Genomic DNA, 57,671 nt, shown 5'->3' with positions numbered 1-57,671 from the left:
TGGTCAACTCGCGGAAGAGGGGCAAAAGCGAAGTGGAAAGCAGAAGATCTTGAATATATAAAAGCTTGTTTAGATAAAGGAGAACGAACCTACAACAGCATTCAGTTAGCACGACTTCTAAAAGAGGAAAGAGGCGTAAATCTAAGTAGCGATCGCGTGCGAAAAATTCTCAAAAAAAAGATATCGTTGGAAAAGAACCAGACAAAGTAATCGCAAAAAGCAAAACCAACAACTAAGACAAAGAAAGAAAGCCGACTTAGCTATGCTAAAAACAGCAGCACTTGAAGGAGATATAGACCTAAAATATCTGGATGAAGCAGGTTTCTGTCTGTGGAGTCCTGTAAGTTATACATACAGTTTGGTTGGCAAACAGAAATGTCTCGAACAAAGTCGAAAAAGATACGGTTCAAGAATTAGCATTTTGGGTTTGTGGCAAGTAGAAGAGAGTTTTGAATATGGTCTTGCTCAAGGTGGTTTTAAAGGTAAAAGCTATCTTAAGCTCATGAATTGGATTGCCGAAAAAGCAGATTCTAAACTGCAAAAGACGGGAAAGCTCACTGTTGTAGTTCAAGATAATAGTCCGATACATAGAAGTCAAGAAGTTCGTGACTCTTGGAAGCGTTGGTCAGAACAAGGGTTACTATTATTTTTCTTACCTCCCTATTGTCCTGAACTCAACGAAGTTGAAACACAATGGCGCAGCGCATTCGCGCAGATCGTCGTCTTCAATGCGCGGTTCTCCGAACCGCGCATTGAAGACTCACGAAATTGCAGGACAAATATTCGACAACGAATACGACCTAGCTATGACTGTTATACAGGGTATGGAAAAGCGCAGCGAAAATGGTAACTATCTCTTAGAACGTTTTATATTTAATTCTGCCTAGCTACTTACACGAATTATTCAGTTGTCATGGTTCTGATTTGTACTCATCACCTGATGAGTTTTTCGTGAACCAGGCTAGTACCATCCAGTAGAATGTGCTGGTTTTGTACTAAACGAGTCGCACTCTCCGTTGCTATACAAACACCTAGTTGTAAAAAATATAAAGATTAAATCCAGTCAGGACAAGGGTTAGAGGTTGATATAACCTTTTGATTCACGAATCGTGGTCATACGCTGGATATTATCCACAGCGAGTAGTAAAGACCCAACCTCATAAAGTGGTGAGACGCCGTGTTGCCGACAGGCGGAAGGGAATGCTCACCAAGACAAAATTGTTGATATCTCCCCTATAGCAATTCTAAATGATTTGTGAAAAACTCTCTCTTTTCTTTCCTCTGTGTCCTCCGTTCCTCCGTGGTTTATTTTAAGAGGGTTTTCATGTCTGGTTTAGGATCGCTATATTTCTAGATAAGTTTGGATATTTTATTTTTTGGAGTTCTCTTACATTTTCCATTCGTAAAGATAGGGAAGCTTTTTCCATCTGTCTGCGATAAGCTCGTCAGCAGCTTCTAGTATGCTTAGAGTATTCCAATAACCAGAAACGAAATTTTGCCTTATAGTTTCATTCATGTTCACATCCCAGCAACTATTACTAACTCTTAGAGTCTTTTCTTCAAGATTTACTGAAAAGCGCATAAAAGGATTATTTTTTGCCAACTGCCTAACTTTCAAAGCTATATCACTATCAACTACAACACAGGGCAGCCCTATAACAGAGCAGTTTCCCAAGAAAATTTCTCCAAAACTTTCACCAACAATAACTTCGATTCCTCTCCTCAATAATGCCTGTGCTGCATGCTCTCGAGAAGATCCACAACCGAAATTCTGAGCGACAAACAAAATGTTTGCATTTCTTCTGTCGCTATCATCAAAAGGATGAATATTTCCCTTTATACTTCTATAATATTTTCTATCATCATGAAAGACATTTTCTCCAAGATTATCAAAAGAAAGAGACTTTAAAAATCGAGCAGGAATAATTCGGTCAGTATCAATATCATTTTGAGACAGAACAATACTAGTACCAGTAATTTTAACAATTTTTGGCAATAATGTTTCCATTTGTTTACTGCTGTAAATTTTTACTGAACAAAATAATTGAAATATTCAACTAATTTAATTGAATACTTCACGTGGGTCGGATATTTCACCTGTAACTGCTGCTGCCGCTACCATAAGAGGAGACATAACTGCGGTTCTTCCTCTTGGAGAACCTTGCCTACCTTTAAAATTACGATTGGACGATGAAGCGCAAAATTGATTTCCAGTAAGTCTATCAGAATTCATCGCTAGGCACATTGAACAACCTGGTAGTCTGAATTCAAAACCTGCTTTAATAAAAACTTTATCTATTCCTAACTTTATAAGTTCATCACGAACTGAGTAAGAACCAGGAACAGCAAGCGCAACAATTCCTGGCTTAACCTTCAAACCGCTTTTTTCGAGAATCTCTGCAACTTCAATAAAGTCGCTAGTTCTACCATTTGTGCATGAACCAATAAATGCCACATCAACTTTAGTTTTTATTAGAGTCTGACCTTCTTTAAGACCCATGTATTGCAGAGCATCATCATGAGCATCCTGATATTCGAAAGAACAATCTTTTTTTGATGGAATAAAACCATCAACTGGGATAGATTGACCAAGATTTATTCCCCAAGTAACCATTGGAGCAATCTTTGCTGCATCTATCTTTATTTCATCATCATAAATAGCGTTTTTATCAGATACTAAACTACTCCACCATTTTACCGCGGTGTCCCATTTTTCTCCCAAAGGAGAAAAATGTCGTCCCTTTAAATAAGCAAAAGTTGTACTATCAGGATTCACATATCCACACCTTGCACCTGCTTCAACAGCCATATTACAAATAGTCATTCTTTGATCCATTGACATTTTGTTAATTAATGAACCTGCAAACTCGTATACGTATCCGACTCCTGCCTTCGGACCAGTAACGTTGATTAAATGAAGAATAACATCTTTAGCAGTAACAAAAGATGCTAACTTACCTTCAATTACAATTCTTCTTACCTTTAGCCTGTTCATTATAATAGTTTGGGTAGCTAAAACATCACGAATCTGTGAAGTGCCAATTCCTAGAGCCAAAGCCCCAAAAGCTCCGTGAGTTGAAGTGTGAGAATCACCACAAACTATTGTCATACCAGGTTGGGTTATACCTAATTCAGGTCCAATAACGTGGACAATACCATTTTTTTTATCGTTTGTCGAAAAAAACTTAATATTAAACTCTTTTGTATTTTTTTCTAGTTCTGAATACATAGCTTCAGCAATGGATTCAGAATATGGACGATTTTTAGAGTTTGTTGGAATTACATGATCTACCGTCGCAATAGTCAATCTTGGAAAGGCGACAGCTTTTTTTAATTCGCGGAGCATTGAGAAAGCTTGTGGACTAGTAGCTTCGTGAATAAAATGCATTCCAACAAACATCTGAAAAACATCATCACCAAGAGGTCTTACAATATGCATGTCAAAAACTTTATCGTAAAGAGTTTTTGCTTTATCAGATTTTTCTTCCCAATGCTTATTAATGCTTGATTTCATTACAGTCAGAAGATTATATTAAAATTATGGTAATTGTAACTTAGAAAATATAGCAAAAGTTTAAGAAAAACATAGAAATTCTCCAATAATAATTTTGATTATTGCTGCATAGATGAAATTATTTTTATACATATTTTGTTTAGTAACCTTGAGATCTAACTGACCTATAAAACATAAGTAAAAAAGTATTAAGGCGATCTTTTAAAAAAGACTTAAACAGTTGAGGAAAGAGCCTACGTACAAAGATTACACGCTACTAATAATTTTAGAATAAAGCCTCCTTCGTTTGAAATCACTCAAACCTTGAAAGCGTCAACTTCTAATCTAATCATTGAGACATGAGTTAGTCTTTCAAAATCTAAGGGATATTTTGCTAAATATAAATCTACGAACTGAGTAATAAAATTTTCGCGTTTATCTTCAGGCACGCGCTCAGTCAATGGCATCCAAGTCGTGCGTATCCATCCTGCTAATCCATTTTTTCCCTCGTGGGTCATATCTTTCGGTATTAATTGAAGCCGTTCAACTGTAAAGCCAGATTGTTGTAGCCATGCTTTATAATTCTGAATTCCATAAAAAAAATAGGGATTATAAAAATTATCAAAATACATGCTCCAAGTCTTAGAAGTCATAAGCTCAGCAAAAACTTGTAAAATTTCTGAAGCATTTCCTTCTCCGCCGCAAGAAATAATTAGTCTTCCTCTGTCGCGTAGGGCTAAATTAGCTCTTTTAAGAAATACTTGGTGGTTTTCTATCCAATGTAATGTAGCATTAGAAAAAATCAAATCAAATTCTCGATCAAAATCAATAGAACATGCATCTACACAAGAAAACGAAAGATTGGGATATTGGCTTGCTGGATATTTTTCTACAGCGTAAGAAATCATTGCAGGAGAGTTATCAATACCTAAAACTTTACTCGATGGATAATTGACTGCAAAATCTGCAGTGATTTTTCCATCACCACAACCAACATCCAAGATTGATTCATTGTTTTGTAGCTCGATATTTTTTGTTAGTCCTTGGGCCCATCTTAATTGAGCACCAGAATTTTTAGCGTAGTCATCTGGATTCCACATATACCTTCATATACCCTATTTTCAATGCAATTACTATAACCTTACTTTGATAACTAATAATTTTTAAATCAGAGAGCAGCAAAACCACACCTCGAAAAAACGCTAGAAAACCCCATACTTAAAAAGTTAAGTTTATCCTCCATTTAGCTTAGAAATCAGAAGCATTCTGTAAACCAAAAACCTTACAATTTGAAATGACACTAGGATTACAAATATATTTAGGAAGTCTTCCTTCTATAATTGAAACTGTATTTTCAACTGCCGCGGGAACAAGAGAGTCAAATAACTCACGAGTATGACCTATCATATGCTGAGTAAGTATTACATTTTCTAACTGGCGTAGAGGGTGATCAATTGGAAGAGGTTCTGTTGCAAAAACATCAATTGCTGCACCTGCTAAAATTTTACTCTCCAGAGCTTTATACAGTGCATCTTCATTAACAATTTTGCCACGAGCAGTATTAACTAAAAAGGATCCTGGTTTCATGAGGGACAAAAGATTCCAATCAACAGAATTTTCTGTTTGTTCAGTCAAAGGGACATTAATGCTAATTATATCACTTTCACAAAAAAGTTCCTCAAGTGATACAAATTTGACATTTGACCATTCTTCATGTTTTGGTGTGCGGGTACAGGAAAAAATTTCAACCTTCCAGCCAGAAAGACGTTTTACAGTCTCTTGCGCTATGCGACCAAATCCGAAAAAACCTACTTTTTTACCTGCAAGCATACGACTCGAAAATTGGTTGCTGGATGGACGAGGAATATTTTCTTGAAATAAATTTAACTTCCAAGGTAATCTTAAAAACAGAGAAGATATTAACATTACTGTAGCCTCAGCCATACATTCAACATTTTCAGAAGTTGCTCCATTTGCAATAATAATGCCAAGTTCAGTTGCCGCTTTGATATCACATGAATTTATACCTATTGTAGGAAACACTATGCCACGTAGCCGCTTAAATGACGATAAAATTTCGCTATCGAGAGTAATTCTAGAACTGATTAAAAGAATATCAGTATCTTCGTAAAAAGCTTCCCACAGCTCTATTTTTGTTTTTTTTTGAATTGATGATGGCTGTACATCACCGCGAACAACTTCATATCCTCTCTTTTTTAAAGAATGCGCAACTTCTGCTAGGACATCATCTAAAACGCTATCATGACCAATAAAAATTTTGGGCATTGTTTAAACTACCTGCCTTACTTTATCTGATAAATTTTCGAACACAAAATCAACAGCAGCTTGAATAAACTTTGAAACAGATTTTTCGCTTCTCCAAGCCGTATGAGCTGTAGGCATAACGCGATCACTACTACGTAAAATATCATTTTTGTCTAGTGGTTCTAGTTGGAAAACATCCAACGCTACCTTTGAAATTCGATTGCCAGAAATCATACTTCTCAAATAAGACATATCTACAAGTTCTGCTCTAGCAGCATTAATTAAAAATGCATCCTTTTTGAGTAGGCTAAGACGAGACGAATTTAAAATTTCATGAGTATTTTTATTTAGGCGTAAATGTAGGCAGACTATATCGCTTTCGCTTAATAATAAATCAAGCTCAGCAAAAGAAATTTTTTCTGGTAATTTAGAAAATTTTGAAAGAGAAGGCGACCAAACTAAAATTTTTTTGACTTTAAAAGCTTTTGCTAATAGCGCAACTTTCCGCCCAATACGCCCAAATCCTATAATACCAAGTGTGCATTCTGCGAAATCTTGACGAAAAATACAAGGCCATTCTCCATTTCTGAGAGGTAAGACATTTTGATCATATTGATGACAAAGCGACAGTATTTGAAATAAAGTAAATTCTGCAACCGAATCTACGGCTAAACCTGGTGTATCAAAAACTGGAATTTTCAAATATTTGGCAGCCTTAATGTCCACGCTCTTTCCCACTGGACCCGCAACTACTATGCGCTGAGGAGGATTAATGCCTTTCAAAGAAGAGGCGCAAATAGGTGTTGCATTAAAAAATTGTATTACTGTATCCATATCAGCAATTCGAGATCTTTTTTCTTTATTACTTTTTGGTGGATTCACATATATATAATGGCCCGAATAGGGAGCAGTTAATTCAACAAATTTACGTGTTATAAGTTCATGTTCACAGCTGAAAACAGAAATTTTTGCCATTATTTTTAATTAATATTACTATTTGATATATAACGTGAATTAGATTTGATAAGTCGATATAAACTGAAAAATTTGATCATCAATTATAAATTAATAGTGAAGAAGAAGAAAGGTATTAGGTAGCTCCACTTAATAAAATATTGAACGTTCGACTAGATAGTTCCCTTGTTTACCTCGGTTTTCGATTTCACCAATAATAGAGAGAGCTAAATCATACTTATTCTCAAAAGCGCGACCATCTAACTTTTGACGTTTAATATGTAACCATTCAGTACACTGAATATTATGAAAACTCTTTTAAGTAAGCCTTTATATGCATGTTTTCATAGATATTACGATCAATAATTACCTTCGAGATACTTTCAACAGCTCAGCTTTTATCAAAAATTCGATCTTAGGCAAGAGTACTCTTTTAGAAGTCGCTAGCATGACTAATTTATAGAGCTCATTTAGAATCTATGAAAATGCCAATCTTTTAATCAAAAGTCTTAAAAAGCAAAGATGAATTTTGGTATTGGAATGATCTAAATTTCGCTCAAAATTTTTGATCATGCTTTTACATCTATCCATCCAAGCGTTAGTTCTTTCAATTACCTATCTAGCTTTAATAGGAACAAATCCTGATTTACCCTCAGCTTGTTTCTGAGACTTTGATGGCTTGGGAGATATTTGAAAACGGATTTTCAGCATAATACCTGGATAAAATTTCTCTAACTCCTTTTGAAGTTTGTCTGGATGGTAACCATTATCAAGAAGAATGGTTATTTTGGATATGCTAGTCCTAGTTTCTACAAACGTCAATTAAATTGACTTTAATCTAGTAAGTAAATCGAGAAAAAACTAACTGTTGAATGTTGTATTTGCTGCTTTTCCCGCAAGTACACCTCCATCTACGACTATTTCCTGACCAGTTACATAACTGCTGTTTGAACTTAATAACCATAAAGCAGCATGGGCTATTTCTTCTGGTTGTCCTAATCTTCCTAAAGGAGCCCGATTAGCTCGAATCGCCAGTTCATTTTGAGTTGTATAAATAGATTTCAACATTGGTGTCTCTGTCGATCCTGGACTTACTACATTTACTCTAATTCCTTGCCTGGAATACTGTAGCGCTGCGGATTTAGACATACCTACTATTGCATGTTTGCTAGCCGAATAAACCGCACTGCCAGAATGTCCTAAATGAGCAGCGACAGAGGCACAGTTTACTATTACTCCCTCTTTACTAGTTAATAGTACTTTAATTTGATATTTCATGCATAGTAGAGTGCCAAGTACATTAGTTGCTAGTACAGCATCAATATTTTTTCTACATTCTTGATGAAGTGGTCTAAAATCTCCAAAGATTCCAGCGTTGTTAAATGAACCATCTAATTTACCAAATTTTTCAATCGTCAAATCAACTGCTCTTTTAATATTTTCCTCTTTAGTAATATCAGTCTCAATTACTAAATAATGCTCTTCGGGAAAATTTTTGCAGGTTTTCTTAAGAGTAGCTTTTGTTCTTCCAATAAGCGAGACAAATGCTCCATAACTCAGCAGCAATTGAGTGACCGCAGCACCAATACCGCTTCCTGCGCCTGATACCATAAATACTTTCTCATAAAAATCACTTTCGATATTTTTTTTATTTGAGCTTGTTATTTTCATTTTGCTTTCTTCACTCGCAATTCGTATTCTTTGACTAACAATTACTTAATTACTCTACTTATTGATTTGAAATATGACTCGATTTTAACTTATCTGTTATATGCTAGTTTTAATAATTAGCATTACATAAAAAGTCCGCCATTAATATCAAAGATTGCTCCAGTTGTATATCCGCTTTCTTCGCCAGCCAAATAAATTACTATACTAGCTGCCTCTACTACAAATCCAAGACGTTTTACAGGTATTTTTTCAAGGATCTCTTTTTGTTTACGTACATCATAGTTTTGCCAAACTTTCATAATACGATCGGTCATAATAGGGCCATGAGCAACACAATTAACTGTTATTCCAGAAGAAGCAAGTTCATATGCGCATTGCTTCGTATAACCTATTACAGCTGCCTTAGAGCTAACATATGCAGCGTTACTAAAATGTGTGTATGTTCGACCTGCAATAGATGCAAAATTTATAATACGCCCCCAACCCTTCAATTTCATATGCTTTGCTGTCAATCGAACTAACACAGGAATATATAGAAAGTTATTGGTGAAAGATTCATGGTAATCTTGTGTTTTCAAATCTTCTACTGAAATATGTTTGGTATCACCGCCAACTCCATTGATTAATATATCTGGATATAGTTCTTCTGGTATTTCAGAGATCATATCCTCTAGCCGATCAACCTGCGATACGTCAACACATATTGGAGCTATAGCAAGATTATCACTTACTAAATCACAAATATTATCGAGTGCTTCCGCATTTTTATCTATCAGGATTAACCTCATTCCCTTCTCGGCAAGTTGCTGTGCTATTTCTGCACAAATACCGCTGCCACAACCTGAAATAAGGGCTATACGTTCGTTGTGTGAATGTTTTTGCATATGTTTATCGATGTAATCAGATTGACATATCCGCTATTTTTTTCAGTCGAGCTAAAAGATAAGGTGAAGGACGCAAACCCAAATCTATATTTGGTAAATATTCTATTGCTGATTTTTTTCTATCGATTTTAAAAGGTGGTTCAGTCAATGCCTTAGAAAACCATTCATCTTGTTTTCCTGCTTCAATGGTTATATAATCGTCTAGTGCAAATGCTACTGCACGACTAGCTGCCCATAGAGGACCAATCTCACCAACATGAACTCCAAGTTGATACTTTAATCCAACCTGTCGAATTCGTCTAATAAGTTTAACAGAGGCAGTAATACCTCCGCACTTAGAAATACGAACATTCATCAAGTCACAAGAGCCATATTTAACAGCTCTATGAATATCTTTTTCATTTGCAAAAGATTCATCAAGCATAATTTGAAAATTATGCTTTGCTCTTAATTTTGCAAGCTGGCTCCATTTTTTTGGTCGTATAGGTTCTTCAATCCATGAAACTAAATCAAGATCTTTTGCAAAATCTTCTATCTCTGGAATATTCCAGACTCCATTGACATCAATGCTAACATATGTGTGTGGGTAAAGAAGTGATTTTACCTCTTTAAGCGTCAAGACACTGCTTTCAATGCACCTATGAGCTTTGATTTTTACGCAGTGTAACTGCTTTAATGTTTCAGAACTTAGAGAACTAAGAACTGTTTTTGCGCTTACTGAAAGATCTATCACAAAAGAAACAGGAATTTGCTGCTGTATAGGATGATTTCTTTTGAACAGAAATAAATTTAGGAAATCGCTTATTCGACGAGAGTGCATTTTACACAGCATATCAATACAGGCAATTTCAACAGCAGCAGCGGCAGCAGGTGAAAAAAACTTCTTGTTAATTAGATGAAGCCAATTTTGCTCGAAAATATCTTTTCCCCCTTCTTCAAATTTGTTCCACCTAATTATTGAATTGAGATATTTGAAGTCAAAACATTTTAGTGTATTAATAGCCGTATTTAAAGTTTCTCCTGAAACATAAGATCGTGGAGCTCCTTCACCCCAACCCTTTGTTCCTTCACTGCTAGTAATTTCTACAATTATACTATCAGTTAATTTTCGCTTTTTAGTAGAATGATTAAACGCTTTTTGCATTGGAATAGAAGCAGAAAAAATTTCTACAAATTTGATCATAATAATCTGAAGTAGGCATTAGTGAATGCATAATATTATCGGTACGTAAACAAAAATAAAACCTAAATAAAACATAATCCCCTATTTAAATTTTATTAATTAATTCTAAGGCTAAGGTTGATTTTTTCTTAAAATATGCGGTTTTTTTTCCTTCGGATAATGAATTGCTATATTGATATAATTCAATGTTTAAATATAAGCTTTTTTTGCCATCATATAGATAAGTTGTCACCACAACATTGCCATTATCGGTTTTCCTAGTTTCCCCGATATACTGTTGTCCCACACCTGCGGTAAAGTGAGCACTTTACCGATAACCAGAATTATCAATAATTAGGCTAAAGCCTCTACTTATTCTTGTTTGGTTACATTTATTCATCACCTCTAGACGACGCTCATTTATCCCTGGTGCTGACCAAGCTGCTTCGGTTAAGAAATGGTATTATAATTTGAGGTAAGTAACTTTTACCGCATCCTCAACCATTTAAAATATAATTCTTCGCTCATTTTATCCCAATAATCTCCCTATATAGTGTTTAAATCATGCGTCAACTCGGATTGAAATCCGAGTTGACGCAGCACGGTGCATTCCGCACTCTCTTTTCTGTACTTTAATTATCAATAAATCATCGAATTTTTGACACCACCTATTGAAGCGGGCAGGCATAGCCGCGGGAGTACTTTTCTTCACAGCTCGCGAGCACTATACTTGATAATGTTAAACTCAATCAACAACAGTATTTTACCTTATTCTAGCTGTTAAAATTGTCTAAATACCGTTAAGCGTCTTGACGCCGTACTATAATCGGAAACAGGTAACTCAATATTCACCAATTGCAATACTGATTTCACCAATCCTTATATTACCAATTTTCGTCGGAAATAAAAAGGATAAATTCTAGATTTGAGCTATAGTAAATCATCCGAAAAAGGTAATTATACTTTGGAATGAGAGCGATTGCCGTTATGAATCTTTTAAACCGATTTGTCAAATTATAAAATGTTGGCATAGTTTTTGGTATGCTAGTGACGGATATAAATTTACTCCTATTATACATTAAACTCGTTGCGAAAGATAATGTGTAGATGTGGAAGCAATAATTACAGCAAAATGATAATGCTGAACATTAACAGAATACTCCAAAAAGACAAATTATTAATAGCAACAAGACTTAACCAGAAAACATTTGAGGAATTGTTGCTGAAGTTTGAATTAGTTTGTTTATCTAGCATGAAAGAAAAAGAAAAAGAAAAAGAGGAGCAGTGCGTAAAGCTCAATTAAAAACCACAAAAGCGGAATTATCTTTGAGCGTTCCTCTCCATATACTGCGCCATGCTTGTGGATTTTATCTGGTGAGTAGAGGATGTGACACTAGGGCTATACAAGCATATCTTTGTCATCACCATATTCAACATACTGTCCGCTATACGGAATTGCCTTCTAAACGATTTCAAGATTTTGGCTGGATTGATTGGGGTAGAGATAGCCCGTGGAAAATCTGTCGCGATTTTTATCTCCCCCGCTTTTTTCCGCTTTCCTAGTGAGATAGATTCATGAAAATACTTGTCTGAGATGCTACTTAGCTTGATTACATCGCAGAAGTCTTTCTTATTGCTTCAAATTTTTGGCGTTGCACAATAAATGGCGTTGCATCCCTACGGGATGATCTGATAAAAAGAGAGGGCATTGCTGAATTAGGGGAGGAATCGATAAGGAATAGGCACATCCTCAAACTTTAAGTAATGAATCAGTAATCTAATTGAATGCTTTAACATTTCTAGAGACTTTGAGTAACAAAGAGTTTTACGATGTAACCTAGCAATCGACATACGTCGATTCGACAGCTTCGCTGGCGGTGCGCTCCAGCGCACAGTGTCTGAGTCGAGTATTTTCTCCCTCAACACGAGTCATATATGTTTTGCAGACAATTTGGTCTCCGTCAGGAATAAAGCCAGGATATACTTTCCATCCATCCGTGACATAAAAGTAGCATTGCCATCTTTCAACGATTTTCCACAGTGGTTTAAATGTTTCGCAGCTGCGGTCTCCCAAAACCCACCCTAGAATACATGGTTTGAAATGGTCTACTGCTGTCCAGAGCCATATTTTGTTTTTTTTCTGCCGAGAAAGGTTTCAAGCTCATCAAGTTCACCCACTTGTGGAGTAACTTCTGGGTCATAAGCATCTGGAAGCAATTCTCCTACTTGCTTTATCCAATTTATGACAGTTGTATGGTGAACTCCTGTAACTCTTTCTATGCCTCTAAATCCCATACCATTGAGGTACATTTTAAGACAAGTTTTTCTAATTTCATCGCTGTAACCACGATGATTGCTGGGATTTTCGACAAATTGGTGATTGGCGAAGCCAGTGCGCGAAGCGCAATCGCAATCTACACAGATATGATTCTGCTTTCCTCGGCGATGACCGTTCTTACGAATATGCTCCGATTTGCACTCAGGACATTTCATTTGTTTTGCTTCTAATCAATCACTTTATTTTAATTCTCTGATTCATCCCTTATTTATGCAACGCCAAAGAGATATATGAAATGTCCCAACTGTCAGTCAGATAAAATCCGAAAGAATGGTCATCGCCGAGGAAAACAGAATTATCATTGCAAAAAATGCAATCGCCAATTTATCGAACAATATACAAAGCGAGGATACTCAATCGAAGTCAAAGAAAACTGCCTGAAAATGTATGTTAATGGATTAGGGTTCAGAGCCATAGAGAGAATTACAGGAGTTAATCACAATACTGTAATTAGATGGGTTAGAAAAAGTTCACTTGCTTTGTCAAATGCCCCGCAATTAGAGGAAATACCCGAAATTACCGAAATAGACGAACTTCAAACATATGTTAGTCAAAAAAAACAAAATTTGGTTGTGGACAACCGTTAATCACTGGAAACCAGGCATTCTAGCTTGGGTATTAGGCGATCGCTCTGCTCAAACATTTAAACCACTGTGGAAGAAAATTCGAGGATGGAAATCTTTTTGGTATGTGACCGACGGTTGGCTTGTCTATCCTTGTTTTATTAACGACTATGACCATTTGGTTTTGAAAACTTACATGACTAGGGTAGAAAGTGAAAATACTCGTTTAAGGGGTGTTGCACAATAAATGTATGATTAGCAAAAAATAGGAATAGTCCAATGTTTGAGATAGTAGCTTAGAAGTCGAAGGGAGGCTTCTAACATTTCTATTGATTTTGAATAACAGAATGTCTTGCGGTGCAAAGCGGACGCTATCGCGTCCAGTGCCGTCTTCCAGACGGTCAGGGGCTTAAGCCCCGCCTAAGTAATGGCGTAAACGTGAATTTTCGCCCTCGACCTGCGGAAGGCAGGCGGACGGCGCACAGCTTGAATTGAATTCAAGCTTGCGTACCGCTCTTGTCATTGCTGTTTTGCTGACAAGATGATCGCAGTCATTTATGAAACAAGGGTAAACTTTCCATCCATCCGTAATATACAAAAAGCATTCCCAGCCTCGAACTACCGACCATAGCTTACTAAAAGTTAACTGAGAGCGATAGCCCATAGTCCATTTTAAGACTCCTGCTTGATGGAAGTTCACTGCTGTCCAGAGCCAAATTTTGTTTTTTTTGAACCTACAAAAGTCTGTAATTCATCTAGCTGTGCTGTCTCAGGGATCTCATAGTTTTCATCTGGAATCTGCGATGTTACGCCTCCAACCCAATTAATTACTGTATTGTGGCAAACTCAAATACGAGCGTTCTATTTCTCTGAAACCCATACCGTTGCAGCACAAGGTCAAACAATGTTCTTTTACTTCCTGTGAGTAACCTCTTTGGTCATAAACATCAATAAACTGACGATTACAATCCCGACAAAGGTAATTCTGTTTATCTTTTTTTCGACCGTTTTTGACTATTCTCTGTGATTTACATCGAGGACATTGCATAGTTAATAGTGTTTATCATATTTTAACTGTGCAACGCCAAAAATACGTTTCTGGTTAGCGATCGCACTTTGAGAAAATCATACCTTCATTCACCAACGCCATAAAGCAAGGATAAACTTTCCATCCATCCGTAATGTATAAAAAGCATTGCCAACTTCGAACGACTCCCCACAATACTGAAGTTGATTGTGAGCGGTCGCGGGCGACCCACTTTAAAACACCCGCTTGATGAGAATTTACTACCGTCCAAAGCCATACCTGTTTTTTTTGAACCGACAAAAGCCTCTGGCTTTTCCAGAGCTTTCGCTCTGGGAACATCTCCGATGTTCGTTTGCAATTCATCTAACTGTGCTGTTTCTGGTATTTCACAATTTTCATCAGATATTCGAGATGAAGCTTCTTTAACCCAGTTTATAACTATGTTATGACAGACCCCCTTTGAGCGTTCAATTCCTCGAAAATTTATACCATTACAGTAAAAGGTTAAGCAATGCTCCTTTACTTCTGGCGAATAACCTCTTTGACCATAGACATCAAGAAACTGACGGTTGCAATCGCGACAAAGGTAGTTTTGCTTATTTTTTCGCCGATTTACATTTGGGACATTCCATGACTAATAGCGTTCATCATATTTTAACTGTGCAACGCCAAATTTTTTTACTGAATTATTATCTCCGCTTACTGCTTCATTATTATAAAATTGATGCACTCAATTTCTGTTCAAAACATTACGCATTCACCAACGATAATAATTCAGTACCCTTCAAGAACACAAAATTAGAAATTTTCTAATTTTTCGCAAATATTTACAAAATATGCTCTACAGTTGTAGATAAAATGGGAGAAGAACTTAACGCAAAAATTAATGGGACAAGAAACTCTCAACTTATTTCCCAACGAGCAAGCATTAGAAGCTATTTGTCAATGGAGCAATAGTCTTAAGTTACTGCAACAACGTTTGGGCAAATATTATAAGCGTTCGGAAGCTAGGGTTGCAGCATTTGATTATATTCAAGTTTTACTCTCTCCAGTGGAACGAAAAAATGGCTGGCAGATGTCAGAACAAGTAGGAGATGAAAATCCCTATCGATTTCAGAATCTTTTGGGAAGAGCTTCGTGGGAAGAAGAAAAACTCTGTGCCGAAGTCAGAGCTTATGCAGTAGAACATCTTGATGATGGAGCAGGAATATTAGCAAAGAAGCGAAACTAGCTTTCTCAAAAAAGGACAAGAATCGCTGCTGTGTTGCCAGGCAATATTGTGGACTAACGGGTCAAATTGAAAATTGTCAAGTGGGAGTATTCATGGCTTATCTGAGTTCAAGAGGGCAAGCCTTAATAGATCGCCGTCTTTATTTACCAAAATCTTGGAGTAGTTCGCCAGAAAAACGGCAAAAAGCAAAGATTACTCAAAAAACCAAGTTTGCCACCAAAACAGGATTAGCTAAAGAAATGTTGCAATCTGCTTTTAAAAAAGGATTACGACCAAGTGCCTACGGCAATTGGTTTGTCGCTGATGAAGTCTACAGTCGAGATGGTTTATTTTGGTATTGGTTGGAGCAAACTTTCCAACAATCCTATGTTTTACAGCAGTTTTCAGTTGGATAAACCCAATTAAGTGATAAGCTGCACCTAATGAAAAGAAAAAGTACTCGAAATCAATGCCTGCTCCGTACTCAATAGACTTGCGACAGCGAGTAATAAACGCCTATGAAGGGAAAGAAGGTTCACAAAGGCAAATTGCCGAACGTTTTCAAGTCAGTCATTCGTTTGTCAAAAAATTAATCTATCGTTACCGAGCAACAGGAACTCTTGAGCCTAAATCTCATGGAGGGGGCGCGCTCCCTATAATCAAACAATCTGAACTGAAACAGATTGAGGAATTGGTAAATGAACAACCAGATGCTCTACTACGAGAATTGTGCGAACGCTGGGAAGCTAGAAATGGAATTAAAGTCAGCATCTCTACCATGCATCGCAGACTAGAAAAGTTGAAGTTAACCACTAAAAAAAACTCTGTACGCCAAGGAACAAGAAACTCCTAGAATAAAAAAAATGCGATTTGAGTATCGAGACTGGGTACTCTCAGTCGATCCGCACAACCTAGTTTTTATCGACGAGTCGGGTATTAATTTAGGTATGACCAGATTGAGAGGACGAGCAGTTCGAGGAGAAAGAATATATGATAGTTGCCCTCGTAATCGAGGCTCAAATATCTCTTTGATTGGTGCATTAAGTATCGATGGTTTGATTGCTACCATGAGTTTACCTGGTAGTGTGAATACAGAAGTTTTTTTAGCCTATGTTGAGGAAATTTTATTACCTCAACTATGGAGAGGAGCTTTTGTAATTATGGATAATCTTCCAGTTCATAAAGCTATTAAAATCAAAGAAATAATACAAACTGTGGGCGCACAAGTAGTTTTTCTTCCTCCTTATTCTCCCGATCTTTCCCCCATTGAATTGTGTTGGTCTAAATTAAAACAATACTTACGTTCTGCTAAAGCCAGGACTACTAAAGCTATCAACCAAGCATTGACTGAAATTATTAATCATCATATTTCTGATGATGATGCAGTTGGCTGGTTTGAACATTGTGGTCTATTCATTTGAAAACTTCTGTAACTGTTACGAAAAAACAATCAACGCCGATTAATTTTCAAACTCATTATGCGGAAGACTTATTAGAAAAGCTCTCAGAAGAAGATTGGCATACTTTGAGTTGTGGAGCAGGCACTAAGGGAGAACGGTATAGTGATTGGGCGCGTATTCAACTCAGTTGTATTCAACCAGAAGGCTACAGCCGCTGGTTTCTCTTTCGTCGCCAGTTTTCAAAGAATAAAAATCGCTTTGTTTTCAGCTATTATCAAGCTTTTGCTCCTCAAGATACTTCTCTGGAAACTTTAGTTTGGGTTGCTGCTTCTAGTTGGCGAATCGAAGAATGCTTTAAATTTGCCAAGAGTCATTTAGGACTAGCCGATTACGAAGTCCTTTCTTGGACTGGTTGGCATCGTCATACTGCTTTGGTTCTGGCAGCAGGAGCTTTCTTATCTGTTTTGCGCTTTCAACTTGAAGAATTTCCAGATGTTATCGATCATCCCCTTTTTTCTCAGAGCAGAAAAGCTGGAAGTCTGGATGCGTTCAGGCAGGAGCGTCGACTCTCATCCGTCTCAGTTTAGCCGAATTAAAGCGATGGATTTGGAAATTACTATTTCCTCGTTCTTGGTCAATTGAATCGATTTTGCACTGGTCGTTCTGGCGTAGAAAACACCAAGCTTTTGCTCGCTTTTTTCATTATCGCCAACGAGGTCAAGCACTCTAACTTCTATCTACAACTGTAGAGCCTCTTTTTTTGTCCCGTACAGAGAAGAGTTTCTTATCCCATCACTTTTCGTATTGAGTCTTTCTCTTCATTCTATCTACAACTGTAGAACCTTTGGATTAATATCTCAAGAAAAGAGCAGCACTGAGTTAATAGTATTAATTAACCATTTAAAATAGCTATGCCGTGCTTCTGAAAACTCTATGTAGTGAAACATTGTTTCAAAAGTCTTATATTGATAACTAGGCGCAATTGTTTTCAAAACTTCTTTTGAAACTGACAAATTAATAATAGGATCAACTCTTGGAGCGACAAAGAATACTGGATGATTGATAATATATCCTGCCTTTTGCATACAGTATATATCTTCTAATTTGGACATAAAAAATTGTGTTCTATCAGTTATAAATCTTTGCATTAAAACATCATTTGCCATAAATCGTAGATATCGATCAATATTTGTGTAGTCAAGATCACTAAGCATTAAAGGCGATCTATTTAAACAATTTTTTTTATTACCTTCGTAAATTTTTCGACCTTTTGCTCTCTGTTGACCAAGAGCTGGAGCACAAAAAATTGATCCTTTAAAAGGAAGTCTGTATTTAACTAGCAATGCTGCTAAAATACTTCCTCCAAAACTTTGTCCCAAACCAATAATGGGACAACCATTCGATTTTGCAGAGGCAAAGTCAAATGCAATATTATAGTCATTAAGTAGTTGTTCTGTAGAACAAATATCTCCTCTTAATCCTTTGCTTAAACCTGAACCTCTACGGTCAAGCGCAAATAAATTAATAGAAAATCTTTTCAGGTATGCGGCAATTTCATCAAGCCATCCAGCATGGCTTTGGATTCCGTGAACATAAAATACTGATGCGATAGCTTTTTCTGCACTCCAATAATGTAATGCCAGTTCAGTTTTATCATTAGAAAATAAAGAATAAATAACTTTACCGTTCCCTATGCTATTGATCTTTGTGACACTTAATAATTGAGACACATTTTTAGACATAATTTTCAATTTTTAAGTTGTAATTTGCTATTGATAGTACTATTAAGGCTCGTCAGACAGCGTTTTCCCTTTTTCTTTGACCCAGTTAATAATTGTTCCAAGATCTATATCGGTAACTCTCGCGATCGTTCTAAATCCCATGCCGCTGAGATACATTTTTAAGCATAGTTGTTCAACTTCATGTGGATATGAGCTTGGTTTCGGGTTTTCGACATATTGGCAGCCATATGCGAAGCGGTATCCGGCGTTGGTAAATTAGGATATGAAAGCTTAAATAATGTGATCGCTATAAGGAACTGGGACATCCCAAAATTTAAGATAATGAATAAGTAATCGAATTGAGTGTTTCAGCATTACTTCAGATTTGGAATAGCAAAGAGTTTTTCTTTTTAATCTTGCTAGGTAATGCCTCAGTCTAGTATTTTTCCCTTCAACTCTTGTCATATAGGTTTTGCAGACGATTTGATCTCCATCTGCAATAAAACCTTGATAAACTTTCCACCGCAGCGCGTAGCGCAGATCGTCGTCTTCGACGACTAGGACGCATTCGCGTCCGCGTTACATAGAAATAGCATTGCCATTTTTCTACTATTTCCCATAACGGTTGGAATGTTTCAGCACTATGGTCTCCAAGCACCCACCCCTAAATTACAGGCGTTACGCATCTGACCGTTGCAAAGCAACGGCACTGGGCGCATACGCGCCCGCTCCAGAGCCAAATTTTGTTTTTTTACATCCAACGAATGTTTCAAGCTCATCTAATTCTCCTACTTGTGGAATTGTTTCTGGCTCATATATATCTGGTAATAATTCTCCCACTTTTCTAATCCAATTCATTATTGCAACATGGCTTACCCCTTTTACTCTTCCTATTGCTCTTAAACCCATGCCGTTGAAATACATTTTTAAACACTCTCGTTTGAATTGGTTAGAGTAACCTCTGTATGTTTGATAGCAGTCTAAAAATTGCCGACCGCATTCTACACAAAGATAATTCTGTTTACCTTTCTTCTTACCATTTTTATTTGTGTGAGTCGATTTGCATTCAGGGCATTGCATTAATGTTTAACTCTGGCTGATTTGTTCATTAGCGATCGCATTTTACAAAATCATACCTCAAGTTACCAACGCCCGGTATCCTTTAGGACAATCTTTGCATTTGTAGCATTGTTTTCCACGACGAAAGCCTTTTTTCTTCTTCTTTAAGGATTTGCATTAAGGATAGTCCATTGCTCAACAAGTAATTTGACCATTTTATTTTAAGCTCCATAGCATTACGCACTCATCAACGCCGTGATTAGTTTTAATCTACCATTTTCAAGTTTTTGTCCTCTGCAATTTTTGTTTGTGCAACAATACCATTGAAAACTAAAGAATTCTTAATTGAGTAAAGCAAAGTTACTAACTGAATGTTCGGAGATTGCATCTTTCAAAAAAGATGACCAAATTGTTAACCAAATATCAACTTTATATTGTATTTCTTCATAACGTTCAGGCGTTACTGCCTGCGCGAACAACATCCAACCTTCTTCGGAATGAACATCTTCAATTGATTGACCAATTTCATCTTCCACATGAATGCTATGAAACCCTTTAGTAATATCAATATCAGTTACTTTAGATACACCTATTGCCCAGGGAGTTGCGAGGTTATGAAAAAGAGTTTCCCCCACTGCTAATATTGCACACATCATTACGTGATCGCCGTAGCAGCTTTCGAAAGCTGCACGACAAGCAATAGAGGAAGTTGTCGGTATATAGCTTGCTAGGGCTGTCGGTGTAACTCCTAATTGAGATAGAGTTTCATCATATTGAATACAATGAGAAAAACGATAATTACCGCAAAAAGAACCATCTGTATCGATGCCAGGTGTAAATCCTAATTCCTCAAGCAGATTAAATTGTAATAGAAAACGTGCTGCTGATTTCGCCTCCAATCCTAAACGAGTTTCTAGCTGAGAAGCGGTGGACATCGCTTGGATGATAGCATCAATAAAAATTTGAACAACCGCATAGGAAAATTCTAAATGAAATTGCGACATTTGCTCAAATGTGACTTCTCCATCACTAAACGCTTTAATTGTCGGGTGCTTCAAAGTATGATGAGCATTGATCTTCTTAATTAAATTTTGAGAAAACTGCCAATTGCGTTCCCAATCAGAGACAGCAATACTATTACGAATAGCTTGACGACTAATTTCTCTTGCGGTAGGTATTTTATTCATCATGATAAAACTTTTAAGTATTTGATATGTTTGTCAGTTAATTAAACTGGGTCAATATTATTTATGGTAGAGTAGCTTTGTACATTAATAACTCTTAAAACTTGGTTTGCTCATCTGCTATAAATGCATAATATGCATATGATTCATAAATCTTATATACAGATATAATGCAAAAGAGTGCCTGTTTGCTTTTTTTTCTTGCTAATCTTAATTTTAGGCTGGCATATTTGATAATACTCATGTTACTTGAAAAAAGAAAACTAAAGCTAATACTTTATGTAAATTAACTAAGAAAAATATTGCTTTATTATTAGACTAAAATCTGACAATATTCTTTTTGCTTTTACCTGCGTAAAATATTGCTTTTGATAATCAATTTCAATTTTTAAAGCATTTTCTAATTCTAAAACATTGACCATTAGAGGAAATTCAGCGTGATTAACAGGCAAGGTTATTAGTTCAAGAGTATTATTATCCAAGAGCGACAAATTTATTTTGCGATCCAAGTTGAAACTAACCTGACTAATTTTTGATGGTAGCTTAATTACCTCTAACCAATGTTGATAATTAAAGTTTCGCTGTTCAAATGCTTCAAAGAAGTCCTGTTTGACTTCTTTAAGAAAATGTTCTGGGTTTTCTTTCCAACCTTTTTTGCCACAAATGATTGGTAATATATTAACACAACAACCAGCTAAATTAGCATTTCCAGTGGCATTTGGAACGTTAATAATGAATACATCTTGTTTAAATTCTTGATGCAAATAATTTTGAAAAAGAGAGAATAACATAATGAAAGGGGAACAGTTCATTAGCCTACTAAATCTCTTAAAGCTATCTTTAAGAGATTTAATTTTAACCAAACAGTGTAATCGTCTGCTTACAAAAGGTTTCTCATTAAAGTTAATAGATTTAAATAAAGATCGAGGATTATATTGCTTATATTGTTCGAGCCAATAAGACAATGCTTCTTTGGAAAATAGCTGAGATTCTTCATTGACATAGCCTCGATAATTAAAAGGTGAATTTAATTTTGGTATTGTTTTATTTCTATAAGCTTGATATATGGTGAATAATTCCTGGAGAAGAATAGCAAAAGAATAGCCACCAATAGCTGTATGGTGACCTACTAAGCAAAAGTAATATTCCGAATTGTCAGTTTTAACTAAAGTAGCTTTAATTAGTGGACCATTCACTAAATCAAATGATTGATTCGCCTGTATTTTCAAAATGTCTAAATTGTCTTCTTCGACTTCAACAAAAGAAGCAAGAACACTATCACTCAATTTCTGTATTTCTTGAGAGACATTAATAACAGTTTTTAAACAGTCATGTCGAGCTACTAATTCTTGCCAAGCATTCCTTAAAATGGTGCTATTGACTGCTCTGCTAAACTTGATAGTAAAACCATTGTTGCCTGCTTTTTTACCAGCTTCACCTAATTGGGATAAGCGACTAAATCGTTTTTGTGAAATACTCAAGGGGTACCAATCGCTTGATTTTGAAGCGTTAGAAGAATCTCCATTATTAATATAAAAATTTTTTTCAACAGGGTGCGCTGTAGAGTTCTGATAACGTTCTCTGAGTTGATCGATGTAAGGTAAGCTTGTTAACACGACATCTGAATTAACACCAAAATCAATAAAACAGGCTATTTCATCAACGCCGATAGCCAGTAAATTATCAACGATGGAAGCGCAGGAATCGGGAGTACCGATCAAGGCACTGTTTTGCACATAGCGTTCATAAGCAGCCGACAAAATGAAATTTTCATCATCCGCAGAAAGACTGTCAATATCAACTTGCAGTCCATGACTTTTGACTAAATTTTGAAATAGTCCTAAGGAAGATTTTAAATAATTACAAAAGGGCTGACGTGCTTGCTGCCGAACAAAAACTAGATCTTTACCTATGAAAGTGTGAAGTAAAACTGTGACCTTGCCAGATGCCGAATCATAACCGTTTTTAGATAGTGATTCACGGTAGAGAGCAATTTTTTCCGCCAAATCTTCTATATTTTGGTTCATCAAATTAGTCAGAACACCAGCTCCAATCTCACCTGCTTTAATATAAGTTTCTGGATTATTAACAACAGTAATCCAAGTAGGTAATTGTGGCTGCATTGGTAGAGGAAAACTTTGCACGTTGATCTTGTTACCTGCCCCGCCGCGCATTGGAATAGACTCTCCTCTCCAAAGTTTCTCAACAGTTTCAATTCCTTGAAACATTAATTCACGATGGTTGCCATAAGACTCTGGCGCGAATACAAAGTCGTTGGGGTGCCAACCAGAGGCAAAAGCAATTCCAACTCGTCCTTTAGATAAATTATCGACAACAGACCATTCTTCCGCAACTCGAATTGGATTATGCAAGGGTAAGACTACACTGCCTGCACGAAGTTGAATCTTGTTTGTTTCTCTAGCTAAAGCAGCTCCGAGTACAGAGGGATTGGGGGAAAAGCCTCCGAATGAATGAAAGTGCCGTTCGGGAATCCAAACCGCTGTGAAATCATGCTGATCGGCAAATTTAGCTCCAGCAAACAGTAGATCATATTTATTTTTATTAAATTGCGCTTTATATTCACCAAAGTAATACAAGCTAAAATCTAATTTTTTCTGACTGCTGGCTGAGTTAGAGTTGATTTTTTTGTTCAAATTAGCCGATTTTCTATTGGCTCGACTGCTTATAGATTTCTGTCGATTCCAAATCCTGCTTGATGAAGGTAAAGCATATTTCTCAACTTGTGTAGTTGTCGTTGATGAAACTTTTGTAGCCTGTTCCTGTATAAAAGATGAAGCTCTATTATTAGAGGATGACTGAGTCAAAAATCCGTTAGCTCGCATTTCCTGGACAGTAGCTTGAACAGCTTTCACAATCTGGTTGATATCATCATCAGTATGGGCAGTTGATAAAAAACAGGCTCTCCCTTCCCAAATGTATATCCCCTTGGAAATTAAATAATAGAAAAATAGGTCGAAGTTGCCTTTAAAGTCAAAACGAAACACTGAGCCGAAGTTAACCACCTTAATCGGCACATCTTCGGCTGTAAAGAAATCGTTAAGGGTAGACACTAATTGCCGAGTGCGTTGATTCAGTTCTATTTGTAGAGATGGACCTGCTGCTTTTAAATATTGAAGTACCGCGCAAGAAACAGCCATGCCCAGATGATTTTTGTTGAATGTTCCAGCAAAGAAGGTTTTCTCACTTGATGGGTAAGATGAATTCCCATAAGACCAACTACCACCATCAATACCATTGAGATATTCTTTGCTGCCAGCTACTACCCCAATTGGTAAACCACCACCGACAATTTTGCCATAGGTGACTATATCTGCATTTATCTCAAACCAAGCCTGAGCACCACCTTGATGAATGCGAAAACCCAATAACACTTCATCAAAGATTAAGGCAATGCCATTAACTTTCGTCAAATGACGCAGTTGGTGCAAAAACTCGCGTGGTTGCAAATCGAGATTACGCGATTGCACTGGTTCCACAATCACTGCTGCAATTTCGGAGACATGAGCTTGTAAAATTTTCAAAGCAGAATTTTTACCATATTCCAGAACTAATACATCTGACACAGTCATGGGTGCTATGCCAGTAGTGCTAGGAATGGACTGTCCCTTATTGTCCATAGCTTTGGCCAAAATTCCATCAAGGTGACCATGATAGGAATTAGTAAATATAACTATCTTATTACGGCTAGTTTTATGCCGTGCCAGTCGAATTGCGGTCATAACGGCTTCAGTACCAGAGTTACAAAAAACTACTCTTTCTGTATTAGTAAGTTCAGCGAGTAAGCGAGCTGCCTCTCCAGCTAATTGAGCCTGTGGACCGATTTGTAATCCGCGTTCCATCTGAACGCCAATTGCATTTTTCACAAATTGAGGATTATGTCCAAATAATAACACTCCAAAACCCATGGTGAGATCAATATATTTGTTGCCATCAATATCCCAAAAGTATGCACCTTCAGCGCGCTCACCAATAATCGGATAAACCAACTCTTTCAGAGAAGGTCGAAAACCTGCACTGGCTCGGCTATCAGCTAGAACAATACGGCTATCTTGTGTCACATTTTTGGAGCTGGATGTTCGTTGGGTATAAAAGTTGATAAATTGGTTTAATTCGGAAGAGTGTATAAATTGCCCTACCAATTCTGATTGAGATTTTTCTGAAATTTTAAGTGCTGATGAACGAGACTGCGAATATTCATCAGTTTTAACTGGCTGATTTTTTCCTGCATCTATCCTTTTTGCATCGGCATCATTAGGATCTGATTTAAAATTTTCTACCTGATTTTGCAAGACTGTCAGCTGTTGAGCAACAATATCGGACATGGTATCGGATACTACTTGTAGTTGTTGCTGCATAATTCTTTCTAATCCACCAGCAGAGACTATTGTTCTAGATGATACTTCGACAATGGTTTCTGATTTAGAAGGAAATTTGTTTAATTTAAGATTCTTTAAGGAATTATTATTAGCTGACTGTCTATTTGCAGACATTACTGGCTCTGACTCTATCTCTGGTAATGTAATTTCTGACGGAATTTGCTTGTGAATATACTCAGCCAATAAGGAAATCGTTGTGAGCTCTTCAAATATTTGTCGAATACTAATTTTGAGGCCATAATCGCGTTCGACATGACCAATCGCTTCCACCAGCACTAGCGAATCAGCACCCATTTCTAGGAAAGGAGCATTTACATCGACTTCTGATAATTCTGCTCTAAGGAGTTTAGCAATATTAATATGTAGCTGTTCTAAAATATTCTGTTGGTGCTGCTTATTAGTCATATCTACACTTGTAGGAGATAAATTTGATGAGGTTAATATTGAGTTTTCACAACTGCTCTGAAAAGTTGAAGGATTCATCTCTACTACTGCATCAATCCAGTAGCTCTTGCGCTGAAAAGGATATGTAGGTAACGAAATACTTTGACGAGCATAATCACGGTCAAATTCTACCCAATCAATTTTTACTCCGCTGACATACAATTGAGCAAGGCTATTAAGCATCTCCATCCAATCTTCTTGGTTAAAACGCAGACTATTCAACCAGACTCGATCATCAGTACATGGATGTCGCTGACCGATGCTCCTCAAAGTTCGTTTAGGACCAACCTCTAGAAATATGTCTACTCCTAATCGGTCCAAGGTTTGCAAGCCATCAGAAAACCTTACCGTTTGCCACATATGCTGACACCAATATTCGGCGTTGATTTCATTTGTGTTTATCTGTCGACCATTGAGATTAGAAATTATGGGAATCTGCGCAGAATGGTAGGAAATTGACTCAATTATCTGTCTAAATTCAGCTATAATAGGCTTCATTAGTACAGAGTGAAAAGCATGAGAAGTTCGCAACTTTTTAAATCCAATTCCAGCATTGGCGAAAGTGTTACAAGCTAACGTGATGGCAGAAATCTCACCAGAGATTGTGGTGTTTTGAGGATTGTTGTAAACTGCAAAGCTCAAACGTCGACCATCGACTGTCACGACCTTTTGAACTTCATCAGGAGTAGCAAATACTGTTACCATCTCCCCAGTAGCTGGCAAGCTTTGCATGAGTTTAGCTCTAGCAGTTACCAATTTAACCCCATCTGCTAAACTAACTACGCCAGCAACTACTGCAGCAACATATTCACCAACACTATGACCCAATACCGCATCAGGTACTACCCCCCAAGATTGCCATAGTTGGAACAAAGCATACTCCAACGCAAATAGACTTGGTTGGGCATAATTGGTTTGATTAATAAGATTATTATCACACTTTTCTGGATACAGGATAGATAATAAGGATTGCTCTAAATACGGTTTCATTAACTCCGCACATTTATTTATTGCTTGCTTAAATATTGGTTGAGTTTTATAGAGTTGATATCCCATATTTGTGTATTGAGAGCCTTGCCCTGTAAACAGAAAGGCAATTTTGGGCGTTTTGTGATTACTAAATAGCTCTTTGGAAAATACATCTGCGATGTTTTCTCCCGAGTTAATCTTTGCTAATTTAGCGACTAATTCTTGTCGGTTAGAAGCAATAATAGCCAGGCGATGGTTGAAATGAGATCGCTTTGTATTAGCAGTAAAACAAACATCTGCGATTTCTAATGAGTGATGGTTTTCCAAATGGTTTTGATAATTACTGACTATATCTTTCAGACCTGTTTCTGTTTTAGCTGAGAGAGTTAGTAAATGAACAGAACGCTCAAGTAAATTTTCACCTACCAACTTTGTAGAGTTTCGGTCTTCTGGCAAATTATTCTGTAAAATTTTGCCTTCCCCGTAGGACATTTTGAATTGAATTGGTGCTGATTCTAATATTACATGGGCATTTGTACCTCCGAAGCCAAAAGCACTAACCCCTGCTAATTTAGATTGTTCAATCGTAGACCACTGTTGAAGTTGCGTCGGGATCTGAATAGCAGTTTTGTCAAGTTTAATATAGGGATTTAGTTTATTTAAGTGAAGATGAGGTGGAATTTCATCGTGTTCTAATGACAATACTACCTTAATCAAGCCAGCAATTCCTGCAGCCGCTTCCAGATGACCAATATTGGTTTTTACTGAACCTATCCAGCAAAGTTGATCTGCTTCTCTCCCTTCCATTAGCACTGCTTTTAGTGAACTGACTTCAATAGGATCTCCCAAAGAAGTTCCAGTTCCGTGCGTCTCCACATAACTAATTTGATTTGGTCGTACTCCCGCTTGAGCTAATGCTAGGCGAATTACCTCTTGCTGATAATTGCCATTTGGCGCAGTCAGTCCATTGGTTAGACCATCATGATTGACGGCAGAACCGCGAATGACCGCCTGAATATTGTCTCCGTCAGCTATTGCATCAGATAGCCTCTTGAGGACGACCACTCCACATCCTTCCGATCTCACATAACCATCTGCTTCAGCATCAAAAGTCTTACAACGACCATCTGCTGCCATCATTTTCGCATCAGAAAAAGTCATAGTCAATTGAGGGCTTAATATCAAATTTACGCCGCCAGCTAAAGCCAAATTGCATTCCCCTAGCAACAAACTTTGACAAGCTTGGTGAACTGCTACTAATGACGACGAACAGGCTGTATCTACCGCCCAGCTTGGACCATGCCAATCTAAGAAATAAGATAATCGATTAGCTGCGACACTTAGTGCGTTACCAGTGCCATAGTAAGCCTCTGTAGTATGAAGATTTTCAGCTAATTTAGCATAGTCTCCACTACTAATACCAATAAAGATACCGCTCCGACTTCCAGCGAGTTTTTCTGCTACTAATCCAGCGTTTTCTAATGCTTCCCAACCAACTTCTAACAATAATCTCTGTTGCGGATCTATATTGTTAGCTTCGCGTGGAGAAATATTAAAAAATTGAGGATCAAACTGGTTAACTCGATCTAAAAACCCTCCCCACTCATTATCAGAATCCCATCGCGAAACTGGAACTCGCGAGATAGCATCTCGACCTGTTCGCAATAAAGACCAAAAAGCTTCAGGGTTCTCAGCTTTTGGAAGACGACAACCCTTACCAATAATCGCAATTGTTTCATGCTTCGGTTGAAAATTTGTTGTTGCAGGTAAAGCATGATCGGGATAATTTTGTTTCCCTAGATGCTTAGCTAATGCCCGAATACTAGGATAGTCATAAGCAATAGTAGGCTCAACTTCTATGCTTAACCACTCGCCTAATTCAGCTGCAATAGTGACTGCCTTAACTGAATTTAAACCATAGACAGCTAACGGTTGTTGCAAATCAACACTTTCTATTGGTATTTGCTGCATTTTAGCAATTTTACTTAACAACCAAATTTCTATTTCTGCAGTAGTTTGGGAGTGTTCTGGAGCGAATTTAGCTGAACTATTCGACGAAGGTTCAATGGAAAGCTGCTGGTTATTATCTAGCCATTTCCAGATCACATTATTCAATTTGCTTTCTAAAAATCTTGTTTTACAAACACGCCTTTGAATTTTCCCACTAGAAGTTTTAGGAATGCTGCCTGGTTTCAATAACATAACACCATGTAGATCCAACTCGTGTTCTATTGAGATAGCAATTTTGAGTTCTCTCACAATATCATCTGGATTGAGCTTGCGGAGGTAAGTTCGTTCTATTTCACAAACAACAACTAAACCTTCGCCATCTGCGACATTTATAGTAAACGCCGCGCTACTATTTTTGCGAAGAGCTGGATGACTTTTTTCTACAGTTATTTCAATATCTTGAGGGTAATGATTTTGACCTCTAATAATAATTAAATCTTTTAGTCTTCCTGTAACAAACAACTCCTTATTATCTAAAAATCCTAGGTCGCCCGTCCGTAAAAAAGGTCCTTCTCCCGTATCCTGGAGATAAGCTTGAAAAGTTTCTTGAGTTGCTTCTAAAAGATTCCAATACCCAGCAGCAATGCTATCACCAGACAGCCAGATTTCCCCTATTTTCCCCATTTCACAAGAGGTTAGCGAATCTTGATTAACAATAACAACTTTTGTGCCCAAGCGAGAATAGCCACATCCTACAAACTCTCGGCTTCCTGGTGATAAACTCTCACTATTCACCACCAAATTTTTTTTAATATCCTCAGCTTTAACTTCACGAATTACTGCTTTTTGATGCTTGTTTCCACCTGTAGCTAATAACGTACTTTCTGCCATTCCATAGCAAGGATAAAAAGCACTAGCTCTGAAGCCACAGGCAGCAAATTTATGAGCAAAGTTTTTCAGAGTTTCTGCTCGTACTGGTTCTGCGCCATTAAAGGCTAAATCCCAACTCCTTAAGTCAAGATGAACTAATTCCTCTGGTCGAATTTTGTTCACACATAAATCATAAGCAAAATTAGGACCACCACTAGTAGTTGCTCGATACTTAGAAATAGCTTGTAACCAACGAATCGGCTTCTGAAGGAATGCCGCTGGAGGCATCAGAATACATGGAATTCCCAAGTACATTGGCTGAATCACATTACCGATTAATCCCATATCGTGAAATAAAGGCAACCAACCTACAAAAATTGTTTTCTTATTGTGACCAAAAGCTTGCTGGATTAACTGCTGGTTATGAATGATATTTTCATGGCTTACCATTACTCCTTTTGGTGTCCCAGTAGAACCAGAGGTATATTGCAAGAATGCTAAAGCTTTTGAATTTACTGATTGGACTGTAAACTTTGCTTGTGAATCAGACGTTAACGTATCTGTAGCTATTAGCTTTAATTGAGCTAATTCGGGCTGCTTTTCCCATCTTTGATCGATATTTTTTAAGATCGACGTAGTTGTCAGCACTATCCCAGCTTGAGCATCGTTAACAATCGATAGCAATCGAGACAAATTTCTATTACGCCGAGGTGGATAAACTGGAACTGCTATTACTCCAGCATACAAACAGCCGAAGAATGCTGTAATAAATTCTAACCCTGAGGGATACATTAACAAAGCACGCTCTCCTTTCCAGGATTGCAGAATAGAGGCGACTGCCTTTGCTTGTCGATCTAATTCTTGATAGGTAATACTTTGTTTCTCCGTTTCTCCATCTTGAAGAAAAATATATGCTTGTTGCTCGGACTGATGTTGTGCTCTGTTTCCGAGGATATCTAGTAGGTACTCAACCATAGTGTTGCTTTATTACAAAAGTATAGATTTAAAATTTGTACTACCTCTTTACCTCAACCATTATTGTTCTTCAAAGTAAGAGCGCACGTATATAATTAGAATTCACGGTATTTATCCACTGCAAGCCGAAAAATTTTTAACCGACGAATCAAGTGTTCAATAAAAATTCGTTGCTTTGATATTTGTTTGTTTTCTGACTTTTGTTCTGGGGTTAATTCTCTTTTAGGGGGCTTTTTAGTAGGAGTCATAGTATTAGATGCGCCGAGATAAGTTTTGTCTCCAATAAATCCTTGAGAGGTCGAAAACTTTGCTAGTTGTTAAGACAATAAATTTCTCTTCTTCTTAACTGAGAATTGGTTTTCTTCCTCCTTCTGGAGTACTAATTCTCACTTTCTTTAATTCAAGTTTTTTTTGTTGCTGCTTATAGCAAGTGATCGCTTTTTTTAGTAGTTGCTTCCATTTTTGATAATCGATTCCGAAAATTATAGTTGTTCTCTCTGGATATTGTTCGATATAATATATTGGATTTATCAAGACGGTAACTTTCAATAACTTTTTCTACCGTCTTTTTCTCACAAATTTATTTTTCGGACAAGTCTAATGCATATTTCGGCATTTTTATAGAAAAATAGTCACGTAGAAAAAGGCTATTCATTATTTTAAAAATCATCTAATTAATAGATCTAAATCTTTCTCTACTGTAGGAATAATATTTCTAATTTGCTGAATTTCGATTGCTCCACAGCGAACTACTTTTGGTGGTTGTTGAACGCAATTCACAATAGTAGATACTTTCAAATGGAAAGGAAAGTTATCAACTGTGCCAATAAAATCAACTAAATTTTTAAAAGGATGAAGCAATCTAGATTCTGTTATTTCTTCATCTCCAGAAAAATTACAAGTAGTAGAAAATATTGGAATTGAAGAACGTTTTACGACTTCAGATAATATTCTATTTTTAGGTGAAAGCAGCAAAACTGTTGGATTATCTGTAAATAATTTTGGAATAACCTTTTTTTTGTTTAGAATAATAGAAAGAGGACCTGGCCAAAAATGATCCATTAATATTCTTGCAGTCGGATTTAGATTAGATAAATCTTGAACATTTGTATTAGTGCAGCATATGCCAAAAGGCTTGTGCCTTTCTCTGCCCTTGATTTTGTAAACTCTCTCAACAGCATTTGGAAAAAACAAACCTCCAAATATTCCATATACTGTATCAGCAGGCAAAATTACTACACCTCTATTTTTGATAACGTCCACAGCCTTCTCTATGATTTTATTCTCTTCATACACATTCATAAATAATTCTTCCTTGTAAAATATACAGAAACTAAACAGATGCAAAACATAAAGTTTGATTACTTATCAGTTTTACAAAATAATATACTTGTGATTTAAATTAAATCTATCAAGATGAAAAAGCTTTATATTACATCAAACGCTTTATGAAGTATGTTGAATATTTCATTCCTAACGAATAAGTTTAGCTATTTCTTCTATAGTAGATGCCTGGTAAATTGCAATTAAAGGTATATTTTTTCCAAATTTTTTCTTGATTTGAGTAAATAATCTCATTGCAAGCAAAGAATGTCCTCCTAAATCAAAAAAGTCATCTTTAGTACTTACCCGCTTAACATTTAACAGCTCTTTCCAAAGCTTTACCAATTCTATTTCAATAGAATCACGAGGAGCCATAAAAAAATTGTTTATATTATTGTCAGTTCTGTCTGGAACAGGTAAAGCATCTATATCTACTTTACCGCTTGAAGTTAAAGGTATAAAATCTAGTATGGTAAATGTAGTGGGAATCATATAAGCGGGTAGTTTGTGATTGAGATAGCGACGTAATTCAGAAAATTCGCAGCTTTGCTCCTTGTGCAGAACAGCATAAGCGACTAGATAATTTTTGATCGAAGCATCTTTTCTCATTACTACTGCAACCTGTTTAATAGCATGGTGTTTAGTAATTACAGATTCAATTTCTCCTAATTCTATACGAAAACCACGAATTTTAACCTGGCGATCTACTCGCCCCATTAACTCAATATTGCCGTCACCCAAATAACGACCTATATCTCCAGTTTTGTATAGACGATCTCTGGATTTGTTGCTAAATGGGTTAAAAACAAATTTTTCATTTGTTAGTTTTGGTTTGTTAAGATAGCCTTTAGATAATCCTTTGCCGCCAATATATATTTCACCAGGGACTTCAACGGGTGAATGTTGAAGGTTGGAATCGAGAATATAAATTTGTACATCACTTATTGCTTTTCCAATAGGCACAGGATCCTGCTCTCGTTCACATGACATAAAAGCTGCATATGGTCCAGTTTCAGTTACTCCATATGTGTTGTGTAGTTTTGGATTTTGAGATTTTAAAAAGAACCTTTGAAGTTTAGGATTCAGAGGTTCTGCACTGCACATTACATGCTTTAATTTACTACAGTTTTGAAGTAAATCTTCTTCAATAAGTGTTTGCAATTGAGAAGGAGTAATTGAAATGACTGTAACATTTTGTGTAGCAATTAGTTTAACTAGGCGAGAGCTATCTTTTTGATGTGCGGATGGAACTATAACTACTGCTCCTCCAATTCCCAACAAAAGGAAAAATTCTTTTACCAGACCTGCAAAAACAGATGCTTTAAACAGTATCCTATCTTCCATAGTCAAGTTGAGAGTTGTCTGTGCCCAAGCATGCCCATTGCTGCAAGCTTGGTGAGAAAGCATTGCACCTTTAGGAATTCCCGTTGAACCTGAAGTATAAAAAACAAAAGCCAGATCCTCTGAGGTTACTTTTCTGATTAATAAGCTCTTTTTTTCTTTTGCCACGGTTTCCCGAATTTCATCCACAGACACTACATTTGTAATGCTATTAGGTAACATTTCGAGATAGCGATAATTTGTTAATACTACATAAGCTTTACAATCAGCTAATATAGAACGCAATCGTTCTTCAGGATCTTTGATGTCCATTGGTACACAAACTCCACCAGCTTTTAATATTCCTAAAATGCTGATTGCTAAATCAAAAGAGCGATCCAGAAATATTCCAACAAACATTCCTGGTTTTACCCCTAAAGCTTGTAGATAATGTGCCAGTTGATTTGCTTTGACATCCAACTCTTTATATGTGAGTCTCTCTTTTTCAAAGATTATGGCAACTGCATTCGGTGATTTTAAAACTTGCTGTTCGAAAGGCTCATGTAAAATCGAACAGCAAGTTTTAGAATTAGATTTGATATCACTTTTATAATTTATAGACATATTTTAAAATTGAGAATTGCTGTATTTTCACTCAAAACTAAAGGAACATTTGTAATGGAGTATCTAGACAAAGATTTATGGCTCGACATGGCTTAATCTAAACAGTAGAAAATTATGTTTTTTCTATTTTCCTATGGGGTATCAATGATTTTAAACTTTAAGTATTCTCATTCTAAATAACTTACAGCCGTTTTCAATTGAATAGACTATATTCACTCATTAATTGGTTCGTAGCTATTAACTCTTAGCTTTTTTAGAATTTAATTATTGTGGTCTACTCATGTGAAAAGCGCAGTATACCGTGTTCTTATAGAAAATTTAGTTGCAAAATAAAATTCAAAAATGTTTACCACCCTAAACCAAGATCAAGTTGTTGAACCAAACTAAGTATATTGCCATCTTTTTGCAACCAATGATGTTTTACTTGTGATATTGAAGTTCCCTGCCTACTAAGTTCATCTGCAATTTTATTAAATGATTTTTCTTTAATGGGAAGTACTTTTATTTTTCGCAAACGACAAGTATGCCTTTTATGAGCATATTCGCAGTTTATTTCTTGCATAGCTTTCTCCACTAAAAAGCTGAATTTCTCTATTGAATAATCTTTGTAAGAGTCACTCCACTCAACTGCGAGTGTATAACCTGGAGGTCTATCCCATACAGGAACACACGTAAACATAGGCAATATAATAGTCTCTGTGTTTAGAGTTCTCTGAAACGCAGTAGTTACTGCTGAGTAAATATTATCCTCTGATAATTTTTCACCTGTAAATGAGCTATGAAAACCGACTCTGCCTACAAATTCTAAACGGGGAGATTTACCTACCCAGCCAATTACCTTATAAGCATCAGCCATATCTAGCCGACAAAGTCCATTTGCTTGAGACATTACCAAACGATAAGTTTTTCCCATTTCAAGCTCTTTGTACAATAAAGTTTCTGAAGAGGGACAAACCGCTGAAGAATCAGACATATCCTTCACCTCTATAAATTCGTGAATACCTTGATTTACAGCCAGAGGACCTGCGCTAGAGTGATAATCTACTGGAATGGTAACAATACCTTCTGTAGAGGTTGTAGAAAAAGGAATAAGGTTAACTTCTGGATAAAGCTCCTGTAGCCATGGCTGATAAAATCTTGCTGAAGCAGAATTCCAACAAGAAATAAGTGATAGATTAGGCCAGAGATTATTTGGTCGCAAAGGATGCTGAGTAGATTGTACAATATTGTTTAAAAGTTTGGCTTTGCTTCTAGTGCTAGGCCGTTCGTATAGCTTAGAAATAATCCATTCAGTATTATCAGCAAGAACCTCTGCTAAAGCAGTCAAGCGGCTTGGATTAACAGAAACAATAATTTTAACATCTGAGTCCGATAGGTTGAGCAAATACTTTTGCTTGGCAACTTCTTTAAATTTTTCATCGTTATCGCTGACAAACCACTCTTCATCATACCAAGGAGGCATCCAATCGCTATTTCCGAGGCTCGCTGGTCTTTGAGTAATACTATACCTTGGTATAGCTCCAGCATACAATCTTGCTTGGCAACGTTTCCACGATAAATCTAAAACCGAGTTTCTAGAAATCGTTACATTTTTTAATCCCTCGAAGTACAATCCCCATTGAGCATATAAAGCAGGACCTCTGTATTTTTCACGCCAATGTCTAGTCACAGGAATATACTTGGCTTTTCCAGAAGTTCCAGAAGTTTGATAAAAAGCTAGTGGGGCACTTTCAGTTAACACCCCATTGTAACCATCAATGATTTGATTGATATAGTGTTCAAAATCTGTATACTGTCTAATTGGAACAGCTCTTCTGAAGTCATTTATATTTCTACAGCTAGATAGCTTATGATCTTTACCAAATAAAGTGGATCTGGATTGAGCAAGTATGTCAACAAACGTATTAAAGAAAGTCTGCTCAGGATTTGCACAAATCTTACGTTGAAGATCTAGATAATTTTTGTTTTTGGATAAGAAACTTGTAGTATATGGGGAAACTTTGTTTTGTTCAATGGAGCTTTTATACATAATATTCATAAATTTGGGATACAAGCAAAATAGTGCGATATAGAGCTTGTAGCCATGTATAGCATAAGTATGAGTTTTACTTTGAAAAGAATTTGCAATCGATAATAATGAAAAAACAACTTTTTAAAGTCTATCTAAATTGCTATAAACTAGACTAATAAAATGTCTTGAATAGTTAGCATATATTACGTATTCACTTTTATCAAATTGTTCTTTTTGTAGATAAATAACGTTGTAGAAAAAAAGAAAGTAAAAATGCCAATGTTAAAAGGCTAAAATTGCATAGTAGCGAAGCAAAAAGCGCTCTGTTGTATTGTTGAAGATTAAGTTCGGAGGAAGTAGAATCAAGAATTCCAAAGAAAACAATACCAACTACTGCTACACCAAAAGCATTAGAGATTTGCTGCACAGTAGTTAGTATTCCAGAAGCTGAACCGGCTTCTGTTTCTCTTACTTTTGCTAATGTAGAGTTCAGTAAGGTAGGAACTGCCAGTCCTTGACCAATGCCGAATACCGACATTGCAATCATCAGTTCAGCAATTGGTGGAGATACAGCAAGTTGATGAACGATAGCATTAAATAACAGCATGCTCACTGCCATAATTGCGGTTCCAACAATGACAAGTCGACTACCAAGATAACGCTCTAATTTCATAGAAGCGACTGCTGCAATAAAAATAGTGATTGCCAAAGGTGTAAAGACCAGACCAGCTTGCATAACAGTTAATTGCAATCCAGATTGCAAGTAAACTGTCATTATCAGATAGAATGAAAACATTCCTAAATACATAACAAGTGTAATCAATATCCCAACTACAAAACTATAATTTTTAAATAATGAAAGCTCAATAAGAGGGGATTTTTTTTGCTTTGAAAGATACAGTTGATAATAAACAAAGAAAATTAAAATGAGCACTGCGAAGACTAAACAAAGAAATATCCATAATGACCATCCTGATTTTCGCCCACCCACTAATGGATAAATAAATGTAAAAAGTCCAACTGAAACCATTGTTACTCCTATCCAATCCACTTTAAGTGGTACTGGAGAACGCGACTCGCGAATAAGAGGAGAAGCAAGTAATGCTAAAAGACCTAGTGGAAGATTAATTAAAAAGAGAGAGCGCCATCCCAAATTAAGTAAATCCGTTTGAATGAGGAGACTACATAACGGTATACTAGCTGTCCCGCTAACACCAGAGACTGCGCTAAATATTCCGAATGCCGTAGAACGCTCATCTGATGAAGGAAAACTTAATTGAATAATAGATAAAACTTGAGGCATCATTAAGGCTACCGTCAATCCTTGAAAAATTCTAGAAGCAATTAAGAAATTAGAAGTCAAAGCCAAACCACACATGGTGGAAGCTATACTAAAACCTCCCAATCCGTATATGAAAATTCGTTTGCGTCCAAAGATGTCGCCTAAGCGTCCACCAGTAATTAGAGCAACAGCATATGATAAAGCGTAACCAGCAGTAATCCATTGAACTGCAGCAAAGTCTGCTTTCAACTCTTTTTGTATAGCAGGAACAGCGATAAGAACAATAGTAAGGTCAGCAATATACATAAACTGGGCAATCATCAAGATGCCTAAAGCTAGCCATCTTTTTGAACTTACAAAGTCAGAATCGTTTTTGGGAGCTAAATAGTCACGAGACATCTATTTTCCCTCTACACTGAAATTTTACTATCATTCTGTTGTTACTAATAATGAGGTTTCATGTATTAACTAGATAGCGGATTTCACTTTGCAAAAAAAAGTAAGGATTACAACTCTTAGCAGTAAAAACCGTTGATTAACTTCTTAATACTTTTTTTTGACTGCCTCCCATAGTGGTTCAAAAGTTTCTGCACTATGATCTCCAAGAACCCAGCCCAAAATTCCTGGCTGAAAGTGATCTACTGCTGTCGAAAGCCAAATTTTGTTTTTTTACAACCCACAAAGGTTTCTAATTCATCTAATTCTCCCACTTGCGGAATTGTTTCTGGATTATAGGCACTGGGCAAAAGTTCTCCTACAGAGCGAACCCAGTTCATAATTATGACATGATGTATTCCTTTTACTCTCCCTATTGCTTTTAAACCCATACCATTAAAGCATTGTTAAGCATTCTCGTTTTAATTCGTCCGAATAACCTTTTCGGGTTTGATAACTGTCGATACATTGTCTTTGGCAATCAACACAGATATAGTTCTGTTTACCTCTTTTCTTTCCATTTTTATTGATGTGAGTAGATTTATATCCAGGACATTGCATGAAAATTTAACTTTCGTTATTTGTTCGAGTGGCAATCGCATTTTTCAAAATCATACCTTTATTCACTAACGCCAATTTAAAAAATTGGATGTAATATAATACATCTGGCTTTTAAATTACAAATGATTTTCAGCCAAATTAAAGCTTTTTTTATACTTTGAGTAATGCTGTTGCTCCCCATGTGCTAGGACCAGTTCCTAGTAATAAAATTAAATCACATTTTTGAATATAGTCTTTATCTAGCATATCACACAAGTTTATTATGTTGTCTGATGCAACTGCATGGGCAAACCTATGTATATTTTCTGTAAAAGTTTGCTCTTGTGAAAAACCAGAAATAGCACAAATAGTCTGAGCTACTGAAGAATTGTAATTGTTCATGATAAATTTGGAAAAATCTTTAGAAACTTTTCCGATATTCCCCATTAGTTTTTCCACTGTTAATTGAATTCCTTCAGCAATAGAATCAAAATATTCGGTAGATTGGATAAGGGGATCAATGTTGTTTATACTGGCATTTGCATGTTGAACAGTTTTAATAATATCGAATGTTCCTTCAACAGTTGAGCTAACAATACAGCTTGCAGCTGCATCACTTTGAACTGATACATTTGGAGGAACAATTCTTGAACTGTAGTCTTCTAATTTACTAACAGTAGCAATCAGAATATTTCTATATTCATCCGTTCTTAAAAGACTTGTCGCTATACGAATTGCAGTATGCAGATTACCAGAAGCAGAAAGCGAAATACCTATTGGGTAAGCATTTGTTAACTCTAGCTTATCCATAACACGACTTACTTCTTGCCGACTATCTAACCCTAAACTCTGGTCACTAACATAGAGCAATGCATCAATTTCGCTTTTCGGCAAAGATGACTTTTCTATGGTACTCTGTATACTATTGTATGCCATTTCAGATGCTGAGAACATGCTTTTGCTATACGTTTTTAGATCGAGTTTTAACAAAGCTTCTAAAACTGTATTGTTATTACTCAACTCATTTAAAGATCGAATATCACGAAGTTCGCCTAACTCATATGCAAGACCTAATAAGGAAACTTTTTTTATTTTTGACATTTGAATTTTCAAGTTTATTTACTGATACTAATCGACTTTAATGATTTTGGATTGCTATTTAAACTTGCTTGACTTTTTTGCTACTTTCATAGTCAACTTTGATCTGTTTACTCTTACTATCTACGGCATACTTATAAGGAGGGAAAATATATTTTATTGCACTCCAAAAGTTTTCTTCTATCGGTACGTCAAGTTTGTCGTAAAAACCGTTACTTTTAAGATATTTGTATACAAGTGGAAGCTTGTAGCAAGGTACAGACGGATACAAATGATGCTCTAAATGATAATTATTATAATAATACAGCAATGTAGCCATAAAAGATATCCTGCTTCTAGAATCAAGGAAAGGTCCTGCAGAGAGACCTGCATGCTCAATATAAGCCCTTAACCCAGTTATTGGTAAAAACAAATGGGGTGTAATTACTAAAAATGTACAAAGTACAGGATCGTGTATAAATAATAATACATATATACTTGTCCAAAACAGCGAAGATAATATATTAAACCAAGCGAAAAGAACAATTTCATGATTTCGAATAGGAAATTTGTAAGGATAATCTAAATCCTTGTTTAAAGCTGCAAGAAAAGTATTACGTATAAAACTTCTATTTGCAGTAATTTTTGCAACAAATATTCTAGACCAGAAACTATTAAATTTGGAAAAAATCTTAACATCAGGATCATTGGGTTGGTTGGTATGTCGGTGATGATCCCAGTGTGGAAAAGCGGAACCTATTTCAAAGAAGCTGAAAATTATTGAAGACAAAAATATTCCAGAGAGAATACTGACGTATCTATTTTTGTGAAGTGATAAATGAAATCCTTCGTGACCAACAAGGGTAAGAAGCTGAAGACCTTGACAAGAAATCAAAACAAGCGGTATTTGAAAAAATACTTTTATAGGTAAAGGCAAATTACAATAGTACACATACCGGCAGGTCAGACCGGGTAGAACAAACATTAATAAAGAGTAGATTACGAAAGTAAAAGATCCTATAAAAGTCGGCTCGTAAAATGAAGAAGGTAACTTTGGACGTTTGGCAAATGGTTTTGTAGATATCATCTTCAGATATTAGTTCAGACAAAATTTGAATGGTTCAAAGGGTATAAAGCTAGAAGCATCGCATCTATCGCCAGCGACAATGGTTTAACTCAAGTTAGCTTCAAAGCTAACTTGAATTAAAAGCTAACTTTTGATAATTGTTTTTTTGTAAGCATTACAGGTTCGTGGATAAAAATACTCGAATCTATGAGTTAAAAACGTATATTTTCAATCACTTATAGAATCAAAATCCCAACTTACTTTACAGAGCAAATACTTCTAAATCAAGTATTGAGAGTTGCTAATTGAAAACACCAATTGGATGTTAATGTTTTACAGCCGTCAGAGTGTTGCACGATCATAAAATAATACTGCCTAAGGCAGACGCTTTTCAATAGGTTTTAAATTGAATTATACATAACTCAAAGTTGTGTATTGTTCATCTGCTGTACAACTCCACTATCAGCTACTAACCATCAAGCAAGCTTTTGAGAATTTAATCGAGCTACAAGATTTAGTAATTTTCGTTTTAATTTAGTAACTCCACTATGCTAAATCATTTATTTTTTTTTTGCAACACTATAATAAATAATGCAATGCGTAAATGAACCAGCGACAAAATTGAACATAACTATAATTTTGCGAGACACTCCGTTGGTGCGATTCGTTCTCAGCAAAAGTGGAATTAAATTCATATAAACTGAGACACTTAACCTTTTAGTTGAAAGATAACTGTTTCGATGATAAGGGTGAAAGCCCCTCCCTTGAAACTCACAAGTGACTTCTTTTCTTACCTGCCTACACCGAATAACTCGTAAACCTATAGAGTGAAGCTGGGAACAGGGCGGCGCGACTTGAACTGGTCGTATAGAACGGAGAGCCTACTCTCTTAAGGGATTCACACCCCTTACCTTCATGTAGAACACTCTACAAAGAGTGTGGTCACACCCAAGTAGGCAACGAAAACGGTGGAATGCAGACCACAAAAGTAACCCTAACTACTAGCCTAAAAAGTGGTCTGGGAGCAAGAAGGAGTTCTCTCATGGTGAATAAAAATGAATTGATGCTTAAACTGCGTGATTCCCAAAAGAGCCAAATCAGGCTGACAGGCTCTCACCAAAAAGGTAAATGGGTAGCTTCATCAATCGTCCTTGGGTGAAGCGTGTGAATACAACTCCCATCGCAGAAGAGTCAACACCTAAAAGAGAACATACACTAGACGATACAACAAGGTAAACCCTACAGAATCTCAGAAAAGTCGAATACTCTGAGTAAGCCAACCGCAAGGAAAGCAGAAGCTTCTGGAGGGTAAAGGATGGAAGAAAAAGCGAAAGCCCATTTGTAATAAATGGGATATGAGTTCAAACTTTGCCCATGACCGAAAGGAATAGCAGACTTCTTCTGGGTCTTATGAGAATAGAAACTTAACAAGGAAACTTAATCCAAGGACAAGTTAGATGTCGTACTTAAATACAACAAACGGACTGCGGAAACCGCTAGAAGATTGGAGTCAGATTAACTGGTGCCAAATCTACAAAGCGGTTAGGAATCTACGTCAAAGAATCTTTCTCGCGAGAAAACTTGGTAACTGGCGGAAATTGAGAAATCTCCAAAAGTTAATGCAAAGAAGCTACGCAAACCTATTACTATCTGTACGGAAAATCACTCAGACCAATCAAGGTAAACAAACGGCAGGAATTGACAAAGAAATAGTCAATACCCCTGAAGCACGAGTGAAGCTGGTAAACAACTGGAAAGGTGGAAGCCAATGCCCAACTAAACGGGTAATGATTCTCAAACCCAACGGTAAGAAACGACCGCTCGGCATCCCTACCGTACGCGACAGAATCGAACAGGCAGTAATAGTTAATTCGCTAGAACCCGAATGGGAAGCCGTGTTTGAATCTAATTCCTATGGGTTCAGATGCGGAAGAAGCTGTCAAGATGCCATTGAACAAAACTTTCTCAGAGTTCATAAAGGCAGAGACACTTGGGTTTTAGAAGCTGATATTAAGGGATTCTTTGACAACATTGCCCATGAAGCCATTTTAAAACAATTAGGAAATTTCCCGAAAAGAAATCTAATAAAAGGATGGTTAAAAGCTGGATTTATCTTTGAAGGAAAATACAATCCAACAGAAACGGGAACACCACAGGGCGGGAGCTGCTCGCCATTATTAGCCAATATAGGGTTGCATGGATTAGAAACAATCATAAAAACCACCAACCCAAAATTAGGCGTGGTTAGATACGCTGATGATGTCATCGTCACAGCTAGAGACAAAGGAAGTCTCGAAACAGTCCAAATTCAGATACAACAATGGTTGTCAAATAGAGGACTCGAACTTAGCGCGGAGAAGACGCTTATCACGTCAATGGAAGATGGTTTTGACTTCCTTGGATTCAACCACCGCCACTATAATGGCAAATTGCTAATCAAGCCATCGAAGAAGAAAGTCCTCGACTTTTGTAAGCGTATTGGCAAAGAAATAAAAGCAATGAACGGGATAGAACAAGAGGCAGTCATAAGGAAACTGAATCCAATTCTCCGAGGTTTTGCTAACTATTACAAAGGAGTGGTTAGCAAAGAAACCTTCGGCTATATTTCATCTAGAATATGGCAATACCTTTGGCGTTGGGCTAAACGTAGACATTCCAACAAAGGAAAAAGATGGATAAGAGAACGCTACTTTAAAACCTACAAAGGAAACAATTGGACATTTGCTTGTAACACAAGCAACCGCGAAAGGAAGGAGAAACTTTTAGTCCTCTACCCTATTGCATATACATCCATTGAACGCCACATAAAGGTTAAAGGAAATGCGTCACCAGATGACCCCTATCTCAAAGAATATTGGAAAAAACGCCACCAAAAACATGGTAAAAGCTATTGGGAACGCAACTCGCGAAACTTCAATATTGCTCAAAACCAAAACTGGAAATGTCCAATTTGTGGCGAACCATTATTCAATGGAGAGGAAATAGAAACCCATCACATAATTCCTGTTGCTCAAGGCGGACAAGACGACATTGAAAACCTTCAGCATCTACACAAACCGTGTCACAAACAGGAACACTCAAAATCCAAGACAAATCGCTTGAAGTAAGGCTTGAGCCGTGTGAGTGCGAAAGTCTCATGCACGGTTCTTAGGGGAGGAGAGAGAGGTAACTCTTGAACCTTACCCGACTAGTCTGATCTTAGTTGAAAAGGACACTGACGCTAATAGGGAGTTCCTACGACCCTATCCCACTAATCGCTGAAGCATGGCTTTACAGTTGTAGATAGAATGAGAGAAGAACTCAGCACAAAAAGTTATGGGACAAGAGACTCTCAACTTATTTTCCAATGAGCAAGTACTAGAGGCGGTCTGTCAGTGGAGCAATAATCTTAAGAAGTTACTACAACACCGTTTGAGCAAGCATTATAAACGTTCAGAAGCTAAAGTTGCGGCGTTTGATTACATTCAAGCTTTATTATCTCCAATAGAACGAAAGAATGGCTGGCAAATGTCTGAACAAGTAGGATATAAAAATCCGGCGTTGCATAAATAAGGGATGAATTAGAGAATTAAAATGAAACGGTTGATTATATGCAAAGCAAATGAAATGTCCTGAGTGCAAATCGGAACACGTTCGTAAAAACGGTATGAGAAGAGGAAAGCAGAATCATATCTGTGTAGATTGCGATTGCGCTTCGCGCACTGGCTTCGCCAATCGCCAATTTGTAGAAAATCCCAAAAATCATCGTGGTTACAGCGATGAAATTAGAAAAATGTGCTTCAAAATGTACTTGAATGGTATGGGATTTCGGGGAATAGAAAGAGTTACAGGAGTTCACCATACAACCATTATCAATTGGGTTAAACAGGTTGGAAAATTGCTCCCAGATGCTTATGACCCAGAAGTTACTCCACAAGTGGGTGAACTTGATGAGCTTGAAACATTCGTTGGATGTAAAAAAACAAAATTTGGCTCTGGACAGCGGTAGACCATTTTAAACCATCTATTCTGGATTGGGTTTTAGGAGATCGCAGCTCTAAAACATTTGAGCCACTTTGGAAAGCCGTGGAAAAATGGCAGTGCTATTTTTATGTAACGGATGGTTGGAAGGTATATCCTGGCTTTATTCCTGATGGAGACCAAATCATTTGTAAAACCTATATGACAAGGGTACAAAGGCGCGTAGTTTGCCGCATATAGGTGAAAATACTCGACTCAGACACTGTGCGCTGGAGCGCACCGCCAGCGAAGCTGTCGAATCGACGTATGTCGATTGCTAGGTTACATCGCAAGACTCTTTGCTACTCCAAGTCGGAAACCATGTTGAAGCACTCAATCAAATTATTGGCGTTGCACAGTTAAAATATGATAAATGCTATTAACTATGCAATGTCCTAAATGCGAATCAACAAAGATAGTCAGAAATGGTCGGCGAAAAGATAAGCAAAATTACCTTTGCCGTAACTGCGAACGCCAGTTTATAGATATTTACGATCGCAGGGGTTACTCACAAGAAGTAAAAAAGCATTGTCTGACTTTGTATTGTAATGGCTTGGGATTTAGAGCAATTGAACGCTCTACTGGAGTTTGTCACAACACTGTAATTAACTGGGTTAAACAAGCCTCGGCTAAAGTACCACAAGAGAATTACGAAATACCAGAAACAGTGCAGATTGATGAACTGCAAACTTTTGTAGGTTCAAAAAAAACCAGGTCTGGCTCTGGACGGCAGTAAACTCCCACCAAGCAGGAATACTCAAATGGGTCGTCGGAGATCGTTCGCAGAATACATTTCGTAATCTATGGTCTGTTATTAGAGGTTGGCAATGCTTTTTGTATATTACTGACGGCTGGAAAGTTTATCCTTGTTTGATCGACGATTGCGATCATTTAGTTAGCAAAACAGCAATGACTAGAGTTGAAGGAGAAAATTCCCGACTTCGACACTGTGCGCTGGAGCGCACCGCCAGCGAAGCTGTCGAATCGACGTATGTCGATTGCTCGCCTACACCGAAAAACCTTTTGTTATTCCAAGTCTGTTGAAATGCTTCAAGTGTCTATCCGCCTTTTAACTTACTATCTCAAGCACTGGTCTGTGCCTACTTTTTAACCAATCATACATTTGTTGTGCAACGCCAAATTATTAATTCATTACTTAAAATTTGAAGACGTGCCTATTCCCTACCGATTCATCCCTTAATTCAGCAACGCCCAGAAACGCACAATTTAGCAATCGCACATTAAATAAATCATCCCTCAATTCACCAACGCCGAACTTTACTTTAAATTAGCGATCATTTGTTAGAAAATCATACTTCGAGCCAGCAAAGCCATACATTGAAGCAGCAAAATTAGAAAATTTCTAACTTTGATTATGCAAGCTCTTCCAAAAAATAACTACATCTTGACACCGTTTAAAATCACTCTCAGCTACAAAACACTGACATTTAAGATTGTCAGCGAGGACTAGCATTTCAGGATAGGGTAGAAAAGAAAAAACTATTTTATCTTCAGATTCAGTACAAAGCTCAATACTATTTTTAATAATATTTCTTAAAGTAACCAAATCTAAATCCTGAAAAACAGAATGAAATATCAATGTAGATTTAGCATCAACTGTGAAAAGAAATTCTTTACTCCAAAATTGAGAATCGGGAAATCCTACATTTAAAGAAACAGTTTCTGGTAAAATATCGCGAAATTCAGGATCTTGAGCCGAGCCACAATAAAGCAGATGTTTGCCCAAGTTCCAAAACTTTGGTTCGGGTTTTGCCTTAGGAATGATGCCTACAATCTGTTGTTTTTCACTTGATTTAAGCTGAGAAGTTTTAAGTTGAGCAGATTCTGAATTAGCAGTGACATCAATAGTAGTGATAGATTCTTGTTTTTCTGCCAAACTATCATTACTTTCACGCGCAGTATATTCCTTTTTCAAACGCTTTGCCTCGGCAAAAGAAACTGGATTACCTGCTTTCGCCATCTCCACAATTTCAGTACGCAATTGTTCTGGCATACTCGGTGCAGATAACAAATAAAGAACAGAAACGTTAATACCTACATCGGCAATTTGCTCTTTCTGTTCGCCAAAAGTTTCCCACACGCGCATGAAATGCAAAGCAGTTGAATAATGGCATTTAATCTCATTCTCTACCCATGTCATGAATTCTCCATGCTGAAGTCTTTGTTTTACTCGCTGCAATCTTTCTCCTGTTTCAATTATTCCTTCAACAGTTCGCTTCATAAGAGACTTAATCTCTTTAGTTTCTTGAAGCAAAAATTCAGCAGTACCTTGATCTAGAGATGCGTAATTGAATGTTGAAAGATCAGAATTGCCTATAAATGAGTTGACTGCATTTTTAAGTTTATCTTTATTGAGAGGTTTTGATATAGAATCTATAAGCCAATCATACTTATTCGTAATTTGTTTTAGTTCAAGATCGCTCTTATGAGCTGAGATTAAAATGCCTTTCGTATTGTTATTTTCCCGATCGACTTCTTCAATCAACTTATCTCCTTGAAGATCGGGAAGAATTATGTCAATAAAGGCAAAAGTTTTTCTTCCTTGTTTATTATTCTTGTTAATAATTGCTAATCCTTGCTTTCCCGAACTAGCTAATTCCAGTTGGAAAAGTTTTTTTTTCGATTCTGCCTTCAAAGATTCAGTAAATGCCTCTTGAAATCCAGTTTCGTCGTCAATTAATAGTACAGAAGGAAGATTTTTCATGAAAATTAACAAATATCAAGTATGCTATTTGGGATTAACAAAATGTTGAATTGTGCTTTAGATTACATCTTATATGATAGTAAAAATTGCGATAATTAGACAACACGTAGTAAAAATATTAATACTGATTGGCGAAGTTGCTGCCCTTTTGGCGATCGCTTTTACAATAGAGCCATGTAGTCCAGTCATAGCTCAACCAGCTATCAATATAAATAATACAAACGCATCAGCCACAGTAAAGAAAATCAGAGTACAAGGCTACACTATTTTTTCGGAAAAGGAAATAGAAAAAATAATCAAGCCCTATCGCGGCAAAAATCTTGACTTTAACCAATTGAGAAATATTACCGAAGCTCTTACCGATCTATATGTATCAAAAGGCTATATAACTTCAGGAGCATTCATACCAGAACAAGAAATTGTCGATGGCATTATTGATATACGAGTTGTAGAGGGAAAGCTCGAAGATGTTGGCATAAAAGGACTTAAACAGCTTCAAGAAAATTACGTCCGTTCTTTTATAAGTTCAGCACAAAATTCTTTAGTATCAAATACTGACTCGAAAAGCGAATCTAACTCAGATCGGTCTTCTCCTTTGAATATTAATAACATAGAAGAAGAATTAGAACTATTAAAACGCAATTCCTCTATTGCCAATATTGAAGCTGAGTTAGTCAAAGGTACTCAACCAAATCTAAGTGTTCTGATCGTAGAAATAGAAGAAACATCTCCTTTTGAGGCTAAGTTAAGTTTTGATAACTATCGTTCTCCCAGCGTAGGTGAGTTCCAGGGAACATTGTCAACTGGCTACAGAAATTTAATCGGGATTAGCGATCGCGTTTTTGCTCAATATAATTTAACTGAAGGATTTGATGCATACTCAATCGGCTACGGAATTCCCATAATTTCTAACAACGGAACATTTAGCTTTGAATATCGCTATGGAGATAGCAAAATTATTGAGGATTCTTTTGAAGAAGCAGATATTCGGGCAGAAGCCGATACGGTTTCATTACAGTATCGCCAACCGATTATCTATAAATCGAACAGGGAAGTAGCTGTAGGTTTAGCTTTTGAGAGGCAAAATAGCGAAACTTTTGTTTTAGACAACGAGCCTTTTTCTTTTACTGATGGTCCACAACAGGGTAAGTCAGTAACTTCAGTTCTTAAACTTACTGGAGATTGGGTTGAGCGGTCTTCAAGTTCGGTATTTGGAGTTAATTCTGAATTGAATTTTGGCTTAGATGCCTTTGATGCCACGGTTAATAATAATGCCCCTGATGGACTGTTTTTTAGCTGGCTGGGTCAAGCACAATGGACACAAGCACTAAATCAGGATAAAGATTTACTGTTAGTTACAAGATTAGTTACACAGCTATCTCCAGATTCCTTATTACCTTTAGAGCAGTTTACCTTGGGTGGTGTGGGTACGGTGCGGGGCTATCGTCAGAACCAAGAAGTAGGAGATAATGCTGTTGTCGGAACAGTCGAAGTTTATCTTCCTCTAATTGGCGATCGCATTGGTTCGAGCAAATTAAATTTAGTTCCCTTTTTTGATGGGGGAACAGTATGGGACAACAATAGCGACGAATCCGAAGCGTTAGCAAGCCTAGGCATAGGTTTGGACTGGCAATTTAAAGAGTTTTTGTCCTTAAGAGCAGATTGGGGCGTTCCTTTAATTAATACTAGCGATCGCGGTAATTCACTACAGGATAATGGTTTTTCTTTTTCACTTCAGGTACAACCTTTTTGAATAAAATATTATTTCTCTTTAGCACTGTGACAATAAATAGATTCTGCTTTTTGAGGCGCAGCTACCAAAAGAATTCTGCCATCTCCTGTTTCCACCATTTTCTCAGCAGGGATTGTCGATTGATTGTATTGTGAATTATCTGCTTGAGTTGATGGAGATTGTTTATCGGTAGTAGGAAGTGAACCAACACCAGTTAAAGAAAAATTAGCATCGCTGTAGTTGGAATTAGGGTTTTTAGGAAATTCATCGCTGCCACCAATATTAAAACTTACTTGTCCACTGCTACGGGCTAGACAGCTATTTGCGATCGCTTGTTCGGCATTAAAAAATTCTAGTTCCGATTGTTCTAATTCCCGTTGAAGATTGATATCTGGTGTATTGATTTGAATTGTGCCATCTATTCCTAATTCCGAACTGGCAGAGAAGATGTTTTCAGGGGAGTCAAATAAAAATAAACCTTCAGCATCAATATTCAAATTTCCTCCCCTGCCTTGAAAAGCGTTAGCTGTTACTTCACTGTTTTTTTTTGCGATTAGAGTATTAGTTTTAATAATAATATTCCCTCCATCACCATTGTTCTCTGCCGTGGCTGCAATATCACTACCAGAATCTATTTGTAAATTATCTGTCTTAATATTAATTTCGCCTCCTAGTCCTGATTCTGTAGCAGCGGTGATCCTCCCCGCTTCCGCCAAATTAATTTGTTCGGCATCTACTGAAAGTGTTCCTCCGTTGCCTGTACCTTGATTTTCCACAGTTACAACTCCCTCTTGAGCGATATCAAAAAGAGTAGTATTAATTGTCACATTTCCACCATCACCACCAGGCATACTAGGTAATCCTAATGCTCTTTGTGCCGCTGGGGGAACAGATTGAACAGCAGCTCTTATAGTGCTTTGAGGATTACTAGTTTGTATTTGTCTGGGATTACTAGCTGTTCCTTTCACCTCTACTAATTCAGAGGCATCAACATTTATATTGCCAGCATTACCATTGGCAAAGGAAGAAGAAGATAATGAAGCTCCATCAATTACCCTTAATTTATCAGTACTTAATATCAGATTTCCAGCGTTGCCATCAGCAAAAGAAGTCGATGATATACTTGCTCTATCCGTGGAGGAAGTTCCTATTATTTCAACCAGATCAGCATTGATCTCTAATGTTCCTCCATTTCCAGCTCCATTAGTAGAAGAACTGATTCCAGAAGCATCGACTAAAAGCCCAGAAGTTAATAAATTAATATCCCCCGCATTTCCCTCCGCAAAGGTGGTGGCAATCAAACTACTTGGAGCAGAGAAACTAATTGAATTAGTGGCATTGACATTTATATTACCCCCTGTAGCTTCACTAAAAGAATTTGTTCTTATTCTTGCTCCATTTTGAAACGTAACTCGATCGGCAAAAATATTTACATCTGCGCCTTCTCCAGAATTGAAATTTTCCGAGCGAATACTGCTACGAACATCAGATTCTTGAGAACGTCCCGAAACAGTAAGTAATTCAGATGCTTGAATGTTCAGTGAAGCATCTGAAAGATTACCTTGATTTTGAGACAATACAAAAGACTGATTCAGTATATTAATGTTCTTACCTGTTAGAAAAATGCTTCCTATAAGATCGCCACTAGTATCAACTAAAGATTGTTGATTTAGGTTAATGTCTTGATATTCAGTTACATTATCGCTGGTCAAAGTGAGTCCAGCTTCAGATTGATTAATATCTACTAAACCAGAATTTATACTATTTAAGTAAATCTGTCCGTTTTCTATAGTGCTGATTACACCTCCGTTTAGATTCACGCCATTGCCTACTAAAGCAAATGTTTGATTTGATGGTGCAGATAATCCGCTAGGTCTCTGATTGAATTCTATAGATCCAACAGGAGACTCAGAATTAATTTGATTTCCAGTGCCATTAACTGTAATTGCACCAGAATTACCATCAAACTGTAATCCAATGGGAACGCTTACCGTCAAAATTGGCTGTTCTTCACCGTCATTGGTTGTAAACTCAACACCATCCTCAAATTGAATACTATTAGCAGTTGTGCCAATAAACGAGCCACCTACATCTAAGCTCGCATTCTCGCCAAAGACAATACCGTTAGGATTGACCAGAAAGAAATTAGCTCCCCCTTGAGTTCTGAGGATACCGTCTATGCTTGAGGCTGTATCGCCAGTAATGCGAGTAAAAATATTCTCAATATCTGGCGCATTTTCAAATACCGCTTCAATTCCTTCTGGCACAGAAAACTCTTCAAAACTATGGAAAAGATTGTTTCCTTCTCTTTCCCCACCGTTGATATTCAATTCATTATCTCCTTGTTGTTCTACTGAGGTAGGTAGCGACCCATCTGGGGTAATCTGAGCCTTTACAGACGTAATAGGAGCAAAGAACATTAAGGATGATAAACATAGTCCTTGCCCAACCCTAACCAATTGCTGTTTATAAAATAATCTTGTTTGCTTCAGTTTCATAAGGTCGCTATTTACTTCATTAGGCTTATATTAAGATGCTCGACTATAACCCAGTCAAGTTTGAGATAATATAGTCACAGCTTTAGGCTGTGAAATTAGTTAAATTCGCTAAGAATTTTAATGTGAGATAAATCAATAGTTTGGAGATAATTTCACATAAGTTTTGGTCTGCTGTATCAAATACAAAGAGTTATATTCTTTATTGCCCTATTAATCGTACAGTTTAAAGTTATAAAGTTTGAAGTTTATCAGTTAGAGTAATTTATTAGTTCTTAATGTCTATACCCCCAGGTTCTAAATCTCCTTACCTAATTCAGCTATCTCAAGTACTATTAGATCCAATCGGTTCGCTCGATCGCTGGTCTGAAGAATATGGAGAAACTTTTACCCTGGGAGGAAAAAAACTACCTCCGACAATTTCTTTTAGTACTCCTGAAGCTATCCGTACTATTTTCAATGCGCCGTCTGATACTATAGGCTACTCTCAAAAAAGCGAACTAGTTAAGTCTCTCTTGGGAGATGGTTCATTTATTTTCTTACCAGAACTCGAACATCAAAGACAAAGGAAGCTAATCATTCCTAATTGGCATAGAGCCAGCTTGAATACTTGCGGGCAAAATATAATCGCTATTACGCAGAAAATTATCGGTAATCTAGTTCCTGGTAGTGCGTTTGATGTTCGTCAGGTGATGAAAAGGATATCTCTAGAAGTTATTTTAGAGGAAGTTTTTGGCTCAGATAATTACCTCATACGCGAGCAAATCAAGCAAACCCTCATCAGCCTGTTTGAGTTGTTTGACTCTCCTATATTGGCTTCATACTTATTGACTGCGCGGTTTTTTCCTGTTCTGTTGGAGCAAGAACTTGGTCTTTGGGGAAAAGTAAGACATTTACAGCAGAAACTCGATTCTTTAATTTATAGCGAAATTGCCTGGCGACGAAACCAGAAAGAGCGTCAGAAATACGATCTTCTCTCATTACTAGCAACTAGCAGCGATGAAAACGGTCAGTCAATGAGCGATAAAGAAATCCGAGATGCATTACTAACTCTAATTTTTGCTGGGTTTGAAACGGCAGCAGCAGCAATGTCTTGGATGCTTTACTGGATTCATTATATTCTAGGAGTTCGAGAACAAGTTTCAAACGAGCTAAATTCTAGTGCTGACTTTACAAAACCAATGGAAATCGCCAGATTACCTTATTTAGAAGCTGTATGTAATGAAACTCTACGAATCAACCCTCCTGCCTTAAGTACTTTTGCTCGGACTGTTAAGAAACCAATTGAAATTGATGGATATTATCTCGAACCTGGAACAGGAATTGATGTCTCAATTTACTTAGCTCATCGGAGAAAGGCGGTTTATCCAGAACCAAACAAGTTTAGACCAGAGCGTTTTCTAAAAAAACAATATTCGACATACGAATTTTTACCTTTTGGTGGGGGGCAATGCCGTTGTCTTGGAGCTAGTTTAGCCCAATATGAAATGAAGTTGGTATTAGCTACAATTGTGGCTAATTTCAGACTAGAGCTAATCGATCCCAGACCTATTAGACCAAAACGTCACGGTATAGTAATACTTCCAAGCGACTTAAAAATGAAAGTTATTTGACGACTGCAATTTGGGCAATTTTAAAATAGAGACTGTTAAAATTATTTTTGAAACAAGATCATGCTAGACCAGTTGCTAGGATGATAATCAGGGCTGCTAATCAAATCTAGTTGAGCTTGTCGTAAAGCATCTGGTAGGGGCAATCGATCTTCAATCCAATTATCGTAAAAGGCATCAATTAGGGTCACTATCTGCCGATCATTAACCGACCACAAACTACCCAAAACATTTTTAATTCCCGATCTAGAAGCTACTCCTGACATTCCCAAAGTAGATTGGGGATCGCCTGCTGCGGTGTCACAGGCACTTAGAACCAATAATTGAATAGGGTAGCTGGGAAAATTAAGACTGTGAGTGCTTAATATCTCTTCTAATTCCTGCAAATCGATCTGACTGCGATATGCCTGTAAAAAAGTATTTTCGCGATTTCCACCAAATCGCCCGTGAGTAGCAATATGAACTAGCGATGATTTGTTTGATTCTATTTGCTGTTTAAAACTACTTTTGGTAAATTCTTCGTTCAAAAAGCCTTTTTCATCGGCAAGTTTACCCAACTGTTCGATCTCTTGTTTGACATATGGCAGGGTCGGAAAATTATTAACCCCTACTGTCAAACCAAACGCCAAAGCCTTTTCTATCTTAGGTTGAGGCTGTTTAATTTGTATGTTCAAACCCAAAGAATTGGCAATAGTATAATCCTCTACTAAAAACTTCTCGCCATCATGGAGGGCAGCCATTGGCACATTCCGTAATATTCCATCATTAACAAAGATTAGATTTTTAAGTTCTGAAGTTTCTAGATAGGATTTAATCTCTGGCGTAAAAAGCAAGTCATAGAGTCTTTGAGATAAAGCTAAATAATTATCATTCTCTTTGTTTTCCAAATCAAATCGCCATTGATTTACTAGTCTTTGAAGCTCTTGCTGAGTAATATCTAAGGCATATTTTTTAAATTGACCATTTGGTAATTGCCAAACCATATAGGTTTTATTGTCTATTATTACTGTATTAATAACTGCCGTATTAGTTTTCTTTAGATAGGCTAGTCTGTCAGTTTCACTATAAGTTTCAAGTTCAAAACAATCATCTTCAAAAAAAGCTTCTAACTCACTAAGCAAGAGTAAATCTTTAGTTTGTAGTGCTAGTTCAAGATTTCGTTCATCAGAGTTATTAGACAATAGTAATTGCATAAAACCACGATAAATAGGTTCGAGATCGCTTTGAAACTCAGATAAAGGATTGCCTTGAGATCGAGTTGTGTTGGCTCTAATTGATTGCAAAGAAGCGATCGCTCGTTCATAAGCCTCTATTGCTGCTTCTGTTTTACCTGTGGCGTTGTAAATCCTAGCTGTCTGCCAATCCCACTGATAAAGACTATCTAGAGCTTGTATCTGTTGAGCGGTAAATTGTGCTTGTTCCGTCCAATATAAAGCTTTATCGTATTGCTGCTGGGACTCATAATATTTACCCATAGCTCCATAAGCAGAGGAACTAACTTTAGGATTATCGATCTTCTGAGCCGTTTTTACCGTAGAATCTAATATTTTCTTCGATCTCAAATCATAATTATTAGTTAACTCACTCAATTCAATCAAAGCATAGACCTTATGATGAGAATCTGGCAGAGCTGACAAGATAACTTCTGCTTTGAGTAAACTATCCACCACATCAGAGGACTTATCAGCATCATCTTGAGCTATTTTAGCTCTTTGCAGTAGAGCTTCTACTCGCTCCATAGATTTACTGTTTACTCTAATCTCAGTTGCTTTTTTAGCTGCTTGCCAAGCTGAAGCGCGATCGCTTTTTACCTGTTGCCATAGTTTATCTGCCGATAAATCTTCTTCAGTTTCAGCGGCGATCGCTTTTTGTCGAGTAATTAATGCTTGTTGTTGATAACCTTTACTAAGATTATTCCAAACTACAATTGGTAAATCATTATCTACGCGATCAATACCCTTCAAACTGTTTTTATAAGCATTAATAGCTGGGCTGTAATCACCCTGAATTGTGTAGGCATTCCCCAAAGTTAAATAACCCATATTCTCAACTCTGTTCAATTCTTTATTTTTAGCAATGGAGATAGCCTCAGTTAATAAAGGAATTGAAAAGCGGGGCTGTCCGAGATCGTTGTAAGCTCTTGCCGTATCGACAAGAGTTGCTGCTATTTTCTCATCGAATTTATTAGTTTTTATCTCCCGATAAATTTTGAGCGATTCTTGCCAATATTTTACTGCTTCCCCCGCCTTTCCTGTATGCCAGTATATAGAGGCTAAATTTGCATATACAGTAGCCAGTTGATTCGATTTAGGTTTTTGCTCTTTGACTACTTTCAACCAAATAGAAATAGCTTCTTGATAATTGCCAGAAGCATAAGCATTATCGGCTCGATCTAACAAAATATTTGATTGAGATGATGTTGAAGATACTTCTGCGCCAATTGTTTTAGGTATAAATAATGGTATAGTTATACACAATATTACAGTAAGACATAAGCATAAATAACGATATCGGAATTTACTAGAGCGGAATTTACTAGTAATCTTATTGTTTGAGAAAGCAGATATTTTTTTGTATTCAGTACCTTTAAATCTTTTCATGACCCATGAAAACTTTCTTTAAGTATTTCAGCATACCAGCATGCACTACTGCTATTTTTATCAGTTTTTTACCTGTTTGGAGTTTAGCTAACACTACCAAAACCTATCGTCCTCCAAGGGGAGAAAAGCGAGAGCAGGCTAGAAAAGCTGGAGGCTCTAGAGGATGCCGTATTCCTTTAAGAGATACAGTTACCTTACTAATTCCACAAGATCATACTGCTACTACAGTTTCATCCCATCCTACTTTCTTTTGGCATTTATCTCAAAAATTATCTCTGCCCTTGCGTTTTACCTTGTTAGAGCCTGGAAAAAAACCCATACTTACAAAAGAACTGAAGCCCGAACCTGGAATTGTAGCTTTAAAATTACCTCAAAGCAGCAAGCCTTTGGAAGTTGGGAAAACTTACCGTTGGACGGTAACTGTCATTTGTAATGATGACAAGCCATCGAGAAATTTATTTGCTCAAGCCTGGATAGAGCGAGTTTCTTTAGCCACATCCAACAGTAATTCTGAAAACGCATCTAATAAATCATCTTGTAGTGATGAATATGCTCAAGTAGGAATTTGGTACGATGCCCTTAATTGCGCCTACACTGCCCAATTATTACAATTTCAAGATATTAATAATGATGAAATGAAAAAATTTTGGTCTTTACTAAAGGATATTGATTTAGATTTCATAGCAAGACAGTAAATATATACTCACTAAACATATACTAAATACTGTGTCTTAATCGCTTAAATTAGAATATTTACTATATGATGTTATTTTATATATTCTGATAATATGTAATCTAAATTACACTAGTATTTTTAAATGCGATGGCAACCCCCTACTATAGCAATATTAATCGGATACCTTACCGTTACTGCTTTTAATTCATTGGGGTGGCTACAAATATCCGAACGTAATCTTTATGATAACTATTTGCGATCACGCCCTTCAGAACCTCAAGATGGAAAAATAGTTATTATTGGCTTAACTGAGAAGGATATAGAGAAACTTGGTTTTCCCATCGGCGACGATACGTTAGCAACTTTACTGACTAAAATTAAAGCTCAAAATCCCCGTGCTATTGGTCTGGATCTACATCGTAACGTCAATATTGGCGATGAAGGTAACAAGAATTTAGACAATATTTTTCGCTCGACACCTGAGTTGATTGGCGTGGAAAAGACAGATGGAGGCAATCCTTACCATCGTTCGATCTCGCCTCCAACTGAGTTGGCAGAACTAGACGGAACTGGAGCTAGCGAAATTATAGAAGATGGTGAACATGGAGTAGTTCGTCGAGGATATTTATACGTTCAAAAATCTACCGAAGACGAACAAATACCCAGTCTGGGACTAGCTGTAGCTCTAAAATACCTAGAAGCTGAAAATATTGTTCCTACTGGCTACGGCAAGAAGTCTTGGTTAAAACTAAATGATGCTGTTTTTCCTTTGCTTGAAGCGAATCGATTATTTTACTCTGAGCGGACTATAGATAATTATCAAACTATAATTAACTACTGCAACAATGAAAACAAATTTTTACACGTAAGTGTTTCTGAAGTATTGGAAAATCGAATTGAAGATAATCTGTTCCAAGATAAAATCATCTTCATCGGCACAATGGCAGAAACAATTGAAGATATTTATACCACTCCGTATAGCTACGGTGAAGAAAATCATGACTTTACTTATGGAGTAGAGATTCATGCCAGTATGACTAGTCAGATCGTCAATGCTGCTTTGAGCGGTCGCACTATAATTAGGTTTCTGCCTTTTTACTGGCAATATAGTGGACTTTTCATTCTACTAATAACAACTTCTTTCAGCTCTTGGTATTTATACACAAGAAACAATTTTTTTCCAAGGAAAAAAATTGTCCTGCATCTTGTCTATTCGATATTCAGCTTGATTACAATTTTAGTTATCGGCTATTTACTTCTACTTTTTGGCTGGTGGACTCCCACAGTTACCGCTTTACTTCTTGCTTTTAGTAGTGAAGTTTGTATCTATGTTTTTATTAAACTCGACCAGCTAGAGCAAGAAAACATAACTCTAGAACGAAAAGTTAAACAGAGAACTCAAGCCCTAAGGGAAGCACAAAAGAAAATACTATCTCAAGAAAAATTAGCTGTTTATCAAAAGCTAGCTCAGTATATAGCCCATGAAATCAAAAACAAGACAAATATAATTGGTTTAAATATTGAAAACAGCCAGACAGATATTGAAGAATTGCAATTGATTATAGAAGACAATTCATTTCTTTTTGAAGAAATAGGCGATCCTCAAGCACAGTTACCACA

At 36.8% G+C, this 57,671-nt stretch carries 36 protein-coding genes and 10 pseudogenes (2 of these 46 cut by a window edge); 18 read left to right on the top strand and 28 right to left on the bottom strand.

What is annotated here, in order from left to right; all coding sequences use genetic code 11:
* Both PLEUR7319_RS42040 and PLEUR7319_RS42035 read left to right on the top strand, forming a co-directional pair.
* On the top strand, positions 1–210 hold the 3' end of the coding sequence (locus PLEUR7319_RS42040) for a helix-turn-helix domain-containing protein (RefSeq protein ID WP_019505941.1). It extends 225 nt beyond the left edge of the window; only the last 210 of its 435 coding nucleotides appear in the window; its start codon lies beyond the left edge, outside the window; it ends in the stop codon at positions 208–210.
* 52 nt (positions 211–262) lie between these two features.
* Positions 263–850, top strand: a complete 588-nt coding sequence (locus PLEUR7319_RS42035; protein WP_202804235.1) for a transposase — start codon at positions 263–265, stop codon at positions 848–850.
* A 537-nt stretch (positions 851–1,387) separates the two neighbouring features.
* Here the strand turns inward: PLEUR7319_RS42035 and PLEUR7319_RS0114415 are convergent.
* The 10 genes and pseudogenes from PLEUR7319_RS0114415 to PLEUR7319_RS42715 form a co-directional block, all read right to left on the bottom strand.
* The gene (locus tag PLEUR7319_RS0114415; protein ID WP_019505940.1) at positions 1,388–2,008 is read right to left on the bottom strand and encodes a 3-isopropylmalate dehydratase small subunit 2; all 621 of its coding nucleotides are present in this window, start codon (positions 2,006–2,008) and stop codon (positions 1,388–1,390) included.
* Between the two features lie 54 nt (positions 2,009–2,062).
* The gene (gene leuC / locus PLEUR7319_RS0114410; protein ID WP_019505939.1) at positions 2,063–3,514 is read right to left on the bottom strand and encodes a 3-isopropylmalate dehydratase large subunit; all 1,452 of its coding nucleotides are present in this window, start codon (positions 3,512–3,514) and stop codon (positions 2,063–2,065) included.
* Positions 3,515–3,810: 296 nt separating this feature from the next.
* Positions 3,811–4,593, bottom strand: a complete 783-nt coding sequence (locus PLEUR7319_RS0114405; RefSeq protein ID WP_019505938.1) for a methyltransferase domain-containing protein — start codon at positions 4,591–4,593, stop codon at positions 3,811–3,813.
* A 148-nt stretch (positions 4,594–4,741) separates the two neighbouring features.
* Positions 4,742–5,779, bottom strand: coding sequence for a 2-hydroxyacid dehydrogenase (locus PLEUR7319_RS35390; RefSeq protein ID WP_019505937.1), 1,038 nt, complete (start codon positions 5,777–5,779; stop codon positions 4,742–4,744).
* 3 nt (positions 5,780–5,782) lie between these two features.
* Complete coding sequence (locus PLEUR7319_RS0114395; protein WP_019505936.1) at positions 5,783–6,733, bottom strand: D-isomer specific 2-hydroxyacid dehydrogenase family protein; 951 nt, start codon at positions 6,731–6,733, stop codon at positions 5,783–5,785.
* A gap of 456 nt (positions 6,734–7,189) precedes the next feature.
* Positions 7,190–7,507, bottom strand: a pseudogene (locus PLEUR7319_RS43510) (DDE transposase); the annotation flags it as partial.
* Positions 7,508–7,573: 66 nt separating this feature from the next.
* Positions 7,574–8,383: an SDR family NAD(P)-dependent oxidoreductase gene (locus PLEUR7319_RS0114385; RefSeq protein WP_019505934.1), complete on the bottom strand. Its 810-nt coding sequence runs from the start codon at positions 8,381–8,383 to the stop codon at positions 7,574–7,576.
* A 122-nt stretch (positions 8,384–8,505) separates the two neighbouring features.
* Entirely contained in the window at positions 8,506–9,267 is a 762-nt protein-coding gene (locus PLEUR7319_RS0114380) for an SDR family NAD(P)-dependent oxidoreductase (protein ID WP_019505933.1), read from the bottom strand.
* A gap of 16 nt (positions 9,268–9,283) precedes the next feature.
* Positions 9,284–10,450, bottom strand: coding sequence for an enolase C-terminal domain-like protein (locus tag PLEUR7319_RS0114375; protein ID WP_019505932.1), 1,167 nt, complete (start codon positions 10,448–10,450; stop codon positions 9,284–9,286).
* Between the two features lie 91 nt (positions 10,451–10,541).
* A pseudogene (locus tag PLEUR7319_RS42715) lies at positions 10,542–11,141 on the bottom strand (transposase); the annotation flags it as partial.
* 572 nt (positions 11,142–11,713) lie between these two features.
* Here PLEUR7319_RS42715 and PLEUR7319_RS43125 point away from each other — a divergent pair.
* Entirely contained in the window at positions 11,714–11,992 is a 279-nt protein-coding gene (locus tag PLEUR7319_RS43125; protein WP_083892479.1) for a tyrosine-type recombinase/integrase, read from the top strand.
* 153 nt (positions 11,993–12,145) lie between these two features.
* Here the strand turns inward: PLEUR7319_RS43125 and PLEUR7319_RS39425 are convergent.
* Positions 12,146–12,922 (bottom strand): annotated as a pseudogene (locus tag PLEUR7319_RS39425) (IS1 family transposase).
* A gap of 75 nt (positions 12,923–12,997) precedes the next feature.
* Here PLEUR7319_RS39425 and PLEUR7319_RS42705 point away from each other — a divergent pair.
* Positions 12,998–13,562: pseudogene (locus PLEUR7319_RS42705) on the top strand (IS1 family transposase); the annotation flags it as partial.
* Positions 13,563–13,585: 23 nt separating this feature from the next.
* Here PLEUR7319_RS42705 and PLEUR7319_RS40070 read toward each other — a convergent pair.
* Both PLEUR7319_RS40070 and PLEUR7319_RS40065 read right to left on the bottom strand, forming a co-directional pair.
* Positions 13,586–14,378: pseudogene (locus PLEUR7319_RS40070) on the bottom strand (IS1 family transposase).
* A 54-nt stretch (positions 14,379–14,432) separates the two neighbouring features.
* Positions 14,433–14,720, bottom strand: a complete 288-nt coding sequence (locus tag PLEUR7319_RS40065; protein WP_144054307.1) for an IS1 family transposase — start codon at positions 14,718–14,720, stop codon at positions 14,433–14,435.
* A 523-nt stretch (positions 14,721–15,243) separates the two neighbouring features.
* Here PLEUR7319_RS40065 and PLEUR7319_RS38135 point away from each other — a divergent pair.
* The 5 genes from PLEUR7319_RS38135 to PLEUR7319_RS38125 are packed head-to-tail and all read left to right on the top strand — an operon-like array spanning position 15,244 to position 17,554.
* Positions 15,244–15,588, top strand: a complete 345-nt coding sequence (locus PLEUR7319_RS38135) for a hypothetical protein (protein ID WP_019505927.1) — start codon at positions 15,244–15,246, stop codon at positions 15,586–15,588.
* Complete coding sequence (locus tag PLEUR7319_RS38130) at positions 15,567–15,983, top strand: transposase (protein WP_083892478.1); 417 nt, start codon at positions 15,567–15,569, stop codon at positions 15,981–15,983. The genes PLEUR7319_RS38135 and PLEUR7319_RS38130 overlap by 22 nt, the downstream gene beginning before the upstream one ends.
* Positions 15,984–16,036: 53 nt before the next feature.
* Complete coding sequence (locus tag PLEUR7319_RS0114330; protein ID WP_019505925.1) at positions 16,037–16,420, top strand: helix-turn-helix domain-containing protein; 384 nt, start codon at positions 16,037–16,039, stop codon at positions 16,418–16,420.
* Positions 16,421–16,430: 10 nt separating this feature from the next.
* Positions 16,431–16,988 carry an IS630 family transposase gene (locus tag PLEUR7319_RS0114325; RefSeq protein WP_019505924.1) on the top strand — a complete coding sequence of 186 codons (558 nt, stop codon included), beginning with the start codon at positions 16,431–16,433 and terminating at the stop codon, positions 16,986–16,988.
* A complete protein-coding gene (locus PLEUR7319_RS38125; RefSeq protein WP_019505923.1) occupies positions 16,985–17,554 on the top strand; it encodes a hypothetical protein in 570 nt (189 codons plus the stop codon). Before PLEUR7319_RS0114325 ends, PLEUR7319_RS38125 begins: the two co-directional genes overlap by 4 nt.
* A gap of 270 nt (positions 17,555–17,824) precedes the next feature.
* Here the strand turns inward: PLEUR7319_RS38125 and PLEUR7319_RS35365 are convergent, their stop codons facing one another.
* The 12 genes and pseudogenes from PLEUR7319_RS35365 to PLEUR7319_RS0114255 form a co-directional block, all read right to left on the bottom strand.
* Complete coding sequence (locus tag PLEUR7319_RS35365; protein WP_019505922.1) at positions 17,825–18,709, bottom strand: serine aminopeptidase domain-containing protein; 885 nt, start codon at positions 18,707–18,709, stop codon at positions 17,825–17,827.
* A gap of 270 nt (positions 18,710–18,979) precedes the next feature.
* Positions 18,980–19,768 (bottom strand): annotated as a pseudogene (locus tag PLEUR7319_RS39400) (IS1 family transposase).
* A 320-nt stretch (positions 19,769–20,088) separates the two neighbouring features.
* Positions 20,089–20,937 (bottom strand): hypothetical protein, encoded by an 849-nt coding sequence (locus tag PLEUR7319_RS0114305; RefSeq protein ID WP_144054306.1) that lies wholly within the window; start codon positions 20,935–20,937, stop codon positions 20,089–20,091.
* Positions 20,938–21,221: 284 nt separating this feature from the next.
* Positions 21,222–30,536, bottom strand: coding sequence for a type I polyketide synthase (locus PLEUR7319_RS38880; protein ID WP_019505919.1), 9,315 nt, complete (start codon positions 30,534–30,536; stop codon positions 21,222–21,224).
* 95 nt (positions 30,537–30,631) lie between these two features.
* Positions 30,632–30,823, bottom strand: a pseudogene (locus PLEUR7319_RS39395) (transposase family protein); the annotation flags it as partial.
* A gap of 379 nt (positions 30,824–31,202) precedes the next feature.
* The gene (locus PLEUR7319_RS0114285; protein ID WP_019505916.1) at positions 31,203–31,838 is read right to left on the bottom strand and encodes an L-threonylcarbamoyladenylate synthase; all 636 of its coding nucleotides are present in this window, start codon (positions 31,836–31,838) and stop codon (positions 31,203–31,205) included.
* 171 nt (positions 31,839–32,009) lie between these two features.
* On the bottom strand, positions 32,010–33,803 hold the full coding sequence (locus PLEUR7319_RS35350; protein WP_019505915.1) for an amino acid adenylation domain-containing protein: 1,794 nt from the start codon (positions 33,801–33,803) through the stop codon (positions 32,010–32,012).
* 346 nt (positions 33,804–34,149) lie between these two features.
* Positions 34,150–35,832: a GH3 auxin-responsive promoter family protein gene (locus PLEUR7319_RS0114275; RefSeq protein ID WP_019505914.1), complete on the bottom strand. Its 1,683-nt coding sequence runs from the start codon at positions 35,830–35,832 to the stop codon at positions 34,150–34,152.
* Positions 35,833–36,034: 202 nt separating this feature from the next.
* Positions 36,035–37,495, bottom strand: a complete 1,461-nt coding sequence (locus PLEUR7319_RS35345) for an MFS transporter (RefSeq protein WP_019505913.1) — start codon at positions 37,493–37,495, stop codon at positions 36,035–36,037.
* Positions 37,496–37,654: 159 nt separating this feature from the next.
* Positions 37,655–38,092 (bottom strand): annotated as a pseudogene (locus tag PLEUR7319_RS42695) (IS1 family transposase); the annotation flags it as partial.
* A 150-nt stretch (positions 38,093–38,242) separates the two neighbouring features.
* Entirely contained in the window at positions 38,243–39,184 is a 942-nt protein-coding gene (locus PLEUR7319_RS0114260; RefSeq protein ID WP_144054305.1) for a 3-oxoacyl-[acyl-carrier-protein] synthase III C-terminal domain-containing protein, read from the bottom strand.
* A 46-nt stretch (positions 39,185–39,230) separates the two neighbouring features.
* On the bottom strand, positions 39,231–40,235 hold the full coding sequence (locus tag PLEUR7319_RS0114255) for a fatty acid desaturase (protein WP_026102519.1): 1,005 nt from the start codon (positions 40,233–40,235) through the stop codon (positions 39,231–39,233).
* Between the two features lie 952 nt (positions 40,236–41,187).
* On the opposite strand from PLEUR7319_RS0114255, the gene PLEUR7319_RS0114250 reads away from it, so the two are divergent.
* From PLEUR7319_RS0114250 to PLEUR7319_RS40060, 5 genes and pseudogenes are all read left to right on the top strand, one after another.
* A complete protein-coding gene (locus tag PLEUR7319_RS0114250) occupies positions 41,188–41,373 on the top strand; it encodes a hypothetical protein (RefSeq protein ID WP_019505910.1) in 186 nt (61 codons plus the stop codon).
* Between the two features lie 298 nt (positions 41,374–41,671).
* Complete coding sequence (gene ltrA / locus PLEUR7319_RS0114245) at positions 41,672–43,321, top strand: group II intron reverse transcriptase/maturase (protein WP_019505909.1); 1,650 nt, start codon at positions 41,672–41,674, stop codon at positions 43,319–43,321.
* Between the two features lie 208 nt (positions 43,322–43,529).
* A complete protein-coding gene (locus PLEUR7319_RS0114240; protein ID WP_019505908.1) occupies positions 43,530–43,766 on the top strand; it encodes a hypothetical protein in 237 nt (78 codons plus the stop codon).
* Positions 43,767–43,815: 49 nt separating this feature from the next.
* Positions 43,816–44,576 (top strand): annotated as a pseudogene (locus tag PLEUR7319_RS39390) (IS1 family transposase).
* 22 nt (positions 44,577–44,598) lie between these two features.
* A pseudogene (locus tag PLEUR7319_RS40060) lies at positions 44,599–45,324 on the top strand (IS1 family transposase).
* 252 nt (positions 45,325–45,576) lie between these two features.
* On the opposite strand, the gene PLEUR7319_RS0114225 reads toward PLEUR7319_RS40060, so the two are convergent.
* Positions 45,577–46,938, bottom strand: a complete 1,362-nt coding sequence (locus PLEUR7319_RS0114225; RefSeq protein WP_019505907.1) for a response regulator — start codon at positions 46,936–46,938, stop codon at positions 45,577–45,579.
* Between the two features lie 73 nt (positions 46,939–47,011).
* Between PLEUR7319_RS0114225 and PLEUR7319_RS0114220 the strand changes: the two genes are divergently transcribed.
* On the top strand, positions 47,012–48,691 hold the full coding sequence (locus PLEUR7319_RS0114220) for a ShlB/FhaC/HecB family hemolysin secretion/activation protein (protein WP_019505906.1): 1,680 nt from the start codon (positions 47,012–47,014) through the stop codon (positions 48,689–48,691).
* An 8-nt stretch (positions 48,692–48,699) separates the two neighbouring features.
* On the opposite strand, the gene PLEUR7319_RS35335 is transcribed toward PLEUR7319_RS0114220, so the two are convergent.
* A complete protein-coding gene (locus PLEUR7319_RS35335) occupies positions 48,700–51,168 on the bottom strand; it encodes a filamentous hemagglutinin N-terminal domain-containing protein (RefSeq protein ID WP_019505905.1) in 2,469 nt (822 codons plus the stop codon).
* 275 nt (positions 51,169–51,443) lie between these two features.
* Here PLEUR7319_RS35335 and PLEUR7319_RS35330 point away from each other — a divergent pair, with 275 nt between their 5' ends.
* Entirely contained in the window at positions 51,444–52,778 is a 1,335-nt protein-coding gene (locus PLEUR7319_RS35330; protein ID WP_019505904.1) for a cytochrome P450, read from the top strand.
* Between the two features lie 41 nt (positions 52,779–52,819).
* Here the strand turns inward: PLEUR7319_RS35330 and PLEUR7319_RS0114205 are convergent, their stop codons facing one another.
* The gene (locus tag PLEUR7319_RS0114205; protein WP_237743577.1) at positions 52,820–55,252 is read right to left on the bottom strand and encodes a CHAT domain-containing protein; all 2,433 of its coding nucleotides are present in this window, start codon (positions 55,250–55,252) and stop codon (positions 52,820–52,822) included.
* A gap of 128 nt (positions 55,253–55,380) precedes the next feature.
* Between PLEUR7319_RS0114205 and PLEUR7319_RS0114200 the strand changes: the two genes are divergently transcribed.
* Together PLEUR7319_RS0114200 and PLEUR7319_RS38120 are read left to right on the top strand one after the other, a co-directional pair.
* Entirely contained in the window at positions 55,381–56,070 is a 690-nt protein-coding gene (locus PLEUR7319_RS0114200; RefSeq protein WP_019505902.1) for a DUF928 domain-containing protein, read from the top strand.
* Between the two features lie 123 nt (positions 56,071–56,193).
* On the top strand, positions 56,194–57,671 hold the 5' portion of the coding sequence (locus tag PLEUR7319_RS38120) for a CHASE2 domain-containing protein (RefSeq protein WP_019505901.1). Its footprint extends 604 nt past the window's final position; only the first 1,478 of its 2,082 coding nucleotides appear in the window; its start codon is at positions 56,194–56,196; its stop codon lies beyond the right edge, outside the window.

It is taken from the genome of Pleurocapsa sp. PCC 7319, from assembly GCF_000332195.1.
Classification (GTDB): Bacteria; Cyanobacteriota; Cyanobacteriia; order Cyanobacteriales; family Xenococcaceae; genus Waterburya.
This window is presented reverse-complemented; position numbering and strand designations above follow the sequence as displayed.

Bases quoted from the DNA above. Each gene is read 5' to 3' on its own strand.
- PLEUR7319_RS42035 (WP_202804235.1), top strand. From the start codon at position 263: ATGCTAAAAACAGCAGCACTTGAAGGAGATATAGACCTAAAATATCTG.
- PLEUR7319_RS0114415 (WP_019505940.1), bottom strand. From the start codon at position 2,008: ATGGAAACATTATTGCCAAAAATTGTTAAAATTACTGGTACTAGTATT.
- leuC (WP_019505939.1), bottom strand. From the start codon at position 3,514: ATGAAATCAAGCATTAATAAGCATTGGGAAGAAAAATCTGATAAAGCA.
- PLEUR7319_RS0114405 (WP_019505938.1), bottom strand. From the start codon at position 4,593: ATGTGGAATCCAGATGACTACGCTAAAAATTCTGGTGCTCAATTAAGA.
- PLEUR7319_RS35390 (WP_019505937.1), bottom strand. From the start codon at position 5,779: ATGCCCAAAATTTTTATTGGTCATGATAGCGTTTTAGATGATGTCCTA.
- PLEUR7319_RS0114395 (WP_019505936.1), bottom strand. From the start codon at position 6,733: ATGGCAAAAATTTCTGTTTTCAGCTGTGAACATGAACTTATAACACGT.
- PLEUR7319_RS0114385 (WP_019505934.1), bottom strand. From the start codon at position 8,383: ATGAAAATAACAAGCTCAAATAAAAAAAATATCGAAAGTGATTTTTAT.
- PLEUR7319_RS0114380 (WP_019505933.1), bottom strand. From the start codon at position 9,267: ATGCAAAAACATTCACACAACGAACGTATAGCCCTTATTTCAGGTTGT.
- PLEUR7319_RS0114375 (WP_019505932.1), bottom strand. From the start codon at position 10,450: ATGATCAAATTTGTAGAAATTTTTTCTGCTTCTATTCCAATGCAAAAA.
- PLEUR7319_RS40065 (WP_144054307.1), bottom strand. From the start codon at position 14,720: ATGAATTGCAAACGAACATCGGAGATGTTCCCAGAGCGAAAGCTCTGG.
- PLEUR7319_RS38135 (WP_019505927.1), top strand. From the start codon at position 15,244: ATGGGACAAGAAACTCTCAACTTATTTCCCAACGAGCAAGCATTAGAA.
- PLEUR7319_RS0114330 (WP_019505925.1), top strand. From the start codon at position 16,037: ATGCCTGCTCCGTACTCAATAGACTTGCGACAGCGAGTAATAAACGCC.
- PLEUR7319_RS0114325 (WP_019505924.1), top strand. From the start codon at position 16,431: ATGCGATTTGAGTATCGAGACTGGGTACTCTCAGTCGATCCGCACAAC.
- PLEUR7319_RS35365 (WP_019505922.1), bottom strand. From the start codon at position 18,709: ATGTCTAAAAATGTGTCTCAATTATTAAGTGTCACAAAGATCAATAGC.
- PLEUR7319_RS0114305 (WP_144054306.1), bottom strand. From the start codon at position 20,937: ATGATGAATAAAATACCTACCGCAAGAGAAATTAGTCGTCAAGCTATT.
- PLEUR7319_RS38880 (WP_019505919.1), bottom strand. From the start codon at position 30,536: ATGGTTGAGTACCTACTAGATATCCTCGGAAACAGAGCACAACATCAG.
- PLEUR7319_RS0114285 (WP_019505916.1), bottom strand. From the start codon at position 31,838: ATGAATGTGTATGAAGAGAATAAAATCATAGAGAAGGCTGTGGACGTT.
- PLEUR7319_RS35350 (WP_019505915.1), bottom strand. From the start codon at position 33,803: ATGTCTATAAATTATAAAAGTGATATCAAATCTAATTCTAAAACTTGC.
- PLEUR7319_RS0114275 (WP_019505914.1), bottom strand. From the start codon at position 35,832: ATGTATAAAAGCTCCATTGAACAAAACAAAGTTTCCCCATATACTACA.
- PLEUR7319_RS35345 (WP_019505913.1), bottom strand. From the start codon at position 37,495: ATGTCTCGTGACTATTTAGCTCCCAAAAACGATTCTGACTTTGTAAGT.
- PLEUR7319_RS0114255 (WP_026102519.1), bottom strand. From the start codon at position 40,235: ATGATATCTACAAAACCATTTGCCAAACGTCCAAAGTTACCTTCTTCA.
- PLEUR7319_RS0114250 (WP_019505910.1), top strand. From the start codon at position 41,188: ATGCAGACCACAAAAGTAACCCTAACTACTAGCCTAAAAAGTGGTCTG.
- ltrA (WP_019505909.1), top strand. From the start codon at position 41,672: ATGTCGTACTTAAATACAACAAACGGACTGCGGAAACCGCTAGAAGAT.
- PLEUR7319_RS0114240 (WP_019505908.1), top strand. From the start codon at position 43,530: ATGGGACAAGAGACTCTCAACTTATTTTCCAATGAGCAAGTACTAGAG.
- PLEUR7319_RS0114225 (WP_019505907.1), bottom strand. From the start codon at position 46,938: ATGAAAAATCTTCCTTCTGTACTATTAATTGACGACGAAACTGGATTT.
- PLEUR7319_RS0114220 (WP_019505906.1), top strand. From the start codon at position 47,012: ATGATAGTAAAAATTGCGATAATTAGACAACACGTAGTAAAAATATTA.
- PLEUR7319_RS35335 (WP_019505905.1), bottom strand. From the start codon at position 51,168: ATGAAACTGAAGCAAACAAGATTATTTTATAAACAGCAATTGGTTAGG.
- PLEUR7319_RS35330 (WP_019505904.1), top strand. From the start codon at position 51,444: ATGTCTATACCCCCAGGTTCTAAATCTCCTTACCTAATTCAGCTATCT.
- PLEUR7319_RS0114200 (WP_019505902.1), top strand. From the start codon at position 55,381: ATGAAAACTTTCTTTAAGTATTTCAGCATACCAGCATGCACTACTGCT.